Origin of the sequence: Microbispora sp. H11081, from assembly GCF_012999535.1 — a bacterium.
GTDB lineage: Bacteria > Actinomycetota > Actinomycetes > Streptosporangiales > Streptosporangiaceae > Microbispora.
This window is the reverse complement of the sequence record NZ_JABBWV010000013.1, coordinates 110,743-168,413: the sequence shown is the minus strand read 5'-3', so window position 1 is coordinate 168,413 and position 57,671 is coordinate 110,743. Positions and strand designations below refer to the sequence as shown.

48 protein-coding genes and 2 pseudogenes (2 of these 50 only partly in view) are annotated in these 57,671 nt (G+C 72.6%); 30 read left to right on the top strand and 20 right to left on the bottom strand.

Translation table 11 applies throughout. The annotated features are described in order from the left end of the window. On the bottom strand, window positions 1-341 hold the 5' end (the start) of the coding sequence (locus tag HHX31_RS26885) for a hypothetical protein (RefSeq protein ID WP_211590370.1). It extends 1,105 nt beyond the left edge of the window; the window shows 341 of its 1,446 coding nt (coding positions 1-341); the start codon lies at window positions 339-341; the stop codon falls past the left edge of the window. A gap of 302 nt (window positions 342-643) precedes the next feature. Here HHX31_RS26885 and HHX31_RS26880 point away from each other — a divergent pair, with 302 nt between their 5' ends. Further along, entirely contained in the window at window positions 644-1,888 is a 1,245-nt protein-coding gene (locus HHX31_RS26880) for a mannosyltransferase family protein (protein ID WP_169951375.1), read from the top strand. Window positions 1,889-1,943: 55 nt separating this feature from the next. Beyond that, on the top strand, window positions 1,944-2,894 hold the full coding sequence (locus HHX31_RS26875) for an endonuclease/exonuclease/phosphatase family protein (RefSeq protein ID WP_169951373.1): 951 nt from the start codon (window positions 1,944-1,946) through the stop codon (window positions 2,892-2,894). Here HHX31_RS26875 and HHX31_RS26870 read toward each other — a convergent pair. Then, a complete protein-coding gene (locus HHX31_RS26870) occupies window positions 2,800-3,330 on the bottom strand; it encodes a gamma carbonic anhydrase family protein (RefSeq protein ID WP_169951371.1) in 531 nt (176 codons plus the stop codon). The genes HHX31_RS26875 and HHX31_RS26870 overlap by 95 nt on opposite strands. A 155-nt stretch (window positions 3,331-3,485) precedes the next feature. Between HHX31_RS26870 and HHX31_RS26865 the strand changes: the two genes are divergently transcribed. Next, window positions 3,486-4,592, top strand: a complete 1,107-nt coding sequence (locus HHX31_RS26865) for a hypothetical protein (protein WP_211590369.1) — start codon at window positions 3,486-3,488, stop codon at window positions 4,590-4,592. Window positions 4,593-4,688: 96 nt separating this feature from the next. Here the strand turns inward: HHX31_RS26865 and HHX31_RS26860 are convergent, their stop codons facing one another. Continuing rightward, the gene (locus HHX31_RS26860; RefSeq protein WP_169951369.1) at window positions 4,689-4,901 is read right to left on the bottom strand and encodes a hypothetical protein; all 213 of its coding nucleotides are present in this window, start codon (window positions 4,899-4,901) and stop codon (window positions 4,689-4,691) included. A gap of 136 nt (window positions 4,902-5,037) precedes the next feature. Beyond that, entirely contained in the window at window positions 5,038-5,793 is a 756-nt protein-coding gene (locus HHX31_RS26855; RefSeq protein WP_169951367.1) for a GntR family transcriptional regulator, read from the bottom strand. 262 nt (window positions 5,794-6,055) lie between these two features. On the opposite strand from HHX31_RS26855, the gene kynU reads away from it, so the two are divergent. After that, entirely contained in the window at window positions 6,056-7,294 is a 1,239-nt protein-coding gene (gene kynU, locus HHX31_RS26850) for a kynureninase (RefSeq protein WP_169951365.1), read from the top strand. Window positions 7,295-7,301: 7 nt separating this feature from the next. Here kynU and HHX31_RS26845 read toward each other — a convergent pair whose 3' ends face one another. Together HHX31_RS26845 and HHX31_RS26840 are read right to left on the bottom strand one after the other, a co-directional pair. Next, entirely contained in the window at window positions 7,302-7,712 is a 411-nt protein-coding gene (locus tag HHX31_RS26845; protein WP_169951364.1) for a ClpX C4-type zinc finger protein, read from the bottom strand. 138 nt (window positions 7,713-7,850) lie between these two features. Beyond that, the gene (locus HHX31_RS26840) at window positions 7,851-8,627 is read right to left on the bottom strand and encodes an isocitrate lyase/phosphoenolpyruvate mutase family protein (RefSeq protein WP_169951362.1); all 777 of its coding nucleotides are present in this window, start codon (window positions 8,625-8,627) and stop codon (window positions 7,851-7,853) included. A gap of 169 nt (window positions 8,628-8,796) precedes the next feature. Between HHX31_RS26840 and HHX31_RS26835 the strand changes: the two genes are divergently transcribed. After that, window positions 8,797-9,444: a DsbA family protein gene (locus HHX31_RS26835; RefSeq protein ID WP_169951360.1), complete on the top strand. Its 648-nt coding sequence runs from the start codon at window positions 8,797-8,799 to the stop codon at window positions 9,442-9,444. 20 nt (window positions 9,445-9,464) lie between these two features. On the opposite strand, the gene HHX31_RS26830 is transcribed toward HHX31_RS26835, so the two are convergent. Next, entirely contained in the window at window positions 9,465-10,403 is a 939-nt protein-coding gene (locus HHX31_RS26830) for a LysR family transcriptional regulator (RefSeq protein ID WP_169951358.1), read from the bottom strand. Between the two features lie 99 nt (window positions 10,404-10,502). Between HHX31_RS26830 and HHX31_RS26825 the strand changes: the two genes are divergently transcribed. From HHX31_RS26825 to HHX31_RS26805, 5 genes are all read left to right on the top strand, one after another. Next, the gene (locus HHX31_RS26825) at window positions 10,503-12,521 is read left to right on the top strand and encodes an FAD/NAD(P)-binding domain-containing protein (RefSeq protein WP_169951356.1); all 2,019 of its coding nucleotides are present in this window, start codon (window positions 10,503-10,505) and stop codon (window positions 12,519-12,521) included. Further along, window positions 12,518-13,909, top strand: coding sequence for a 3-carboxy-cis,cis-muconate cycloisomerase (gene pcaB / locus HHX31_RS26820; protein ID WP_169951354.1), 1,392 nt, complete (start codon window positions 12,518-12,520; stop codon window positions 13,907-13,909). Before HHX31_RS26825 ends, pcaB begins: the two co-directional genes overlap by 4 nt. Next, complete coding sequence (locus HHX31_RS26815) at window positions 13,906-14,973, top strand: nitronate monooxygenase (RefSeq protein WP_311932254.1); 1,068 nt, start codon at window positions 13,906-13,908, stop codon at window positions 14,971-14,973. Before pcaB ends, HHX31_RS26815 begins: the two co-directional genes overlap by 4 nt. A gap of 70 nt (window positions 14,974-15,043) precedes the next feature. Beyond that, window positions 15,044-15,802 (top strand): IclR family transcriptional regulator, encoded by a 759-nt coding sequence (locus tag HHX31_RS35830; RefSeq protein WP_169951353.1) that lies wholly within the window; start codon window positions 15,044-15,046, stop codon window positions 15,800-15,802. Between the two features lie 102 nt (window positions 15,803-15,904). Continuing rightward, window positions 15,905-16,915 carry an AraC family transcriptional regulator gene (locus HHX31_RS26805; protein WP_169951351.1) on the top strand — a complete coding sequence of 337 codons (1,011 nt, stop codon included), beginning with the start codon at window positions 15,905-15,907 and terminating at the stop codon, window positions 16,913-16,915. A 61-nt stretch (window positions 16,916-16,976) separates the two neighbouring features. Here HHX31_RS26805 and HHX31_RS26800 read toward each other — a convergent pair whose 3' ends face one another. From HHX31_RS26800 to HHX31_RS26780, 5 genes are all read right to left on the bottom strand, one after another. Further along, a complete protein-coding gene (locus HHX31_RS26800; RefSeq protein ID WP_311932253.1) occupies window positions 16,977-18,419 on the bottom strand; it encodes an aldehyde dehydrogenase family protein in 1,443 nt (480 codons plus the stop codon). Window positions 18,420-18,507: 88 nt separating this feature from the next. Further along, window positions 18,508-19,071 (bottom strand): NADPH-dependent FMN reductase, encoded by a 564-nt coding sequence (locus HHX31_RS26795; RefSeq protein ID WP_169951348.1) that lies wholly within the window; start codon window positions 19,069-19,071, stop codon window positions 18,508-18,510. Beyond that, window positions 19,068-19,574 carry a flavin reductase family protein gene (locus HHX31_RS26790; protein WP_169951346.1) on the bottom strand — a complete coding sequence of 169 codons (507 nt, stop codon included), beginning with the start codon at window positions 19,572-19,574 and terminating at the stop codon, window positions 19,068-19,070. Before HHX31_RS26790 ends, HHX31_RS26795 begins: the two co-directional genes overlap by 4 nt. A gap of 29 nt (window positions 19,575-19,603) precedes the next feature. Then, on the bottom strand, window positions 19,604-20,737 hold the full coding sequence (locus HHX31_RS26785) for an LLM class flavin-dependent oxidoreductase (RefSeq protein ID WP_211590368.1): 1,134 nt from the start codon (window positions 20,735-20,737) through the stop codon (window positions 19,604-19,606). Between the two features lie 209 nt (window positions 20,738-20,946). After that, a complete protein-coding gene (locus HHX31_RS26780) occupies window positions 20,947-22,227 on the bottom strand; it encodes an ATP-grasp domain-containing protein (protein WP_211590367.1) in 1,281 nt (426 codons plus the stop codon). 341 nt (window positions 22,228-22,568) lie between these two features. Between HHX31_RS26780 and HHX31_RS26775 the strand changes: the two genes are divergently transcribed. The 12 genes from HHX31_RS26775 to HHX31_RS26720 all read left to right on the top strand — a co-directional run bounded on the left by HHX31_RS26775 (window position 22,569) and on the right by HHX31_RS26720 (window position 38,805). Continuing rightward, window positions 22,569-22,877 (top strand): chorismate mutase family protein, encoded by a 309-nt coding sequence (locus HHX31_RS26775; protein ID WP_169951342.1) that lies wholly within the window; start codon window positions 22,569-22,571, stop codon window positions 22,875-22,877. A 55-nt stretch (window positions 22,878-22,932) separates the two neighbouring features. Then, the gene (pabB, locus tag HHX31_RS26770; RefSeq protein ID WP_169951340.1) at window positions 22,933-25,005 is read left to right on the top strand and encodes an aminodeoxychorismate synthase component I; all 2,073 of its coding nucleotides are present in this window, start codon (window positions 22,933-22,935) and stop codon (window positions 25,003-25,005) included. 2 nt (window positions 25,006-25,007) lie between these two features. Continuing rightward, window positions 25,008-25,967, top strand: coding sequence for a prephenate dehydrogenase/arogenate dehydrogenase family protein (locus tag HHX31_RS26765; protein WP_169951338.1), 960 nt, complete (start codon window positions 25,008-25,010; stop codon window positions 25,965-25,967). 5 nt (window positions 25,968-25,972) lie between these two features. Then, the gene (locus tag HHX31_RS26760; RefSeq protein ID WP_169951336.1) at window positions 25,973-27,658 is read left to right on the top strand and encodes a class I adenylate-forming enzyme family protein; all 1,686 of its coding nucleotides are present in this window, start codon (window positions 25,973-25,975) and stop codon (window positions 27,656-27,658) included. Between the two features lie 172 nt (window positions 27,659-27,830). Next, entirely contained in the window at window positions 27,831-28,913 is a 1,083-nt protein-coding gene (aroF, locus tag HHX31_RS26755; RefSeq protein ID WP_169951334.1) for a 3-deoxy-7-phosphoheptulonate synthase, read from the top strand. A gap of 38 nt (window positions 28,914-28,951) precedes the next feature. Beyond that, window positions 28,952-31,072, top strand: coding sequence for a molybdopterin oxidoreductase family protein (locus HHX31_RS26750; RefSeq protein WP_169951332.1), 2,121 nt, complete (start codon window positions 28,952-28,954; stop codon window positions 31,070-31,072). Continuing rightward, window positions 31,069-32,526, top strand: a complete 1,458-nt coding sequence (locus tag HHX31_RS26745; protein WP_169951330.1) for an FAD-dependent oxidoreductase — start codon at window positions 31,069-31,071, stop codon at window positions 32,524-32,526. Before HHX31_RS26750 ends, HHX31_RS26745 begins: the two co-directional genes overlap by 4 nt. Before the next feature lie 90 nt (window positions 32,527-32,616). Next, entirely contained in the window at window positions 32,617-34,107 is a 1,491-nt protein-coding gene (locus HHX31_RS26740) for an MFS transporter (RefSeq protein ID WP_169951328.1), read from the top strand. 300 nt (window positions 34,108-34,407) lie between these two features. Next, window positions 34,408-35,634 carry an ATP-grasp domain-containing protein gene (locus tag HHX31_RS26735; protein WP_169951327.1) on the top strand — a complete coding sequence of 409 codons (1,227 nt, stop codon included), beginning with the start codon at window positions 34,408-34,410 and terminating at the stop codon, window positions 35,632-35,634. After that, a complete protein-coding gene (locus tag HHX31_RS26730) occupies window positions 35,631-36,902 on the top strand; it encodes an MFS transporter (RefSeq protein ID WP_169951325.1) in 1,272 nt (423 codons plus the stop codon). Before HHX31_RS26735 ends, HHX31_RS26730 begins: the two co-directional genes overlap by 4 nt. 14 nt (window positions 36,903-36,916) lie before the next feature. Beyond that, entirely contained in the window at window positions 36,917-37,690 is a 774-nt protein-coding gene (locus HHX31_RS33840) for a cupin domain-containing protein (protein WP_211590366.1), read from the top strand. Window positions 37,691-37,848: 158 nt separating this feature from the next. After that, window positions 37,849-38,805 (top strand): aldo/keto reductase, encoded by a 957-nt coding sequence (locus HHX31_RS26720; RefSeq protein WP_169951323.1) that lies wholly within the window; start codon window positions 37,849-37,851, stop codon window positions 38,803-38,805. Between the two features lie 11 nt (window positions 38,806-38,816). Here HHX31_RS26720 and HHX31_RS26715 read toward each other — a convergent pair whose 3' ends face one another. Genes HHX31_RS26715 through HHX31_RS26705 form a run of 3 tightly spaced genes read right to left on the bottom strand, consistent with a single transcriptional unit; the run spans window position 38,817 to window position 41,539 of the window. Continuing rightward, window positions 38,817-39,509 (bottom strand): response regulator transcription factor, encoded by a 693-nt coding sequence (locus HHX31_RS26715; RefSeq protein ID WP_169951321.1) that lies wholly within the window; start codon window positions 39,507-39,509, stop codon window positions 38,817-38,819. Window positions 39,510-39,525: 16 nt separating this feature from the next. Further along, entirely contained in the window at window positions 39,526-40,614 is a 1,089-nt protein-coding gene (locus HHX31_RS26710; protein WP_169951319.1) for a sensor histidine kinase, read from the bottom strand. Between the two features lie 43 nt (window positions 40,615-40,657). Continuing rightward, on the bottom strand, window positions 40,658-41,539 hold the full coding sequence (locus HHX31_RS26705; protein ID WP_169951317.1) for a UbiA family prenyltransferase: 882 nt from the start codon (window positions 41,537-41,539) through the stop codon (window positions 40,658-40,660). Between the two features lie 363 nt (window positions 41,540-41,902). On the opposite strand from HHX31_RS26705, the gene leuA reads away from it, so the two are divergent. The 4 genes from leuA to HHX31_RS26685 all read left to right on the top strand — a co-directional run bounded on the left by leuA (window position 41,903) and on the right by HHX31_RS26685 (window position 48,882). Beyond that, window positions 41,903-43,636: a 2-isopropylmalate synthase gene (gene leuA, locus HHX31_RS26700; RefSeq protein WP_169951316.1), complete on the top strand. Its 1,734-nt coding sequence runs from the start codon at window positions 41,903-41,905 to the stop codon at window positions 43,634-43,636. A 91-nt stretch (window positions 43,637-43,727) separates the two neighbouring features. Beyond that, window positions 43,728-46,535, top strand: coding sequence for a LuxR family transcriptional regulator (locus tag HHX31_RS26695; RefSeq protein WP_169951314.1), 2,808 nt, complete (start codon window positions 43,728-43,730; stop codon window positions 46,533-46,535). 195 nt (window positions 46,536-46,730) lie between these two features. After that, window positions 46,731-48,131 carry an APC family permease gene (locus HHX31_RS26690; protein WP_169951313.1) on the top strand — a complete coding sequence of 467 codons (1,401 nt, stop codon included), beginning with the start codon at window positions 46,731-46,733 and terminating at the stop codon, window positions 48,129-48,131. 109 nt (window positions 48,132-48,240) lie between these two features. Continuing rightward, complete coding sequence (locus HHX31_RS26685) at window positions 48,241-48,882, top strand: phosphatase PAP2 family protein (RefSeq protein ID WP_311932252.1); 642 nt, start codon at window positions 48,241-48,243, stop codon at window positions 48,880-48,882. Here HHX31_RS26685 and HHX31_RS26680 read toward each other — a convergent pair. From HHX31_RS26680 to HHX31_RS26670, 4 genes and pseudogenes are all read right to left on the bottom strand, one after another. Next, window positions 48,845-48,964, bottom strand: a complete 120-nt coding sequence (locus HHX31_RS26680) for a LuxR C-terminal-related transcriptional regulator (RefSeq protein ID WP_169951311.1) — start codon at window positions 48,962-48,964, stop codon at window positions 48,845-48,847. The genes HHX31_RS26685 and HHX31_RS26680 overlap by 38 nt on opposite strands. Window positions 48,965-48,978: 14 nt before the next feature. Then, window positions 48,979-49,788 (bottom strand): annotated as a pseudogene (locus HHX31_RS36040) (tyrosine-type recombinase/integrase); the annotation flags it as partial. 210 nt (window positions 49,789-49,998) lie between these two features. Further along, window positions 49,999-51,261, bottom strand: a pseudogene (locus tag HHX31_RS36035) (RNA polymerase sigma factor); the annotation flags it as partial. A 51-nt stretch (window positions 51,262-51,312) separates the two neighbouring features. After that, a complete protein-coding gene (locus HHX31_RS26670) occupies window positions 51,313-51,669 on the bottom strand; it encodes a YciI family protein (protein WP_169951307.1) in 357 nt (118 codons plus the stop codon). Window positions 51,670-52,002: 333 nt separating this feature from the next. Between HHX31_RS26670 and HHX31_RS26665 the strand changes: the two genes are divergently transcribed. Then, the gene (locus HHX31_RS26665; protein ID WP_169951306.1) at window positions 52,003-52,752 is read left to right on the top strand and encodes a DUF998 domain-containing protein; all 750 of its coding nucleotides are present in this window, start codon (window positions 52,003-52,005) and stop codon (window positions 52,750-52,752) included. A 186-nt stretch (window positions 52,753-52,938) separates the two neighbouring features. On the opposite strand, the gene HHX31_RS26660 is transcribed toward HHX31_RS26665, so the two are convergent. Continuing rightward, complete coding sequence (locus HHX31_RS26660) at window positions 52,939-53,229, bottom strand: hypothetical protein (protein ID WP_169951304.1); 291 nt, start codon at window positions 53,227-53,229, stop codon at window positions 52,939-52,941. 251 nt (window positions 53,230-53,480) lie between these two features. Between HHX31_RS26660 and fdh the strand changes: the two genes are divergently transcribed. The 3 genes in view from fdh to nrfD are tightly spaced (at most 22 nt apart) and all read left to right on the top strand, a layout consistent with a single transcriptional unit that may run on beyond the window. Further along, complete coding sequence (gene fdh / locus HHX31_RS26655) at window positions 53,481-56,609, top strand: formate dehydrogenase (protein WP_169951432.1); 3,129 nt, start codon at window positions 53,481-53,483, stop codon at window positions 56,607-56,609. Continuing rightward, on the top strand, window positions 56,602-57,354 hold the full coding sequence (locus tag HHX31_RS26650) for a 4Fe-4S dicluster domain-containing protein (protein WP_169951302.1): 753 nt from the start codon (window positions 56,602-56,604) through the stop codon (window positions 57,352-57,354). The genes fdh and HHX31_RS26650 overlap by 8 nt, the downstream gene beginning before the upstream one ends. A 22-nt stretch (window positions 57,355-57,376) precedes the next feature. Beyond that, window positions 57,377-57,671, top strand: partial view of an NrfD/PsrC family molybdoenzyme membrane anchor subunit gene (gene nrfD, locus HHX31_RS26645; protein ID WP_249346650.1) — the beginning only. The gene runs 614 nt beyond the window's last position; the window shows 295 of its 909 coding nt (coding positions 1-295); the start codon lies at window positions 57,377-57,379; the stop codon falls past the right edge of the window.

The window sequence follows — 57,671 nt, the reverse complement described above, 5'->3', positions numbered from 1 at the left end:
TCCGGGCCGACGAAGGCCTGGGTCGATCCACGGTCGTACGCGAAGTCCGGACCGGTGGGGACCAGCGCGGGCGGGATCGCGACGTCCTGGGGCCGGGGTCGCGCGCCGGCGCGGACCGCCGGGTGCAGCGGGGGAGCCGACAGGTGCCAGCGGCCGTCGACCCGGTCCAGGCGATACCAGCGGGCGTGCGCGCCGAACAGCCACCGGACGCCGTCCGGGGTGAGCAGGGACCGCTCGGCCAGGGTGCGCACCCGCGTGGGCTGGGGAAGCGACGTCCAGCGGGGGTCGCGGACGACCGCGCGCACGTCCCGCTCCATCGCCGTGAACCCGTCCCAGTACACGCGGCAGCGACTCCTCCGTCCTCGGGAGAGGACGGCCCCCCGCCCGTCCGGCCGGAGCCGGCCGATGCCCCTCCGGGCGCCCGATCGCCGGGATGATCTCGGCGGTCCCCTCGCTGGATCCGATGGTAGCCCGCCGCTCCGGCGCGCGGCGGAGACCCGCGGCGCCGCGAAGACCGCCGGTGAAAGTTTCACGGACCGGGAGGCGCTGAGCAGGGTATATCCGTATTTCTAGGCATTATGACGCAACCTCGTTCTCCCCGGCACTTGGCATGAGCTGCCGTCACGTATTTCGATAGGTCCTCGTGACGGAGACCCAGCAGGCCGGAACCGCCCGGGAGCGGGACGCGGACGAGACGTCGGACACGATGGTGTCCGTGGACAGCTCTGGCGGCACGGCGACCGGCGAGCAGGCGGCGGCGCCCTCGGGCCGAGACTGGCGGACGGTGTGGTGGCTTGGCCGGCCGAGTGACCGCACGGCCCTGCTGATCTGGTTCTTCTGGCAGATCGCCTGCTACATCTACCTGATACTCGCGGCGCCCGGCCGTACGGAGGACCCGATCCTCGACCGGTTCAACCGGTACGACTCCTACAACTTCATGGACATCGCGCGGTATGGCTACGACGGCCGGCCGGAGGACCAGGACTCGCCGCGGCTCGTCGCGTTCTTCCCCGGGCTGCCGCTGCTGCTGCGCGTCGTGCAGGTGGTCATCCCTGACCTGAGGCTCGCCCTCGTCCTGATCTCGTTCGTCGCCACCGCCGTCGTGGCGGTGGCGCTGTCGCGGCTGAGCGAGTCGTACCGCGAGGGCACCGGCCACTGGACCGTGCTGGCCTTCTTCTGCAGCCCGTTCGCGGTGTTCCTGCTGGCCGGCTACACGGAGGCGCTGTTCCTCGCGCTGGCCATCCCCGCGTGGCTGCTGGCGCGCAACGGCCGGTGGGAGGCCGCCGCCGTCTGCGCCGCCTTCGCGTCGTCCATCCGCATCTCCGGGCTCTTCCTCGCCCTCGGGCTGGCCGTCCATTTCCTCGTCTCCCGCGACGGGCTGCGTGCCCCCAAGGGATGGCGGAAGCTGCCGTGGCTGGCGCTGCCCGGCGTGCCGGTGCTGGCGTACATGATCTATCTGTGGGACCGCACCGGCGACCTGATGGCGTGGAAGGCGGTGGAGGCCCAGTATTGGGGCCGCTACCCCGAGGCGCCCTGGAACGTGTTCATCAACACCTGGAACAGGTCGATCGACGAGCCGGTGCTCGCGACGTCGTACCGCGAGGAGATCGCGGCGGCGATCGTGCTCGTCGTGCTGATCCTCGCGCGGCTGATCAGGCGCAGGTGGGCAGACTTCGCCTACCTGGCGCCGCAGGCGGTCGCGCTGCTGGCGATGTCGTCGTTCTACATGTCGGTGGGCCGGGCCTCGCTGCTGTGGTGGCCGCTCTACATCTCCGTCGGTCTCGTCGGCAGCCGAAGGCCCTGGGTCTTCATGGCGTACATCGCGGTCGCCGCGCCGGTGATGGCAATCAATGTCGGAAATTTCACCACAGGTGCCTGGGTGGGATGATCCCTGCTGACTAGCTTCTCCATGTATGGGGGCATTTGTCGCAGGAGTGGCAATTGTGGCGCTTGTGGTGGGTGGTCTTCCGCCCGCCGCCGACACGTACCGGGTGAACGTGCTCACCTTCAACGTCTGCGCGGCGGGCAACAGCGCCGGCACCTGCGTGCGCGACCTGACGCCGCGCCGCCGCGCCACGTGGGCCGGTCAGGTCTCCGGGCTGATCAGGTCGAGGGACGTGGACGTCGCCTCCTTCACCGAGATGTGCTACGCGCAGGTCGGCCTGCTCAGGCGTGCGCTGCCCGGCTACCGCGTGATCTGGTACGGCTACGCCAAGGGCGGCGGGCCCGGCCGTGAGGACCGGTGCCGGACGCTGTGGGGCGACCTCACCGAGGACACCACGCCGCCGGACGGCAAGACCTTCGGCATGGCGCTGGCGCTGAAGAACGGCGCCGAGGGCCCGCCGCCGCTGCGGCGGCTGCTCCACGTCGACCACCCCCCGGCGGCGCCCGGTGCGACGATCCACCCGCGTGGCCTGCTGTGCGCCACCGGACGGGTCGGCCCACGCCGCTCCGTCTGCTGTGTGACCCACATCTCCGACACCGAGACCCCGCGGCAGGTCACCGGACTGGTGGCGCGGTACGCCGCAGGCGCGCCTGTCATCCTCACCGGCGACTTCAACCGCGAGCCCGGCCACGACCAGCTCACCGGCGTGTACGGCATGGGCCTGGGCGACGGCGGCTACGTCGAGGCCGGCGCCGGGTCGTGCGGGGTCCCGAGCAGGGACGGCGAACCGACCACGCGCGGCGGCCGGAAGATCGACTACATCTTCGCGACCGAGGCCGACTACCGGCCGGGCGGAGCAGAGGCCGTCAGGACCGACCCGGAGTTGTCGGACCACCTGGCGCTGGCAGGCACGCTCATCGGGACCGAACCGAGGCCGCGGCGTGACGGCGGGCCTTGGCGAGGTAGTTGTCCGGCGTGCGGGCGAAGGAGTCGCGATCGGCGTCGGTGAGCTCGCGGACCACCTTGCCAGGCACGCCCGCGACCAGCACGCCCGCCGGGACGCGGCGGCCGGGCGGCACGACGGCCCCCGCCGCGATCAGCGACCCGGCCCCGACGACCGCGCCGCCGAGCACGACCGCGCCGATGCCCACGAGCGCGCCGGTCTCCACGAGCGCGCCGTGCACCATCGCCCGGTGGCCGAGGCTCACCCGGTCCTCCAGGATCGCCGGCTCGCCCGGGTCGGCGTGCAGGCAGCACAGGTCCTGGATGTTGACCTCGTCGCCGACCTCGATGCGTTCGTCGTCGCCGCGCAGCACGGATCCGTACCAGACGTTCGCGCCGCGTCCGAGCCGTACCCTCCCGACGACCACCGCCCCCGGGGCCACCCACGCGTCGGGGTGGATGATCGGCGTGGCGTCGTCGTCAAGGTCGGCTACGTACGGCATGCCGCCATGATCCCATGCGGCACGTCCCGGGTTCGATGCGACGCCCCGCGTTCCGGGCGGCGCCTTGTGGTGTTCAGGTTGCGATGTAGGACGGATAGCAGGAAAGTCGTGTCCTGGCTGCGTTACCGTCGTTATCTCCAACCCCAGGGTTTCTCATGACGAATCAGACCGACAACTTCCCCGACCTCATGAGTGACGACTCCTTCGAAGTCGTGATGCGTGGGTACAGCCGCAGGCAAGTACACGATTACATGATCCGGACCCGCAACCAGATCCGGGACCTGGAGGAACGGCTCGCACGGACGATCGACCAGGCGGAGCAGAGCCGGCTCGAGCTGGCCGACGCGCGGCGGAGAATGGCGGAGTCGCCGCAGAACCCCGACGAGCTGGGCGAGCGGCTGAGCCAGATCCTCAAGCTGGCGCAGGAGGAGGCGAACGCCAACAAGGAGGCGTCCGAGTCCGAGGCCAGGAGGCTGCGCGAGACCTCGGCGGCCGAGGCGGAACGCCTCGTGACGTCGGCGCGCGAGCAGGCCGACGCGATCAGGGCCGCCGCCCAGGACGAGGCGGAGCGCCGCGTCGCGGAGGCCACCGCCACGGCGGAGCGGCTGCTGGCGCAGGCGGGCGCGAACGCGGAGGAGACGCTGGGCACGGCACGCGCCGAGGCGGACGAGACCGTGCGCGCCGCCAGGGCGGAGGGGGAGCGGCTGCTCACCGCCGCCCGGATGGAGGCGGAGCGGGTGCTCACCGAGGCGCGCGGGCAGGCCGAGGCGGAACTGGCCGCGGCGCAGCAGCGGGTGACCGCGCTGGACGAGCACACCGGCCGCCGGGTGGCCTATCTCACGGACACCCACACGGAGGTCGTGCGGCGGCTCAACGAGATCGGCTCGGTGCTCGGCGACCTGATGCAGCGTGAGGCGTCGGCGGGCCCGGTGATCGACGAGGCCGCCGTGCTGCCGCCCGCGCCGCAGGTGCGCGCCATCGCCGCCGGTGCCCCAGACCAGCGGCAGGACCAGCGGCAGGAGCCGGCCGGCGACCAGCGGCAGGGTGCGGAGTCCGCGCCGTCCGGGCAGGAGGCGCACACCGCCGACGCCTCCGTCGGCTACGAGGACGGCGCCGGTCAGGGACGGCAGGACGACGAGGACGACGCGGTCCTGGTCGTGGACGACGGGCACGTCGTGACCCACTCGCCCGAGGACACCGACGTCAACCTCGGCCGTGTCAGGCGCGCCATGCCGGACGAGCGGTCGGTCGCCGGCAACTGAGCCCGCACAACTGGGCCGCACAACTGGGCCGCACAACTGAGCAGGGCGACTGGTAGCGGAAGCCCCCGCCCCCGATCGGGTCGGGGGCTTCCGCGCTCATGGGCCGGCGGAGTGGGCCTCCTGCTCGCGCAGCAGCGCACGCAGCCCCTCGGCCTCGTCGGCGTCGATGGTCATCGCGCATCCCGCCGCCCGCTGCGCCGAGGTGAGCGGGTGGTGCCGGGTCGCCCACCACCGGCCCGCGTCACTCCGCCAGATCGTCCATTCGGGGAACTCCCGGGCGATCTCGGCAAGGCGTCGGTCAAAGGACATCCGTACACCTTCCCTCGCCGTGTGCCCGGTGTTCTTGACGTCTCTTCCTCAAAGTGCGGGACATCTCTAGAGAAATCAATGATCGGGACAGTCAGGTCAACGTTGCCTCTCGGCCCAGGGTCGTGTCCGGCCCCGACTAGGCGTCGAAGTCGTACTGGAGCACGTACGACGCGGCGTCCAGGGTCATCTCGTTGACCTCGACGGGCACGCCTCCCTCCGCGAAGGCCACCCGGGTCACGGAGATCACCGGCGTGCCGCCGGGCAGGCTCAGCGACTCCGCCTCACCGGGCAGCGGCATCCGCGCCCGCACCTCCTCGCTGAAGTGGACGGGAGCCCGGCCGAGCTCGCCGAGCCGGGCGTACACGCCGCCGGGACCGGTGTCGGGCGAGACGATCGCCGTGCCCTCCACGAGATCGGCGGGAAAGCAGGAGGCCGCGAGTTGCACGGGGCGGCCGTCCACGGAGTAACGGCGACGGCGCACCCACACCTCGCCCGCGCCGAGCACGCGGGCGACCTGCTCGCTCGCCGGCTCGCGCAGGATGCTCACCTCGTCCACCGCGTACGCACGCCCACCGGTGTCGGAGTCCCAGATGGCCAGGCCCCTGGCCCACTGCTCGCGGGAGAGCCGGCGGGACCCGTGGCGGCGGATGGGGCGAAACAGCCGCACGTAGACGCCCGAACCCCGCTTCGGCACGGCCAGACCTTCGTTGATCAGTACGGCGAGCGCCTGCCGTGCCGTGGCCCTGGCGACGCCGTGCTCCTGCATGAGCGCGTTCTCGCCCGGGAGCCGGTCGCCATCACCGAGCGCTCCGGACAGGATCTGATCGCGCAGCCTGTCGGCGATACGGCGATAGATCGGGGACTCGTGATGCACCGACGGGGATTCCGTCACCTCTGATCACCCTCTGTCACCAACGGGGATTTGGCGTCTCCAGAGAACTTGCCCCGTCTTGTCCACGATCGCACAGAGTCTTGGGTGCGTCTTGTGCTTACTTTGCGCTGATCGTGCCGGTGTGGCGATCTCTGGGAGTTCTAGCCGTCCGCATTCGTGGAACGGTCCGTTCCGGTATTGCCGGCGCCGGGAACGCTCTGTCATCGCCATCACGACATGAACGGATATTTCGGTACATAATGCGGTGACGAAGGAGTTGCCGATGGTGCTCAGCCGTGCCGAATGCCAGGACCTCGACGCCAAGGACCCGCTCAGGGAGTTCCGGGACGAGTTCTCGCTGCCTCCCGGGGTCGTCTACCTGCTGGGCAACTCGCTCGGCGCGCTGCCCAGGCGGACGCCGGAACGGGTGGCCCGCACGGTCGAGACCGAGTGGGGCGTGCACATGGGGGCGAGCTGGAACACGGCTGGCTGGTGGGACATGCCGCAGAGCACCGGCGACCGCATCGCCCCCCTGATCGGCGCGCCCCCCGGCGCCGTGCTGGCCGGCGACTCCACGTCGGTGAACATCTTCAAGCTGGTCACGGCCGCCCTCCCGCTGCGGCGGGACCGCCGGGTGATCGTCTCCGACCTCGACAACTTCCCCACGGACCGGTACGTCGTGGAGGGCGCCGCCCGTGCGCTCGGCGCGTACGAGATCAGGGACATCGGCGAGGGCGGCCGCGCGCTGGAGGACGCGCTCGGCGACGACGTCGCTTTGGTGCTGCTGTCGCAGGTGGACTACCGGACGGGCGAGGCCAGGGACATGGCCGCGGTGACCGAGCGGGTCAGGGCGGCGGGCGCGCTCATGATCTGGGACCTGTGCCACAGCGCCGGGGCGCTGCCCGTGCGCGTGGGCGAGGCGGACTTCGCCGTCGGCTGCACGTACAAGTACCTGAACGGCGGTCCCGGCGCCCCCGCGTACCTGTACGTCGCGCCGCGCCACCAGGACGCCGTGCACAACGTGCTGTCGGGCTGGCACGGGCACGCGGCGCCGTTCGACTTCGAACCTCACTACCGCCCGGCGCCCGGTGTGCGGCGTTTCGCCACGGGCAGCCCGCCGATCCTGTCGTACGCCGCGCTGAACGCGTCGCTCGACATCTGGGAGCGGGTGGACCTCGACGAGGTCAGAGCCAAGAGCCTGGCCCTGACCTCGCTGTTCGTCGAACTGCTCGACGACCTCGTCGACCCGGCGCTCGGGCTCGCCCTGGCCACCCCGCGTGACCCGGAGCGGCGGGGGAGCCAGGTCAGCTACCGGCACCCGCACGGCTACCCGGTGGTGCGGGCGCTCGCGGACCGCGGGGTGGTGGGCGACTACCGCGAGCCGGAGTTCGTCCGGTTCGGCTTCGCCCCGCTGTACCTGCGCCACGTCGACGTGTACGACGCGGCGGTCACGCTGGCCGAGGTGCTGCGCGAGGAACTGTGGCGGGACGAGCGCTACGCGCGCCGGCTCACGGTCACCTGACCTGGGGTCAACGGCGGCGGCGGGCCAGCCCGGCGACGATGTCTCCGGCCAGCGCCACGCAGCGGTCGCAGATGCGCCCGCCCTCGCCGTGGACCATGTGGACGCGCGGCCCCGGCGGCCTGCGGCAGAAGGAGCAGGCGGCGTCGCGCTTCCTGCGGCGGTCGACCAGGTGGCGGTGGGCGAACGCGGGGGTGAAGCGCCGCCTGCGCGCGCCGCGCCTGATGTAGCCGAACCGCTCGCCGATGACGGTCCAGGACACGCCCGCCTCGCGGGCGTGGTGCACCGCGAGATCGAGCAGGGCGTCGCCGTCGCGGCCGAGATCGGAGATCAGGGCGATGGCGGCGGACAGGATTTCCAGGGGATCTTCGGGGTCTGACGCGCTCGACCTGGCGCGGTCGAGTAACTCGGATGCCTCCATGGCGGACACCATAGGCCGCCGTACAAAGACGATCAAGCGCGCCGGTAGCGGGCGGGGCCGGCCTCATGGGACCGCCGCGGGAGCGGGCCCATGAGCCGTTCTCCGCGCCCCCGTGGAGCGCCGGCCGGACCGGCCGCGTCAGGCGGTCTCGAAGGGGTCGTCTCCCCGGGCGATCGCGTCGAGCACGCGGGCGGTGAACGCCTGGGTGATCCGGTGAACGCCGGGACCGAAGCTGACCCTGGCCACGCCGAGCGCCGCGAGGTCGCGTACGGCCGGCGCGCCGGGCCGCGCCAGCACGTTGACCGGGCCGCCGGTCTCCCGGACGAGCGCGCCGATCGCCTCGGGATCGCCCGCGAGGATCGGGTAGACGCAGTCGGCGCCGGCCGCGAGGTAGCGGCGGCTTCGCTCGATCGCCTCCGCGAGCCTCTCGGCGGGGGTTCCGGAGCCGTGGATGAAGGTGTCGACCCTGGCGTTGATCACCAGGCCGGTCCCGGCCTCGGCCGCCGCCGCCCGCACGGCGGCGAGGAAGTCGGCCTGCTCGCCGGGGTCGACCAGTTCGCCGGTCGCCGGGTCGGAGTCCTCCAGGTTGCAGCCCGCGGCGCCCGCGGCGGCCAGCCGTTCGACCAGTTCGGCGGGCTTCAGGCCGTAGCCGCGCTCCACGTCGGCGGTCACGGGGACGGCCACGACGCGGGTCATGCGGGCCACGGCCGCCATCATCTCGTCCACCGGCGTGTCCTGACCGTCCTGGTAGCCCAGGGAGGCGGCGACGGACTGGCTGCCGGTGGCGACGGCGGGGAACCCGGCCGCCTCGACGGCACACGCCGACGCGGCGTCCCAGGCGTTGGGCAGCACGACGGGCTCACCGGGCACGTGGAGCGCGCGCAGGAGCGCCGCCTTCTCGTGGATCTCAGCCATATGGACACCCTAGAGACCCGGGCGGGGAAGAACGCCACCCATTTATCGGCTGTGAGGGGAAACCGCCGGTATTTGTGGGGTCGAGTGCGGTGACGTCCGCGCAGGTCGCTCGGATACGCTCGCGAAACCGGCCCCCCGATCCCCCGACCATTCCCGTCAGGAGAGTCTCATGAGCGACATCGACAGCGCCGCCGAGCAGGCCGGAGCGGACAGCCGTCCCAGGGTGGACTTCTACTTCGACCCGGTCTGCCCGTTCGCCTGGGTCACGTCCCGGTGGATCCTGGAGGTCGAGAAGCAGCGCGACATCGACCTCCGGTTCCGGGTGATGAGCCTTTCTGTGCTCAACGAGGGCAAGGAGGATCTGTCGGACTTCTACCGCGAGGCGGTGGGCAGATGGCGGGGACCGGTCCGGGTGTGCGTCGCCGCCGCGCAGCACCACGGGGAGGCCGTGCTGCGCGACCTCTACACCGCGATGGGCACCCGCATCCACAACCAGGACAACAAGGACTACGTGGTCGTGGCCAAGGAGGCGCTCGCCGAGGTCGGGCTGCCGGCCGAACTGGCCGACGCCGCCGGCACGGACGAGTACGACGAGGCGCTGCGCCGCATGCACCACGAGGGCATGGACCCTGTCGGCGACGAGGTCGGCACGCCCACGATCCACATCGACGGCGTCGCGTTCTTCGGCCCCGTGATGACGCGCATCCCGCGCGGCGATGAGGCCGCCCGCATCTTCGACGGCGCGCTCGCCATGGCGAAGTTCCCCTACTTCTACGAGATGAAGCGCAGCCGCACCACCGACCCCGAGTTCGACTGACCCAGGGTGACGGGCGGCGCTCACCTCGGCGGTTCCTCCGGGGGCCGCCGGGGCGCCGCCTTGCCGGTGCTCCGGATCAGCGAACGCATGGTCGCCAGCGCGGGGGACCTGTCGTCCGACCGCCTGGCCAGGCTGATCGTGCGGTGCAGGCCGGGCGGGGCGAGCCGCCGTACGCTGAGGGGGTTCTCCGCCAGTTCGGCCACGGTCCTCGGGACGAGGGCGAGGCCCATGCCTCCACTGGCCAGTGCGCACGACATGCCGTAGTTGCCCGTCTCGTACGCCACGACAGGCGGCGCCAGCCCTTCCCGGCGGAACAGCGCCTCGAGCGCCTCCCGGTTGGCCAGCCCGCGTGAGCCGCTGATCAGCGGCCGGCCGGCGAGCTCCGGCCACGGCAGCGGCTCGGCCGGATCGGTGAGCGCGTGCCCGGGGGCGGCCACCAGCACCAGTTCCTCCACCAGCAGCGCCTCGACGGTGATGCCCGAGGGCACCGCGCGATCTGGCTGGTGTTCGTAGGTGTGCGTGAGCACGAGATCCGCCTCACCCGTGGCCAGCGCGGGCAGCCCCGAGGGCGGTTCGTACTCCCTCACATTCACCTCGACGGCGGGGTGAGCCCGCCGGAACGCCGCGAGGACCGGCGGTAACAGGTGGATTCCCGCGGTTGTGAACGTGCCGATCGTGATGTGCCCGCCGGACAGGCCGGCCAGCGCGGCCAGGCCGTGCCGGGCGCGTTCCAGCTCGTCGAGCACCCGCCGGGCGTGTTCGACCAGCAGTTCTCCCGCCGCCGTGAGCGTGGCGCCGCGGCGGTGCCTGATCACGAGCACCGCCCCCGCCTCGCGTTCCAGCTTCGCGATCTGCTGCGAAAGCGCGGGCGGCGTGTAGCCGAGGCGGGCGGCCGCCCGGGTGATCGAACCCGCCTCCGCGACCGCCACCAGTGCCGCCAGACGCGTGACATCGTGCATGAAGAAATGCTTAACACCGCGTCGTCAAATGTGACATACCTCTCGAAGGCTCCGGTCCCGCATTCTCGACTCACGACCCCACGGGAACTGGAGGAGCGGATGTCCACAACACGATCGACCCGGCCGTTCGAGGTGTGTGTGATCGGAGCGGGACCGCGCGGGATGTCGGTGGTCGAGCGGCTCTGCGCGAACGCGCGGCGGCTGCCGCCGCGGGCACGGGTCCTCCTGCACATCGTCGATCCCTACCCGCCGGGCGCGGGCCAGGTGTGGCGCACCGACCAGCCCGGTCAGCTCCTCATGAACACCGTCGCCTCGCAGGTCACGCTCTTCACCGACCCCAGCGTCGACATCCGCGGGCCGCTGGAGACCGGCCCCAGCCTGTACGAGTGGGCGCGCCACCTGGTGCTCTTCCCCGACGGCGTCGCGGAGGACATGCTCGCCGAGGCGCGGCGGCTCGGGCCCGACACCTACCCCACCCGCGCCTTCTACGGCCGCTACCTGCGCTGGGTGTTCGAGCGGGTGGTCGCGCGGGCTCCCCGGCAGGTGGAGGTGCGGGTGCACGCCACCCGGGCGACCGCGCTCGACGACGTGCCCGGCACCGGCGCGCAGCGGGTGGTGCTGGAGGACGGCACCGTGCTCGGCTCGCTCGACGCGGTGGTCCTGGCCCAGGGGCACCTGCCCGTCGAGGCCACGGACGCCGAGCGGGAGGCCGCCGCGTACGCCGCCGCGAACGGCCTGGTCCACGTGCCGCCGGCCAACCCCGCCGACGCCGACCTGAGCGACGTGCGGCCGGGAGAGGCGGTGCTGCTGCGCGGGCTCGGGCTCAACTTCTTCGACCACATGGCGCTGCTGACGCTCGGGCGCGGCGGCCGGTTCGAGCGGGAGGAGGCGGGCCGCCTCGTCTACCGGCCCTCCGGCCTCGAGCCCCGCATGTACGCAGGATCGCGCCGTGGCCTGCCGTACCAGTCCCGGGGCGAGAACGAGAAGGGCGTCGAGGGCAGGCACGAGCCGCTGCTGCTCACGCCGGGCAGGATCGAGTCGCTGGCCGCCCGCTCGGCCGCCCGCGGCGGGCTCGACTTCCGCGCCGACCTGTGGCCGCTGATCGCGAAGGAGGTCGAGACGGTCTACTACGCGACCCTGCTGGCGCGGCGGGAGTGCGAGTGCGTCGCGAGCCGCTTCCGCGCCGCCTACCTCGCCCACGGGTGGGGCGAGGCCGGGGAGTCCCTGGTGCTGGACGCCTTCGGCATCGGCGCGGCGGTGCGGTGGGACTGGGAAAGCGTGGCCGAGCCGTACCGGGGGATCGAGTTCACCGGCCCCGACGACTGGCGCGAGTGGCTCACCGCCTATCTGCGCACCGACCTGGCGCAGGCCCGCGCGGGCAACGTCAGCGGGCCGATGAAGGCCGCCCTCGACGTGCTGCGCGACCTGCGCAACGAGGTCAGGCAGGTGGTCGACCACGGCGGGCTCACCGGACGCTCGCACCGCGACGACCTCGACCGGTGGTACACGCCGCTCAACGCGTTCCTGTCCATCGGGCCGCCGGCCGAGCGGGTCGAGCAGATGATCGCGCTCATCGAGGCGGGCGTTCTCACCGTCATGGGTCCCAACATGCGCGTCCACGCCCGCGACGGCGTCTTCGAGGCCGAGTCCGCCGCCGTGCCGGGGTCCGTCGTACGGGCCAGGGTGCTCGTCGAGGCGCGGCTGCCCGAGATCGACCTGCGGCGCACGGCCGACCCGCTGCTGCGCCACCTGCTCAGGACCGGCCAGTGCCAGGCGTACGTGATCGGCGGACGGCGCGGCGACGAGGGCGTCGAGACCGGCGGCCTGGCCGTCACCCGCCGGCCGTACCGGCTGCTCAACGCGGAGGGGCGGGCCCACCCGCGCAGGTTCGCGTACGGCGTGCCCACCGAGTCTGTCCACTGGGTGACCGCCGCCGGGGTGCGGCCCGGGGTGAACTCCGTGATCCTCGGCGACTCCGACGCCATCGCCCGCAGCGTGCTGACGCTGACCCAGGCGCGGGCCCTGCCCCCCGGCCGCAGGGTCGCCCGGGTGGCCGCGGTGCCGCCGCGTACGGCTCTCGCCGCCTCCTGCGGCCTGAGCTGGGCGGGCGCCCGATGAGCGACCTCGATCTGGGCCTGCTGTCCCCGGTCAGGGTGGGCACGGCGGCGGAGCGCGCGACCGGTGACGGCGCGTGGCTGCGGGCGATGCTCGACGCGGAGGCGGCCCTGGTGCGCGCGCAGGCCAAGCTGGGGGTGGTCCCCATGGAGGCCGCGGAGACGATCGGCAAGGTGGCGGACGCGGGCGGCCTCGACCTCGCGGCCCTGGCGCTGCGCGCCCGAGAGGCGGCCAACCCCGTCGTGGCGCTCGTGGAGGAGCTGACGGCCGCCGTGGCGGCGGTGGACCCGGACGCGGCCGAGTATGTGCACCGAGGCTCAACCAGCCAGGACATCATGGACACGGCCGCCATGCTGGTGGCCGCCAGGACACTCGACCTGATCACCGCCGACCTCGGGCGGGCCGAGGCCGCGCTCGCGGGGCTCGCGGCGGCGCACCGCGACACGCTGATGGCCGGCCGCACGCTGACCCAGCAGGCGGTGCCCACCACGTTCGGACTCAAGGCGGCCGGGTGGCTGCACGCCGTACGCGAGGCGGCGGCGCGGCTGCGGCGGGTGCGCGCAGACCTGCCCGCCGAACTCGGCGGCGCGGCCGGCACGCTGGCGGGCTACGTGGAGTACGCCCGGATCGCCGGAGTGCCCGACGCGGAGGCGTACCCGGAGCGGCTGATCGCGGCGTTCGCCGCCGAGGTGGGGCTGGCGGAGCCGGTGGTCCCCTGGCACGTCCTGCGGATCCCGCTCGCCGACCTCGCCGGGGCGCTGGCGCTCACCTCCGGGGTGCTCGGGAAGATCGCCGTCGACGTGCAGTCGCTGTCGCGCACCGAGGTCGCCGAGGTCGTGGAGCCGGCCGCGCCGGGCAGGGGCGTCTCTTCGGCCATGCCACACAAGCGCAATCCGGTCCTCGCCACGCTCATCAGGTCGGCGGCGATCCAGGTGCCCGCGCTCGCCGCGGCCCTCGGCCACTGCCTGCTCGCCGAGGACGAACGCCCCGCGGGCGCCTGGCACGCGGAGTGGCAGCCGCTGCGCGAGTGCCTGCGGCTGGTCGGCGGGGCCGCCGCCGTGACGGCCGAGCTCGCCGAGGGACTGGTCGCGTTCCCCGAGCGCATGCGGGCCAACCTCGAGCTCACGGGCAGCCTGACGGTCACGGAGCGGGCGGCCGCCGTGCTCGCGCCGGTCCTGGGGAAGGCCGCCGCAAAGCGGCTGCTGGGGGAGGCGTCCGCGCTCGCCGCGGCGTCGGGGCGTCCCGTGGCCGAGGTGCTGGCGGAGCTCACGCCCGTCCCCGCGGACCTGGACCTGGCCGAGCTGTTCGACCCCGAGGGGTACACGGGGGCCGCGGGCGCGCTCGTCGACCGCGCTCTACGCTGGGGCGAGACGGATGAGGAGGTCTCGTGACCGGTCGCGTTCTTCCCTTCGGGCCGTCGAGCCCGATCGTCCAGGCCCCCATGGCGGGTGGCGCATCCACCCCCGCTCTGGTGGCGGCGGTGTCGGGGGCGGGCGGCCTCGGGTTCCTCGCGGCGGGTTACCGCACGGCGGGGGACGTGCGCCGGGAGATCGAGGCGGTGCGCGAGCGGACGGACCGGCCGTTCGGCGTGAACGTCTTCGTCCCCGATTTCGAGGCCGCGCGGCGCGCGGGGGACGACGAGGCGGCGCTGGCCCGGTATCGCGACGAGCTCGCCGCCGATGCCGAGCGGTACGGCGTGACCCTGCCGGAGGCGCCCGCCTGGGACGACGACGAGTGGGACGCGAAGATCGGCGTGCTGGTGGACGAGCGGGTGCCGGTGGCCGGTTTCACCTTCGGCTGCCCGCCGCCCGAGGTGACGGCCCGCCTCCACGACGCGGGATCCGTCGTCCTGGTGATGGTCAACACCCCGTGGGAGGCGGTCGCGGCGGCCGCGGCGGGAGCGGACGCGGTGGTCGTCCAGGGCCCCGGAGCGGGCGGGCACCAAGGGGCCTTCCTGCCCCCGCCGGGCCCCTGGAGGACCCCCGACGACCTCCCGGAGCTCGTGCGCGTCGTGCGCGCGGCGACGGACCTCCCGCTCGTGGCGGCCGGAGGGATCATGGACGGCGAGGACGTCGCCGCCGTGCTCGCGGCGGGCGCGGTCGCCGCTCAGCTGGGCACCGCCTTCCTGCGCACCCCGGAGAGCGGGGCGCACCCGGTGCACAAGGCCGCGCTCACCGATCCCCGGTTCACCCGCACCGCGTTCACCCGGGCCTTCTCCGGGCGTACGGCACGGGGCCTGGCCAACCGGTTCATGGCCGAGCACGAGGCGTCGGCGCCCGCGTGCTACCCCCAGGTGCACCACCTGACGAAGGGCCTGCGCCGCGCGGCGGCGGAGCACGGCGACCCCGAGGCGATGGGCCTGTGGTGCGGCCGTGGGTACCGCCGCTCCCGCGACCTCCCGGCCGCCGCCCTCGTCGAGGTCCTCATGAAGGAGTTCGAGGCCGCCCGCGCCTGACCCCGGCACCTTCCCAGGGGATAGGTACCGAGTTATTCCACTTCGCGAAAAAGGGTCCTACTATCTTTCTGTGCAGCAGAAAGATCAGCATCGAATCGAGGCGGTGGACCGGGCGCTGGCCCTCCTGATGCTGCTCGCCGAGCGGGGCCGGCTGAGCGTGACGGAGGCGGGGCGGGAGCTGGGCGTCGCTCCGTCCACGGCCCATCGCCTGCTGTCCACCATGTGTCAGCGGGGCTTCGCCGCGCAGGGCGACAAGCGGCTCTACCTGCCCGGGCCCGCCCTGCTGCAACTGCGGACGATCGAGATGCCGGCCCTGCCCGACCGGATACGCCCCTACCTGCAGAAGCTCTTCGACGCGGTGGGCGAGACGGTGCACCTCATGGTCAGGATCGACGCCGAGGTGCTCTTCGCGGACGGGATCGAGGGCGTCCAGACGCTGCGCGTAGGGCTGCGCGTCGGTGCGCGGATGCCCGCCTGGCGCACGTCCGGGGGCAAGGCGATGCTCGCCGACCTCACACCGGAGGAGGTCGACGCGCTGCTCGCGGGCGGGCCCGCCGCCGCGCGGGGCGAGAAGATCCCCGACCCGGCCGCCCTGCGCCGAGAACTCGAAGCCGTACGCCGCGATCGCCTCGGCTGCAACTTCGACGAGAGCGAGCCGGGGGTCACGGCGGTCGGCGCCTCGATCGGCGTCATCGACGGCAACCACGCCGCTCTCGTGGTCGCGCTGCCCACGGCGCGCGTCGGGTCCGTCGGGCTCGACGCCGTGGCCGCAGAGCTCCTGCGGGTCTGCCGCGAGGCCGCACGGGACCTCGCGGGGCCGGCCCAGTGACCGCGCACGTCCCGCGATCCATCGATCAGCAGATTTCGGTCAGGTAGTTATCTAAAACCACACTCCACCACAAACCTACGCTGTTCCGTGTGGGAGGTCCCTGTGCCCCTGTCCTCGACGACAGCTGCCGACGAGCCACTGCGGCAGCACGGCCGGCTCCGTACCGGCGACGTGGCCCTGGCCCAGCGGGTCGTGGCCGAGGTATACGAGCCGCACACGCTGCGACCCCTGAACGGCGCCCGCCTGGACGCCCGGCTCAACGCGGTGCAGAACGGCGGACTCACGCTCGGCTACCTCACGTACGGCGCCGAGGTGGGCATCACCCTGCCGCCGAGCGACCACTGGTACCACGTCAACATCACCCTCGCCGGGACCAGCAGGGTCGCCCGCGAGGGCGGGGAGCGTGGCACGACCAGGGGGATGAACAGCGCGGCGATCCTGCTGCCGCACCGCGCGCAGACGATCGACTGGGCCGCGGACGCGGCGCAGTTCGCGTTGAAGATCCCCCGCGCCGACATCGAGGGCCATCTCGCCGGCCTGGTGCGGAAGCCGATCGACAAGCCCATCGACTTCGACCTGGTGATGAACCTGGAGTCGCCCGCGGGCAGGGGACTGCTGCGGTGCATCGAGTTCGTGCGGGCGGAATGGGAGGAGGACGGCATCCTCGCCCGCGACGCGGGATCACGCCGGCAGCTCGAATCCATGATCATGACGAACCTGCTGATGGCCGCCTCAGGGCCGCACCAGCGGCTGCTCCGGCGGGAGACGGGCCCGGCGCGACCGGGCGTGCTGCGCCGCGCGCTCGACTACATCCACGAGAACGCGCAGAGCCTGCCGACGCTGAGAGACCTGACCGAGGCGGCCGGGGTGAGCGCGCGGACCCTGCAACTCCAGTTCCTGACCCACCTCGGCTGCACCCCCACCCAATACCTGCGGGACGTGCGGCTGCGCGGGGCCAGGACCGACCTGCTGCACCCGTCCTCCGACACGGTGACGGTCGCCGACGTGGCCGCCGCCTGGGGCTTCTACAACCACGGCCGGTTCTCGTCGTTGTACCGGTCGGCGTACGGCGAGTCGCCGTCGCAGACGCTGCGCCGGACGAAGGGTGCCTGACCGGCGGCGGGGGTGGGAACGCGCCCGCCGCGCGTTTCCACCCCCGGTCCGATCGGGCGGGTCAGACGACCTGCACGATGTGCTTGTACTCCTGGAACTCCTCAAGGGCGCGGTTGCCGTTGAGCCGGCCGAGGCCGCTCTGCTTGTATCCGCCCTCCTCGAACTGGTCGAGCACCACGGCCCACCCGTTCGTCCAGACCGTGCCCGCGTCCAGCGCGCCGGCCACACGCAGCGCCCGGGCGCCGTCGGCGGTCCACACCGCGGCCGCGAGGCCGTACTCGGTGGCGTTGGCCTTGCGCACCGCCTCCTCCTCGGTGCCGAACGTCTCGAACGTGGCGACCGGGCCGAACAACTCCTTCTGCACCAGGGGCGAATCGGTGTCCGGCACCCCGTACAGCGCCGGGCGGTAGTAGGCGCCGCGGGCGAGGCTCTCGTCGTCGGGCCGGCCGCCTGGCACGATGACCTCGGCGTCGCCGCGTGAGGCGGCGATGAGGTCCTCAAGCCGCTGCCTGCCCGCGAGGTCGACGAGCGGGCCCATCTGCGAGCCCTCGGCGTCCCCCGGGCCCACCCGCACCTGGCTGAGCGCCTCGGCGAGCCGGGCCTTGACCTCGTCCGCCACCCGCTCGTGCACCAGGACCCGGCTGCCCGCCATGCAGAACTGACCGGCGAACGTGGTGATCCCGGCGACGATCGTCGGCACGGCCGCGTCGAGGTTCGCGTCCTCGAAGACGATCATGGGGGTCTTGCCGCCCAGTTCGAGGGAGAGCCGCTTGAGCGTCGCCCCGGCGTCGGCCATGATCTGCCGGCCGACCGTGGTGCTCCCCGTGTAGCTCAGCGCGGCCACGTCGGGGGAGGAGACCAGCAGCTTGGCGCCCACGCTGCCCGACTCGTTGAAGACGTTGAGCACGCCCGCGGGCAGCGAGGGGCAGTCGGCCAGCAGTTCGGTGAACCGCGTGTTCACCAGGGCGGTCTGCGCGGCCATCTTCATGACGACCGTGCAGCCCGCGGCGAGCGCCGGGGCGAACGAGCGGACCGCGAGGACGACCGGTGAGTTCCACGGCACGATCACGCCGGCGACGCCGATCGGCTCGGCCAGCAGCGTCGAGTAGATCCCCGGGCGGACGCGGTCGCCCCGGCCGGAGGAGGTGAGCGCCTGCGCCGCGTAGTAGCGCAGCTTCGACGGCGTCAGACTGAGCTCGAAGTACGCCTCCGGGAGGATCTTGCCGTTCTCGCGGGCGAGCATCAGGGCGAGCTCGTCCGTGGCGGCCTCGATCCGGTCCGCCATCTCGTTGAGCACCCGGGCGCGCAACTGGCGGTCGGTGCGCCACTCGTGGGACGCGAAGGTGTCCTTGGCGACCCGGATCGCGTCCAGGACCTGCGCCTCGTCCACCTCGTAGTAGGCGCCGAGCGGCTCTCCGTCGGCGGGTGAGTACGACACCCCGGTAGTGCTCGAGGTGACCCATTCCCCGCCGATGTAGTGCCGGGCGGGGGTCTGACTCGTCACGGTTCTCTCCTTGAATGTCATGGGTGCGACGAACCTCCGCGATGATGGCGGGGGTCGCAGGGGGTGGATTCCGGCGTCGGCGGCCGGATCAGCCGGAGGCCTTCGCGCCGTAGCGGACGGTCAGCGGAGCGGGGCCGAAGGACAGGCCGGCCAGCCGCTCGGCGAGCACCACCGCGGCCTCGCCCAGCTCGTGCAGCTCGTCGAGGACGTCGGCGGCCACCTCGTCGGCGGCGAAGGCCCGGTCGACGAAGAACGCGCTGTTGGGGGCGGTGAGGGCGCCGAACCAGCTCAGCACGTCGCGCAGGTGCCGCTCCGCCGACAGGTAGTGGTGCGGGGCCGCGGCCACGGTGAGGATCGCCACCGGTTTCGACCGCAGCGCCTCCACCGGCAGCATGTCGATCAACAGCTTCAGCGTGCCGGTGATCGACCCGCGGAAGACCGGGGACGCGATCACCACGGCGTCCGCCTCGCCGACCTTCGTCACGGCGTCCTGCCGCCAGGCCGCCGCGACCGGGCCGAGCGACGTGTCCGGCGCGACGCGCTCCACCTCCCATCCGGGACGGCGGTCGCGTACGCCCGCCTCCAGCAGGCCGAGCGCCCGGGCCAGCTTGCCGGGAGGAGTGGGACTCCCGTAGATCGTCACGAGCTTCACGCGGAGACCGCCTCCTTCAGGTCGTAGTCGAGGAACCTGCCCTGGAAGAACAGCAGCGGGTGCCCCGCCTGGCCGGTCGCCAGGTCGTCGACGGACGCCACGACGATCGTGTGGTCGCCCGCGTCGATCTCCTCGACCACGTGGCACTCCAGCCAGGCGAGCGTGCCGGGGAGAAGGGGCATCCCGGACGGGGAGGGATGCCACTCGACCCCGGAGAACCGGTCGACGCCCGTCCGCGCGAACCGGCGCCCGGTCTCGCGTTGCCGGTCGCTCAGCATGTTGACGGCGAGGCGGCCGGCCCGCCTGATCCGCGGCCAGGTGGTCGACGTCTTCTGCGGGCACAGCAGCACCAGGGGCGGCTCCATGGAGAGCGCGGTGAACGCCTGGCAGGTGAAGCCGACGGGCTCGCCCTCGTCGAGCGAGGTGATCACGGTGACCCCGGTGCAGAACCGCCCGAGTACCGCCTTGTAGTCATGCGCATCGGTGCCGGCCGGCTTGGTCATGCCGCCCCACCTCCCCGGATCGCCCGGCCTCACTTCCGCAGCCCGGCCTCCTTCATCAGGGGCAGCACCCGCTCGCCGAAGTACTCGAGCTCCTCGGCGTAGTCCAGGAAGCCGATCATCATGCCGTCGACCCCGGCCTCCGAGAGCTGGATCATCTGCTCGACGATCTGCTCCGGCGTGCCGATCAGGGGGTAGCCGCCGTACCCGAGGATGAAGCGCTCCTGGAGGCTCTTGACCTTGTCGAAGGATCCGCTCTCGGCGCCGAGGCCACCCGACACCATCCGGGCGACCTCCCAGTCGCCCTTGTCGAGGATGTGGGCGAGGAAGTCCTTCGTCTCCTTCTCGGTGTCGCGGCAGATGATGTTGCCGTAGCTGAGGATGCCGAGGTTCCTGCCGTGCCCGTGGGCGATGGAACGGACCCGGCTCGCGGTGTCCCTCGCCTCCTCGGGGTCGGCGAAGGCGATGAAGTTGAAGTCGCACTCGCGGGCGCAGAACTCCAGCCCGGCGGGCGAGTTCCCCGCGTTGACCAGCACCGGGTAGGGCTGCTGGATCGGCTTGGGGTCGGAGAAGGCGTCCTTGATCTCGAAGAACTCACCGGTGAAGTCGACGCCGGAGCCCTCGGTCCACATGCGCTTGACGATGGTGATCCACTCGGCGCCGTAGCGGTAGCGGGCGTCGTGCTCCCGCTGCGTGCCGCCGAACATCTCCATCTCGGCCTTGTACCAGCCCATGGTCATGTTGAGGCCGAAGCGGCCGTTGGAGATGTGGTCGACGGTCACCGACTCCTTGGCCGCGACGATGGGGTGCTTGGTCGGCACGTGCGTGGTGGAGAACACCATGATGTTCTCGGTCGCCTGCGCCAGGCCCGCCGCCCAGGTGTGGGTCTCGAAGTTCGAGCCGTTGAAGTTGGTCTCCCCGCCCATCCCGCGGTACCTGGCGACCGGGAGCATGGCCTCGAAGCCGAGCCTGTCGGCGATCTGGGCGATCTTCTGGGTGTGCTGCCAGCTGAGCTCGTAGGACGTCTCGGCGTGGGTCGCCATCAGCCCGTGGCTGCAGTTCGCGCCGAAGATGCCCAGCTTCATCTTGTTGTCGTTGAACATGGCGACACCGCTGGCGCGGCGGGCCTCGAGCAGTTCCTCGTAGCTGGGGGCGGTAACGGTCACTGAGATCTCCTGGTTGAGCAGGGACGACGCCGTTGGGGGGCGGCCTCGCGAGATGTTTCGGCAATGTAAACAGGCGTCCGAAACGAGCGACTATGCACAAAACGCAGGAGCGTGGGCCGACAAGCGAAAGAAGCGAAAGAAGCGGACAAGCGACGAAGGCGCGGCCGGAGGCTCGTCGCCTCCCGCCGCGCCTTCGCGCGCTCCCCGGGTCACATCCGGGCGCCCGCGGGCTCCGGCGCGTGGATCCGCACCGCGTGCCGTACGCGCAGCTCGAGCTCGTCCAGCTCGGCCGGGGTGGGCGCGTCGATGAGGAACGTCACCGCGCGGTCGTCGGAGCTGTGCAGCGGCCCGAGCTCCGCGCCGCGCTCCTTCAGCACGAGCACGGCCCGCAGCGTGGGCGGGTCGTCCGGGGCGCCGGGCTCGATCTCCGGCCAGAGGCCGCCCTCGCCCACCCAGGCCGGCGCGATCCCCGGCCAGTCCACCGTCACGTCGCCGAGCCGTCCCGGCTCGTGCTCCAGGTAGACCTGGCGGGCGTACCGGCGCGGCGCGGGGTAGGCGGCGGGCTCGCCGAGGGCGATGCGGACGATCTGCGGCTCCATCGGGGCGCCGGTCGCGAGCGAGTAGAGGATCGACAGGCCGTCGCCGGGGGTGCGCGCGGCGACCTCCATCAGGTACGGCCGGCCCGCGCCGTCCACCCGCCACTCGGCGTGCGCGATGCCGTCGGCGAAGGCCAGCCCTTCGAGCATGCGCCGGTTGGCGTCGAGGATGGTCTCGTCCACGCCCTCCAGGTCGTTCGGGACCGAATGGGACAGCTCGACGAACGTGCGGGCGCCCGACTCGGTCGTCTCCTTGCGGGTCACAGACGCGAAGACGACGCGGCCGTCCTGCACCAGGCTCTCCACGGAGAACTCCTGGCCTGCCACCTTCTCCTCCACCAGCACCGTCTCGTGCGGCAGGTACGCGTCGAGCTGGGCGCGCAGTTCGGCCGGGTCGCGCACGGTCTCCACACCCGAGCTGGAGTGGCGGCCCGTGGGCTTGACCACGGCGGGGAAGGACACGCCGTCCGCGGCGAACGTGGCACGCGCGGCCGGGGGGACGACCGCGGAGGCGGGGCTGAACTCCGGCAGATACCACCGCTGCAGGTACTTGCTGCGGCAGGCGCGGGTGGCCCGCAGGCCGGGGGAGGGCAGCCCGAGCGCGTCGGCGAGCAGGCCGGTCGGCTCGACGAGCGTCTCGCCGACGGCGTAGACGCCGGCGATGTCGTAGCGGTCCCGCCAGGCCCGTACGCCGGAGATGACGCCCGCGGTGAACGAGTTCTCCGTGTTGACGTCACCGTCGGTGAAGGCGACCTCCTCGATGACGGAGGCGGGGTGCGCGGGGTCGCGCATCTGGGCCAGGGCCTGCTCGCGCCAGGACGCCGGCGTGACCACGAGGATCCGCAGCCCCCGGCGGGACAGTTCGCGCAGATAAAGAGGGGCCCGGCAGATCACCAGGAATGATCCGGTAAGAACGAATGCCCGAGGTTTCACTTCGCCACCGCCGTTTCTCTCACGTGCTCACGCGACCGGAGGTTAGTTCCGGCATTTCCGGCCGGTCAACAAAATTTCCCGATTATTCGGGACGGGCCGTTTCCCGATAGGGGTGAACCGGGGTCGCCGGGGCCTCTTTCGCCGGGACGGGCTGGGGTCACCGAGAAGTACGAGGTCACCCGGGATCGCCGGGCCGTGCTGTGGGGCCGCTAGGGGTTGTGAGAAATGCCTGCCGGATCGAATCCTGAATTAGCCCGAGAGGGCCGGAAAATCCGCGCTTCCCCGATTGGAGGGCTGTTCACATGGCTGGCAACGGCGCCGGAGAAGACGGTCTGGAGACGCTGCGGGCCTCGCTCGACAGTATCGACGAGTCGCTGCTCGACACGCTCCGTATGCGCATCGAGTGCTGCGTGGAGATCGCGCATTTCAAGCGCGAGCACAACGTCCCGATGATGCAGCCCCACCGCATCGGCATCGTCCAGCGGCGGGCCGCCCGATACGCGCAGGACCACGGGATCGACCCCGACTTCCTGCGCCGGCTCTACGAACTCGTCATCGCGGAGACCTGCAGGGTCGAGGACCTGGTGATCGGCGATGTCGCCGCTCGGTGAACGCGGCGCCGGCGGCTCACCCGGCTATTCCGACACGGCTTGGAGGAACCCCGGAATGAGAACGATCCTGATCGACAATTACGACTCGTTCACGTACAACCTCTACCAACTCCTTGGCGAGGTGAACGGGCAGCCCCCGGTCGTGGTGCGCAACGACGCCGACTGGTCGCAGGTGCCCATCCACGAGTTCGACAGCGTCGTGATCTCCCCCGGGCCCGGCAGGCCCGAGCGGGCCCGCGACTTCGGTGTGAGCGCGCGGGCCATCCGCGAGAGCGGCCTGCCCGTGCTCGGCGTCTGCCTCGGGCACCAGGGCATCTGCCACCTGTTCGGCGGGACGGTCGTCCACGCGCCGCAGCCGATGCACGGCCGCGTCTCCCAGGTGCGTCACACCGGGGCCGACATCTTCGCCGGCCTGCCCTCGCCCTTCTCGGTCGTGCGCTACCACTCGCTGGCGGCCACCGACCTGCCCGACGAGCTGGAGGCCGTGGCCTGGACCGACGACGGCGTCGTCATGGGGGTCAGGCACCGCACCGAGCCCATCTGGGGCGTGCAGTTCCACCCCGAGTCGATCAGCAGCGAGCACGGCCGCGAACTGCTGGCGAACTTCCGCGACCTCGCGCTCGCGTACGGCAAGGCCAGGCGGGAGGCCACCGCCGCCGCCGGCTCGCCGTACCAGGTGCACGTGCGCAGGCTGCCGCTGGTGCCGGACGCGGAGACCGCCTACCGCGAGCTGTTCGCGGGCAAGGAGCACGGCTTCTGGCTCGACAGCAGCTCGGTGATCGAAGGGCTCTCGCGGTTCTCGTTCATGGGCGACGGCTCGGGGCCGCTCGCCGAGTACGTCACCTACCGGGTGTCGGAGCGCGCGGTCACCGTGCGGCGGCCCGGCGGGTCCGCGCAGCGCGTCGAGCAGCCGTTCTTCGAATACCTGGACGAGCGGCTGCGTGAGCGCGCCGTACCCGCGGACGCGGGCCTGCCGTTCGACTTCAACCTCGGGTACGTCGGCTACCTGGGCTACGAGCTCAAGGCGGAGGCCGGCGGCCAGGCCGCGCACCAGGCGGAGGAGCCCGACGCGGCGCTGCTGTTCGCCGACCGGATGCTCGTGCTCGACGACGTCGAGGGCGTCAGCTACCTGCTGGTGCTGACGAAGGACGGGGGACCGGACGCCGCGGGCGCGCTCGCCTGGCTCGACGAGACGGCGGCCCGGCTGTTCGCCCTGCCAAGGCGCGAGCCGGCCGAGCCCGCCGCGTTCGCCGGGGTGGGCATGACCGACCCGGCCATCGCGGACGCGGTGGAGGCGCGGCACGACAAGCAGGGCTACCTCAACCGCATCGGCGAGTGCCTCGAGGAGATCTACCACGGCGAGTCCTACGAGATCTGCCTGACCAACGCCGTCACCGTACGCGCCGAGATCGACCCGCTGCGGACCTACACGCACCTGCGGCGGATCAGCCCGGTGCCGTACGGCGCGCTGCTGGACTTCCCCGACGTCGCGGTGCTCAGCGCCTCGCCGGAGCGGTTCATGACGATCGGCCCTGACCGGGTCGCCGAGTCCAAGCCGATCAAGGGCACCCGGCCGCGCGGCGCGACGCCCGAGGAGGACGAGGCGCTCCGCCACGACCTGCTCAGCAGGGAGAAGGACCGCGCGGAGAACCTGATGATCGTCGACCTGATCCGCAACGACCTCAACACGGTGTGCGAGGTCGGGTCGGTGCACGTGCCCCGGCTGTTCCACGTCGAGACGTACGCGCCGGTCCACCAGCTCGTCTCCACCATCCGCGGCACGCTGCGGCCGGAGGAGACGGTGGTGAGCTGTGTGCGGGCGGCCTTCCCCGGCGGGTCGATGACCGGCGCGCCCAAGATCCGCACCATGGAGATCATCGACCGGCTGGAGGAGGGCCCGCGCGGCGCCTACTCCGGCGCGCTCGGCTGGTTCTCCCTGGGCGGGGCCGCCGACCTCAGCATCATCATCCGCACCCTCGTCGCCACCCGCGACCGGCTCAGCTTCGGCGTCGGCGGCGCGATCGTCGCCCTGTCGGACCCCGAGGAGGAGTACGAGGAGATCGTCGTCAAGTCCCGCGCCATGATCACCGCGGTGCTCGCCACCGCGGCCCAGACGGTGGGGGCCTGACCATGACCGGTGGGGAGACGGACCTGCTGCGGCGCTGCGTCGTCGTGGGCGGCGCGGGCGCGGTGGGCGGCCTGTTCGCCGGACACCTGCTGCGGTCCGGCGCCGAGGTGGTCGTCGTCGACCCCGCGCCCGGCCCGGACGCCGCCGCCGGACTCCCGGCCGGCGGCGGGGTGCGGGTCGTCCGAGGTGACATCACGGACATCGGGCCCGATCTCGCCGTTGAGATCGAGCGGGCGGACCTCGTCCTGCTCGCGGTGCCCGAGCAGGTGGCCCTGGCGGCGGTGAAACAGGTCGCCGCCGCCATGCGGCCCGGCGCGCTGCTCGCCGACACGCTCTCGGTCAAGGGCCCGATCGCCGAGGCGCTCCTGGCGCACGCCGGGGACGTCGAGGCGGCCGGACTCAACCCGATGTTCGCTCCCTCGCTCGGCTTCGCCGGGCGGCCGGTCGCCGCCGTGGTCGTCCACGAAGGTCCCCGCGCCGCCGCGCTGCTGCGGCTGGTCGAGGACTGGGGCGGCCGGGTCGTACGGCTCGGCGCGGACGAGCACGACCGGCTGGCCGCGGCGACCCAGGCGCTCACCCACGCGGCCGTGCTGTCGTTCGGCCTCGCGCTCGCCCGCCTCGGCGTCGGCGTCGCGGAACTGGCCGCCGTCGCCCCGCCGCCGCACGCCACGATGCTCGCGCTGCTGGCCAGGATCGCCTCGGGCACCCCGGAGGTCTACTGGGACGTCCAGTCGGCCAACCCGCAGGCCGCCGCCGCCCGCGCCGCGCTCGCGGAGGGCGTACGCACACTCGCCGGCCTCCTCGACGGCCCGGCGGACGGGGAGGCGGAGTTCGCGGCGGCCCTCGGCGGGCTGCGCGACCTCCTCGGCCCCGATCTCGGCTTCTACCGCGACACCTGCGCCGGAATGTTCGGCGCACTGCCCCCCTACTCGCACATAACGCCCGTCACGAACGAAAGGTGAGACCGATGACCATCTCCCACGAGACCGTCCTCACGCCGGAGCAGCGCGCCAGGTTCGCCGCGGACCCGGACCTCGGCGGCGGCAACCTGCTGACGAAGGCCATCGAGGCCAACCCGCACCCGGAGCTGCCGTTCATCCACCTGGGCAGGCCGCTGACCAACACCAAGGGTGAGCAGCAGACCGAGTTCAGCCTGCTGGAGCTGGACGAGCTGGCCCAGAGCTGGTCGGTGTGGTACCTGCGCCAGGGCGTACGGCCGCGCGACCGCGTGGCGATCTACCTGGAGGACTCCTTCGCCTACTCCCTGCACTTCTACGCGCTGGCCCAGATCGGCGCGGTGGCGGTGCTGGTCAACAGCAAGGCGTCGCGGTACATCGCCACCGAGCTGTGCCGCCAGACCAACCCGGTCGGCATGTACACCGACCTCGCCCACCTGGAGATCCTCGGCGAGGAGTTCCACCTGCTGCCCGGCCTGCGGTGGACGCAGGTGGCCGAGGAGCTGCCCGCTCCGCCGCCCGCCCCGCTGCCCCAGGAGGCCCGCTTCCGCCACGTCGGCGAGGACCCGGTCTCGATCCTGCACTCCTCCGGCACCACCGGGCGGCCCAAGCCGGTCATCCAGACCCACCGCTCGTGTGTCGCGGGGCCGCGGTTCCGCCTCGTGGACCACCACGAGCAGCCGGGCGCCGTGATGATGACCGCGCTGCCGCAGTCGCACCTCGGCTGCATCGCCTACACGACGTACGCCGTGCTGGGCGGCACCCCCCTCGTGCCCTGGTTCGACACGAGCGGCCCCGAGCTGGCCAAGGCCGTCGAGAAGTACCGCCCGACGACCGTCATGGCCTTCGGCCACGCGTACGCGGAACTGGCGGGCGCGGACCTGCCGTCCGGGGCGATCGACTCGGTCAACGTCTGGATCTCCATCGGCGACGCGGTCCACGAGAAGCACATCAAGGGCATCCTGGCGATGCGCGACCCGTCGCTGCCGCCGGCCGCGTTCTTCGACCGCCTCGGCACCACCGAGCTGGGCTGGGGCGTCCTGCTGAAGGTCCGCACGCTGGCCGACGAGCGCAACGACCGGTGCGTGGGCAAGCCGGTCGGCGTCGCGGAGGTCGCGGTGCTGCGCAGGGACGGCACGGTCGCCGACATCAACGAGGTCGGGCTGCTGGGCGCCAAGGGCCCGGCGATCACCGCCGGTTACTGGAGCGACTCCGACACCACCTACCGCAGCAAGCTGTCGGGCTACTGGCTGACCGGCGACATGGCCTACCGCGACGAGGCGGGCAACTACTTCCAGGTCGACCGGGCGGTGGACGCGATCGAGACCCCGAGCGGCACCGGCTACTCGGTCTTCATGGAGGAGCTGCTGCTCAACGACCTGCCCGAGGTCCTCGACTGCGCCGTCGTGGCGGGCATCCACCGCGGCCGCACGGTCCCGGTGGCGGTCGTGACCTCCAGCGCCGCGAGGCCGGACGCGCAGCGGCTGCTCAACGAGGCCAACGAGAAGCTGAAGGCCGCGGGCCACCCCGAGCTGACAATGCTGGAGGTCGCGCGCAGCGACGAGGACTTCCCGGTCGGCGTCACCGGCAAGGTACTCAAGCGCCGGCTGCGGGAGAAGTACAGCTCGCTGTCCACCTACATCCGGGAGAACGGCGGCAAGTCGCTCGGCACGATCCTCACCGACGTCTTCGTCTGATCCCGCGCACCCGACGCCCGATCCCGCGACCGGCACGCGATCCGTACCTGATCCGCGCCGCCGGGCCGGAGGTTCCCCCCGAGGCCCGGCCCGGCGGCGCGTACGCGGAGAGCGGCCCCATCGGCCCGACCCCCATGCCAGACCCGACCACACGGATGTGGAGAGGATTCCCATGACTGACGCCGAGCTCTTGATGGTGTTCGACTCGACGATCGACCCGTCCGGCCTCGCCGGATGGGCCCGGCACTTCGACTCCACCGGAACCACGGCCAGGACGTACCGGCTGGGCGCGGCGGACGTGATCGTGGCCCAGGGGCCCGCGACGCTGCTGCCCACCCCGGCCGGCCTGCCCCTGCCTCGGCAGACCGTACGGGCGGGCGGCGGCTTCCGGCTCGGCCGGCGCGAGCTGTTCCCCTCGGGCACGGTCGTGTCCGTCGGCTCCGCCGTGATCGGGGACGGGGACATCGCGGTCTTCGCCGGGCCCTGCGCGGTGGAGAACCCCGGGCAGATGATGTCCACCGCCGCCGCCGTCGCCGGGCACGGCGCGGTCGGCCTGCGCGGCGGCGCGTTCAAGCCGCGTACGACGCCGTACTCCTTCCAGGGCCTCAAGTGGGCCGGCCTGGAGCTCCTGGCCGAGGCCAGGGAGGAGACCGGCCTGCCGATCCTCACCGAGGTCGTGGACCCCCGGCACGTCGAGCGGATGGCCGACGTCGTGGACGGCTTCCAGATCGGCACCCGCAACATGCAGAACTTCGAGTTGCTGATCGAGGTGGGCCGCAGCGGCCTGCCCGCCGTCCTCAAGCGCGGCTTCGGCTGCACGGTCGACGAACTGCTCACCGCGGCCGAGTATCTCCTCGCCGAGGGCAACGACCAGGTCGTGCTGTGCGAGCGGGGGATCAGGACGTTCGAGGGGGCCACCCGCTTCACGCTCGACCTGTCGGCGGTGGCGCTGCTCAAGCGGCGCACCCACCTGCCGGTGATGGTCGACCCCAGCCACTCGCTCGGCATCCCCGAGCTCATCGAGCCGCTCACGCTGGCCGCCGTGGCGGCGGGCGCGGACGCCCTGCTGATCGACGTGCACGTCCAGCCGGAGCAGGCGCTGTGCGACGGCAAGCAGGCGCTGCTGCCCGAGGACTTCGCCCGCCTGATGAGCCGGCTGGAGATGCTCGCGCTCGGCGTCGGCCGCCGGATGACGCCCGCCCCCGCCGCCGACTACTCCGAGATCCACGACGCCCTCACCCCCGACGTCGTCTAATCCCGCTGCGTACGAGTGCCGGTCGAGGAGGTGGAGCGATGCGCGCGGCGACGAGCACGCGCCCGGCGGACGCCGCTGTAGGCCCCGTCGACACCCACTGCCCGTACTGCGCGTTGCAGTGCGGCATGACCCTCAGCCCGGCGGGCCGTGCCTCGGTCCGGGTGCGGCCCCGCGACCCGTCGGAAGGCGGCCTGTGCCAGAAGGGCTGGACCGCGGCGGCCCTGCTCGGCTCGCCGGCCAGGCTCACCACGCCACTCGTCAGGGACGGCGGCACGCTGCGCCCGGCGAGCTGGGACGAGGCACTCGGCCTGGTCGCCCGCAGGATCGAGGCGATCGTCGCGGAGCGCGGCCGGGACGCCGTGGCGGTCTTCGGCGGCGGCGGGCTCACCAACGAGAAGGCTTACCTGCTCGGCAAGTTCGCCAGGGTGGCGCTCGGCACCTCCCAGGTGGACTACAACGGCAGGTTCTGCATGTCGTCGGCGGCGGCCGCTGCACACCGCGCCTTCGGCCTCGACCGGGGGCTGCCGTTCCCCCTTGCCGACCTCGACGGCGCGGACGCGGTGCTGCTCGCCGGGGCCAACCCGGCGGAGACGATGCCGCCGTTCCTTTCGCACCTGCGCAGGGCCGTGGACGCAGGGGGGCTGATCGTGGTCGATCCCCGGCGCACCCCCACGGCCGAGCGGGCCGCGCTGCACCTCGCGCCGGTCCCCGGCACCGACCTCGCGCTGGCGCTCGGCATCCTGCACGCCGCCGTGGCCGACGGCCATCTCGACCACGCGTACGTAGGCGGCCGCACGACGGGGTTCGACGAGGCATGGCGGGTGGCCGCCGCCTGGTGGCCGGAACGGGCGGAGCGGGTGACGGGCGTCGCCGCCGCCGACCAGCGCAGGGCCGCCGCGATCCTGGCCGGGGCCGCCAGGGCGTACGTGCTGACCGCGCGCGGCGCGGAACAGCACGCGACCGGTGTGGACACGGTCGGGGCCTGGATCAACCTGGCGCTCGCGCTGGGCCTGCCGGGCCGCAGGGGCTCCGGCTGGGGCTGCCTGACCGGCCAGGGCAACGGCCAGGGCGGGCGCGAGCACGGGCAGAAGGCCGACCAACTGCCCGGCTACCGGCGGATCGACGACCCGGCGGCCCGCGCGCACGTGGCGCGGGTGTGGGGAGTCGAGCCGTCCACGCTGCCCGGCCCTGGACGGTCGGCGTTCGAACTGCTCGACGCGCTCGGCACGCCCGGCGGCCCGTCCGCGCTGCTCGTCTTCGGCAGCAACCCGGCGGTGTCGGCGCCGCACTCGTCCCGCGTGGCCGACCGGCTCGCCGCGCTCGACCTCCTCGTGGTGGCCGACCTCGTGCTGTCGGAGACCGCCATGGCCGCCGACGTGGTGCTCCCGATCACGCAGTGGGCCGAGGAGGACGGCACGATGACCAACCTCGAAGGCCGGGTGCTGCTGCGCCGCCGCGCGCTTGCCCCGCCGCCCGGGGTGCGCACCGACCTTGAGGTCCTGCACGACCTCGCCGTACGGCTCGGGCAGCCGCCCGAGCGCTTTCCCGCCGACCCGGAGACGGTCTTCACCGAATTGCGGGCGGCCTCGGAGGACGGCCCCGCCGACTATTCCGGCGTGACGTGGGACCGGCTGCGGGCCGGCGAGCGGCTCCACTGGCCGGTGCCGCGAACGCCCGGACATCAGGGGACGCCGCGGCTGTTCCTCGACCGGTTCGCCCACCCCGACGGGCGGGCCAGGTTCGTCCCCGTCGACCACAAGGGGCCGGCGGAGCCGCCGGACGAGGACTTCCCCCTCTACGCCGTCACCGGGCGGGTGCTCCAGCACTACCAGTCGGGCGCGCAGACCCGGCGCGTGGAGGAACTGCGCGCGGCCGTGCCCGGCGCGTACGTCGAGGTGCACCCGGACACCGCGCTGCGGGCCGGGCTGCTGGACGGCGCGGAGGCGGTCGTCTCCGGCAGGCGCGGCCGGGTCCGCGCGACGGTGCGCTGCGTGCCGTCGATGCGGCCCGACGTGGTGTTCCTGCCGTTCCACTTCCCGGGCGCGCAGCGCGCCAACCTCGTGACCAGTCCGGCGCTCGATCCCGTCAGCCGGATGCCCGAGTTCAAGGTCTGCGCCGTACGGCTGTCGCCCGCGGCGGAACGGGAGGCCGCGCCATGACCGGTGCCACCAGGGTCGTGATCGTGGGCTACGGCATGGCCGGCGCCCGGCTGGCGGAGGAGATCCGCCGCAGGGACCCGGCGGGGGAGCGCGTCGCGATCGTCGCGATCGGCGACGAGCCGCACCCGCCGTACAACCGGGTATTGCTGTCGAACGTGCTGGCGGGCGCGATGTCCGCCGAGTCGGTGCGGCTGCAGGAGGAGGACTGGGGCGCCGATCACGGCGTCGAGGTGCGGCGGGGCAGGGCGGTCGTGTCGATCGACCGCGCGGGACGCCGCGTCGTGCTCGACGACGGCGCGCGGGTCGGCTACGACGTGCTCGTGCTGGCCACCGGCGCCCGCGCGTGGGTGCCGCCCGTGGAGGGCCTGACCGGCGACGACGGCGGTCCGGCCCCCGGCGTGGCGACGTTCCGCACGCTGGACGACTGCGCCGCGATCACGGCCGGAGCGCGGGGCGGCGTGCGTGCCGCCGTGCTCGGCGGCGGCCTGCTCGGCCTGGAGGCGGCCAGGGGCCTCGCGGCGCGCGGCAACGCGGTCACCGTCGTCCACCACACGGGACACCTCATGGAGCGCCAGCTCGACTCCGGCGCCGGCCAGGTGCTCGCCCGGGTCCTCGGCGGCCTCGGCGTGCGGGTGCTGCTGAACTCGCGGGCGGCCCGCTACCTGCCGGGCGACGGGCTCAAACTGGACGACGGCCGGTTGGTCCCCGCCGACCTGCTCGTCGTGGCGGCCGGGGTGCGCCCGCAGACCGCGCAGGCGACCGCCGCCGGGCTCGCCGTCGACGGCGGCGTGCTGGTCGACGACGACCTGCGCACCAGCGACCCGCTGATCCACGCGATCGGCGACTGCGCCCGTCACCCCGGCACCGTGCCCGGCCTCGTGCAGCCCGCCTGGGAGCAGGCCGCCGCGCTGGCGGCGCTGCTCACCGGCACCCGGTCGCCGTACCGCGGCACCAAGGTGGTCACCCGGCTCAAGGCGAGCGGAGTGGACCTGGCCGCGCTGGGCGACGTGCACGCCGCGCCGGACGACCCGCGCGCCGAGGTGCTGTGGCTGAGCGAACCGGCCAGGGGCCGCTACGCCAAGCTCGTCGTCCGCGACGAGCGGGTGGCGGGGGCCATCGCGCTCGGCGTGCCCGACGCCGCCGCCGCGATCACCCAGTTCTACGACCGCGGCCTGCCCGTCCCGCCCGACCGGCTCGCGTTGCTGCTCGGCCGGGCCATGCCGTACGGCGAGGGCGCCGTCCCAGGCGAGGCGAACGCGGCGGCGCTGCCGGGGACGAGCGTGGTGTGCCGCTGCAACACGGTCAGCAAGGACGCCCTGGCCGCCGCGTGGCGGTCGGGGGCGCGAGACGTGACGGCCCTCGCCTCCGCCACCCGGGCGACCACGGGATGCGGCACCTGCGCCGACGCGGTGTGCGGCATCGCCCGCTGGCTCGCCGAATCAGAAGACACCTGACGAGGAGACGCACATGAGCGAGCGAATCGAACGACGCGGCGCCCGGCCGCGCGCCCGCGCCACGGCCCCGCGGCGAGCCGGGGAGTGGGCATGAGCACGACGACGGCGGCCCGTCGCGGCCGTGGCTGGATCGAGCACTGGAACCCGGAGGACGAGGAGTTCTGGGAGACCACGGGCCGCCTGGTGGCCAGGCGCAACCTGATCTGGTCGGTCTTCACCGAGCACCTGGGCTTCGCCATCTGGGTGCTGTGGTCCGTGGTGGTGCTGAGCCTGCCCGCGGCGGGGCTGCCGATGAGCGTGTCGGAGTCGTTCTGGCTGGTGTCCGTGCCCAACCTGGTGGGCGCGGCGATCCGCATCCCCTACACGTTCGCGGTGCCGCGCTTCGGCGGCAGGGCGTGGACGGTGGTGTCGGCGCTGCTGCTGCTCGTGCCGACCTCGCTGCTGGCGTTCCTGGTGCCGAGCGGCTGGCTGGCCGCGCAGGACCACGGCACGACGTTCTGGGTGCTGCTCGGCTGCGCCGCCGTGGCGGGCGTCGGCGGCGGCAACTTCTCCTCCTCGATGGCGAACATCTCGTTCTTCTACCCGGAGCGGCGCAAGGGCTTCGCGCTCGGGCTCAACGCGGCCGGCGGCAACCTCGGGGTCGCGGTCGTCCAGCTCCTGGTGCCGCTCGTGGTCGTCGCAGGGGTGCCCGTGGCGGCGTCAGGCACTCAGGTCCATCTCGCGTACGCCGGCCTGATCTGGATGCCGTTCATCGTGGTCGCCGGGCTCGGCGCCTGGTTCTTCATGGACAGCATCGCCGAGGCCAAGGCCGACCCCAGGTCGTACGCCGCGGCGCTGCGGCACGGGCAGACCTGGATCGTGTCGCTGCTCTACATCGGCACGTTCGGCTCGTTCATCGGCTTCTCCTTCGCGCTTCCGCTGGTGATCAGGACGACGTTCCCCGAGTTCCTCGCGCAGCACGCGTTCATCCGCGACTACCTCGCGGGGCTCGGCTTCGTCGGCGCGCTGGTCGGCTCGGTGGCCAGGCCGCTCGGAGGCCGGCTGTCCGACCGGTACGGCGGGGCCCGGGTGACGCTGGCCGTCTTCACCGGCATGGTGCTGGCGACGGTCGTGGCGGCGGCCGGGGTCATCCGCCACGACTTCGGCCTGTTCTTCTCGGCCTACCTGGTCGTCTTCGCGTGCTCCGGGATCGGCAACGGCTCGACGTACCGGATGATCCCGGTGATCTTCGGTGAGCTGGGGCGCAGGGAGGCGGCGACACACGGCCTCGACCCGGCGGAGACCGCCTCTGACTACAAGCGCAAGGCCGCGGCCGTGATCGGCATCGCCGGCGCGATCGGCGCGTTCGGCGGGTTCCTGATCCAGCAGGTGTTCCGCCTGGCGAGCACCGAGGCGGCGAGCGCGATGAAGGGCGTGACCGGCGACGCGGCGGCCAGGGTCGCCCAGGAATACGCGGGCTGGTCGCTGCCCGCCCTGTGGATCTTCGTGGGTTCCTATGTGCTGCTCGCCGGGCTCACGTGGTGGGCCTATCTGCGGCGCGGGCCGAGCCGCGCGCCGAGCTTCGCCTACGCCCGGGTGTGATTTTTCGTAGCACCCCCCGCGTAACGAAAGTTGTAGGCCGTGTGCCCCTTCCGTCATCCGGCCTGGTCATTAGGGTGCGCGGCCGTTGTGGCGGCCCGGAACGCGTGCCAACGTGCGGGTCATAGCAGCCCGCGAACCCAGCCCGTACGGGGACTTGGAGGGATTTCGATGGCACGTCGCATCCGCGTGAGCAAGCCGACCAGGAAGCCCGAGTCGAACTCGCCCGATCTCCGTACGCCGTCCGGCCGCGAGCTGCCCTACTGACCCGTCCGCGGCCACGGAAAGAGAGGAGGATCCCGGATGAGCGACCTCGTCATGGTCATGCCCTACCGGGCGTTCGTCATCAAGGCTCGTGAGGAGGGGCACCGGATCTGCGCCGTCTGGGATCCCACCCTGCAGACGCCGGGCTACCTGGCCGGGATCGCCGAGCTCGCCGACGCCCTGGTGCTCACCGACTTCGCCGACCCCGTGGCGTTCGACCGGGCCGTACGGCAGGCCGTGCGCGACTTCGACGCCGACCTCGTCTACCACATCGGGGCCGAGGAGAGCATGCTCGCCACCTACCGCATCGCGGAGGACCTGGGCAAGGCGGTCAACCCGGCCAGGTCGATCGAACTGCTCAACGACAAGCTCCAGCTGCGCAGGCTGCTCGCCGAGCACGGCGTCTCCCCGGTGCGCTTCGCCCACGCGGCGCGCTGGCAGGACGTGCCGGGACTGCTCGGCGGCTTCGAGCTGCCGGTGGTCGTCAAGCCGACGGAGCTGGCCGGCAGCAGGGGCGTCTACCTGCTGCGCGAGCCGGGCCAGGTCGCGGAGTGGGGCGAGCTGCTCGACTCCTACGGCTACCGCGGCCCGGTCCTGGTGGAGGAGTATCTGCGCGGCCCCGAGTTCAGCGTGGAGTCGCTCAGCGACCACGGCCGCCACCGGATCGTGGGCGTCACCCGCAAGGTGCTCGGCCCGCCGCCGCTGTTCGTCGAGGCGGGGCACGTGCATCCCGCGCAGGCGGGGCCGGCCACGGAGGCGATGGCCGAGCTGACGGTCGAGATGCTGCGGCTGACCGGTTACCAGACGGGCCCGGCGCACACCGAGATCATCTGGACCGCCGCGGGCCCCCGGATCGTCGAGTCGCAGGCGCGGCTCGGCGGCGACCAGATCCCCCGCCTGGTGCACCTCGCCACCGGGCTCGACGTCGAGCGGGCGATCTTCGGGATTCTCGCCGGCAGGCCGCCGGGCGCGGTCGAGCGCCGGGCGGTCGCCCACATCTCCTACTTCAGCCTGACCCCGGGCGAGGTGCGCGCCGTCGCGGGCGTTGAGGAGGCCAGGGCGCTCGACTTCGTGGACATGCTGGAGTTCCCCTTCCGGCCGGGCGACCGGATCCCCGAGACCGTCGACTGGCGCACCCGGCACGGCTTCGTCGTCGTGACGGGGGACACCGAGGAACAGGCCGTCGCGCGGGCGCGGCACGTCCACTCCCTCGTACGCGCCGAGGTGGCCGAGCCGGTGGCGGCCGGGGCGGGCGTGGCGCCGTGAACCTGTCCGCGCTCCATCCGAACCTGCGGGTCCGCATCGCGGTCGGGTTCCTGCAGCGCCTGCTCGACTCGATGGTCATGTCGTTCATGGCCATCTACCTCGCCTTCGAGTACGGCGTGGCGATCGCGGGCGTGCTGGTCGTGACCGTCATGGTGCTCGGCGTGGTGGGCACGCTGGCGGGCGGGCACATGTCCGACACCAGCGGGCGCAGGCGCACGCTGCTGCTCGGCGAGGCGGGCGTCTGCCTGACCTTCGCGCTCATGGCGGTCGCCGACTCGCCCGCCTGGCACAGCCCGGCGATCGTCTACTGCGGCTACCTCGTCAACAAGTTCGCCGCGAGCTTCGCGATGCCGGCGAACGACGCGATGATCCTCGACGTCACGACCCCCGAGAGCCGCAAGCTCGTCTACACGATCAACTACTGGTCGATCAACCTCGCGCTGGCCTTCGGCGCGCTGCTCGGCGGTTTCCTCTACAACGGCCACTTCACGCTGCTGCTCGCCCTGGCCGCCGGGGGCACGGTCGTGATCGCCGCGGCCACGTTCTTCCTGATCGCGGAGACCAGGCCGGAGGAGGAGGCCGGGGCGGCGGCGGAGCCGCGCGGGTCGATCCTGCGGGACTTCGCCTCCGGCTACCGGCTGGTGCTCCAGGATCGCGTCTTCGGCCGGCTGCTGGTCGCCGCCACGCTGTTCATGTCCATCGAGCTGCAGCTGATCAACTACATCGGCGTACGGCTGGCCAGGGACCTGCCGGAGCAGAACCTGCTGGCCATCGGGTCCTGGACGGTCCAGGTGGACGGCGTGGCGATGCTCGGCATCCTCCGCGCGGAGAACACCGTGCTGGTCGTGGCGCTCGCGCTCGTCGCCCACCTGGTGCTGCGCCGGGTGCCCGACAACGTCCGGCTGTACGCGGGGGCGGGGCTGTTCACCGCCGGATACATGGTGCTGGCCGTCAGCGACACCGGCTGGGTCCTGCTCGTGGCCGCGCTGGTGCTCACCGTGGGCGAGCTCATGGACGTGCCGGTCAGGCAGGCGCTGCTCGCCGACATGGTGCCGGCCGCGTCCCGCACCCGCTACATGGCGGTCTACAACCTCAACATCCGGGTGGCCCTGGTCGTCGCGTCGCTGTGCATCACGATCGGGTCGGTCCTCCCGCCGTGGGGCATGGCCGCCCTGTACGGCGTCTTCGGACTGGTGATCATCTGGCAGTACCGCGCCATCCTCACCACCACCCCCGCCGCCGACCGCGCCGAACTCGCGCGGGCGTGACCAGGAGCGCCGCGATGAACCTGACCAGACAAGAGACCGGCACGGTGCTCCGGGCCGCGGAACTGGAGTATCGGAGTCACGGCGACTGCTGGGTGAGCCCGGTGGCGGGCCCGGGCCTGGGGGCGCGGCACGCCACCGTCGACGCGGTCCGCATCCCCGCCGGCCGCCAGTGGTCACCGCCCGGCGCGGCGGAGGCCGAGCAGATCGCGGTCGTCGTCGCGGGCGCGGGCGTCGGCACGGTCGGCTACGAGATCAGCCGGATGCGCGCCGCCTCGGCGCTGTGCTCACCCGTCGGAGGCGCGTACTCGCTGTCGGCCGGGGACCGGGAGATGACCGTCTACATCTGGAGTCGCGCGCCGGAGGGCGGCCCGGACCCGGCCGGCCCGGTCAGGACCGGCCCGGCCAGTACCCGCCCGGCCAGGACCCGGCTCGCCGGGTTCCGCTCGCTGTGGAACGGCGAGACCTGGCTGACCCCGCCCGCCGCGAACGTCCTGTTCCGGCCGGGAGCCGGTCGTGCGGGGCTCTGCCTGCGCTGCGGGATCATGCAGCCGGGAGAGACGCTCGGCGTCCGCCCGCACGAGGAGAGCGAGTCGGTGTACTTCGTCTTCGAGGGTGAGGGGCAGTTCTACCTGCACGACCGGTGGGTGGACCTGGGGCCGGGCGACGGCGTCTTCGCGCCCCCGGGCGTACGGCACGGCGCCCGCAACCCCCACTCGGGCCACCTCGCCAGCCGCTTCGTCGTGTTCGGCGGTTCCGTCGCAGGCATTCCTGAAATATCTGGCCAATGATTTGCCGGATATGTTGCACGAACAGTCGTAGTGGTGGAGAAAATAGGGGTGGAAAATCCGCATCATGCAATCCGCGAGGTATCGGGGCGTCCTCGCGTTTCTCGTACCTCTATTACTTCCAGCGGTGTCCACGTGAATGACGAATCGATAGTGAAACTGTGCAATCTGTCACGGCCACGCCGGTCGCGGGCGGCGTCATGCGGCGCGTGAACCTCGGGGGACAGGGCCTCGTGGCGGCAAGTCTCGGGCTCGGCTGCACCGCGCTGACCGGCGCGTACGGCCCTGCCGACCCGGACGAGGCGATGCGGGTGGTCCGGCGCGCGCTCGACGGCGGCGTGTCCCTGATCGACCTCACCGACGGCGGCGGCGAAGCCGAGCGCCTGGTGGGCAAGGCCGTCGCCCAGCGGCGCGACGAGGCCCTCATCGCGGCCGCTCCCGGTCCCACGCCCAGCGGATGGGTCTCCCGCCCGGAGGACCTCGGCAGGGCCTGTGACGCCTCGCTGGCCCGTCTGGGCGTCGAGCGGATCGACCTGTACGTCGTCGACCCCGGCGTCGGCGACGCGCCGATCGAGGAGACGATGGGGGCCGCCGGGGGGCTTCAGGACGCCGGGAAGATCGCGCACATCGGCGTACGCGGGCTGGACGGGAAGCGGCTGCGGCGCGCGCACGAGGTGCGGCCCGTCGCGGCGGTCGCGGTCGAGTACTCCCTGTGGCGGCGCCGGGCGGAGCGTGAGCTGCTGCCGGTGGCGCGTGAGCTGGGGATGGGCGTCATCGCGGGCAGGCCGCTCGGCCGGGGCTTCCTGACCGGCAGGATCACCTCGCCGATCCAGCTCGGCTCGGCGGACGTGCGCCGCCGCGACCCGCGCTTCTCACCGGAGAGCCTGGAGACCGAGCTGCCGCGGCTGCGCGACGCCCAGCGGGTGGCGGCCGACATGGACGTCGGCATGGGACGGCTGGCCATCGCCTGGCTGCTGGCGCAGGGCGACAACATCGTCCCGGTGCCGAGCACGCGTGACCTGGTCCATCTGGAGATGAACCTCACCGCGACGGGCATCCTGCTGCCGGATCCGGTCCGGGCCCGCCTCTCGGGCACGTTCCCGCTGCTGGACGACTGAGGCCCCGCGGGTCAGGGGAACGACCGCTGGCCCCGCAGGCCGGGGTTCTGCCTGGACCGTGGCGCCGGCTGGTCGCGGCGCGGCGTGATGAGCGAGGCGGCCAGCGCCTTGTTGACCGCGTCGATCCGGGAGACGGCGCCGAGCTTGGTGAAGATGTTGTGCAGGTGCCGCTTGATCGTCGCCTCGGTGAGGGTGAGCCGGGTGGCGATCTGGTAGTTGCTCAGCGCCTGCGCGGCGAGCTCCAGGATCTCCCGCTCCCTGTCGGTCAGCACCACCTGCGACCCGCCCCCCTGCACCTGGGCGAACGAGTCACGCGAGACGGCGAGCACGAGCCGGTCGGGCTCGGCCTTGACGCTCCTGACGGCCGAGACCAGCTCCTGGCGGTGCACGCTCTTGAGCAGGTAGCCGCGGATGCCCGCCGCGAGCAGGCGGCTGAGCAGCTGGGGGCCGTCGTACATGCTGAGGATGATGATGTGGGACTCGGGTGAGATCTCACGCATGCGGGCCACGGTCTGGGTGGCGTCGTCGCCGGGGATCTCGACGTCCAGGAGGACGACGTCGGGCCGCTCCCGCTCGACCAGGGCCACGGCCCCCTGCGAGTCGCCCGCCTCGCCGACGACCTCGAAGTCGTCCTGGGCCTCCAGGATCTCGCGCAGTCCCTCGCGGAACAGCGCGTGGTCGTCGATGACGGCGATAGTGATCATGTGGTCCCCGATCGGGTCATCCGTTGAGCCCTGAGAAGGGCACGTACAGTTCGACGTGCGTGCCGAGGCCCGGCCTGCTCGTGATGGTGGTCGTCCCGCCGATGATCGCGGCGCGTTCCCGCATCGACAACAGGCCCACGCCGTCCGGCCGGCCGGTTCCGTCCGCGAAGCCCAGGCCGTCGTCGTCCACGGACGCGCGCAGCTCGTGCGGGGCGAAGTCGACCCGGATCAGCATCTTGGTGGGGTTCCCGTGGCTGAGCGCGTTCCTGGCCGCCTCACGCAGGATGAGGAAGGACTCGTCGCGTACGGTCGGCGACGCCCATGTCTCGTCCCCGCTGACCCTCAGCCGGATGTCCACCTCTTCCATGTCCACGGTCTCGAGGAAGTACAGCAGGGCCTTCTCCAGGCTGTTCATCGGCTCCTGCGGGTGCAGGTCGCTGGTGACGGCGCGGAGGTTCTGCATGGTCTCCAGGATCGCCTGCTGAGCCGTCTCCACCTTGGCGGTCGCCGTCGCGGGCTTGCTCGCCCGGTGCAGGTCGTACAGTTCGAGCTGCCGGTGGGCGACGCTGAGGCCGTGCCCGAGCCGGTCGTGCAGTTCGCGGGCGATCCGCCGGCGTTCTTCGATCTGGGCCTCGTGGACCTTGTCGAGCAGGAAGCTCGAATAGCTCGCCGAGGACTCCCTGATCCGGGTCGTGATGCTCCGCTCCAGGCCGAGCACGACCAGGGTGAGCAGCCGCATCGACTCGCCGTCGCCGGGCATCCGCTCCAGCAGGCAGGTCACGACCGCCTGGAACCACACCGACGCCGCCCGGAGCGACTCGTCCGGGTGGACCCCGCTCGCCGCCCTGGTCGCGCCCACCTCCCACGCGATGATCTTGTGGGAGTCGGACACCTTGACGCTGCCGGACCGCAGCGTCTCCGCGACGTCGTCGAGGATCTGCTCGGCGTTCGCCAGGGCCTGCCGCAGCGCGGTCGGGTCGCGGCTGATCGGGCTGTCCAGTGCCGCAAGGTTCCGTGCGTACGCGTCCAGAATCTCGGAGCGGTGCGCTTCGAGGAAAGCCTCGAAGTCCGGGACCTGCGGTCCCAGTTTTCCATCTCCCGCCAATGGGCCCTCCGAGAGGAAGCGGACGAGTGCTCTCCATCCTGGACTAAGCCGAACGCCCAGACAATAAGAATTGTGACATCAGCGGGAGAAGAACGGCCAAATGCACAGCGTATTGCGTCGTCATGAACGCCCGGTAGGGCAGGCGGCGGCGCACCCGCGACCCCCGGGAAAGCGGAGTAAGGGTGACGACGGCGAGCAGGGCGGCGCCGGTGAGCATGGCGGCCGGCGCCATGCCCAGAGGCACCCCCAATAGCAGCGAGACCGCGCAGAAAGCGATGGCGACGGCGGCGGCCACGGCCGACAACAGCAGCCTGACCGGCCATTCTCCGTGGCTGACCGCGAACGAGGAGCGCCCGGCGGAGCGGTCGCCCGCGATGTCCGGCAGGTCCTTGGCCGGCGTGCCGACCAGCCCCATCCACAGCGAGGCCGCGAGGGCGAACGCGGGCAGCGCGATCGCCTCACGCCCGCCGGGGCCGGTCCCGCAGGAGGAGTAGCCCGCGCAGTAGGAGAGCAGGCCGGCCACGCCGCCGACCACGACGGTCGCGCTCGACCACCTCTTCAACTGGAAGGGCGGCGCCGAGTAGAGGTAACCGAGCACCAGCACCGCCGTGACCAGCCAGATCGTCACTCCGCCGAGGAGCAGCGCGCCGAGCAGGGCGATCGCGGCCGCGGTCCAGGCGATGATCAGCGCGAGGCCGGCGTCGAGGTCGCCGCGGGCGATCGGCCGGTGTGAACCGTTCACGCGGTCCTCCCGCATGTCCGTCACCCCGTTGAAGAGGTAGACGAAGAAGATCGCGCACTGCCACACCAGGGCGCCCGCCAGGAGGCGGAACGGGTCGGCGGGGGTGAGGCCGGCGTCCAGCCCGGCGCCGGCGGCGAACCTCAGGAAGAAGATGGCGAGAACGGACGGGCGCGCCTCGGTCACGCACATTCCGAGGATTCGGAAAGGCGAAATCGAAATAGCCGGAATCGCTGCTCTGCTGATCGTCATGATCCGGAGTATGTGTCCGTTTCAAGGGGGCGGTAAGGGGGCCGCCCGGGAGGTTGTACCGGATCTACAACTTTCGATACCCCTACCGATCGTCCGGCTGAGACCGACCGCACTCTAGTTGCTTCTCTCTTGCCGTCTGACCTGGGCGCTTGTAGCTTCGGCAACGTACCGGTCAGCGAATCACACCAGATTTTGGCGGCCTTCCGGAAGGAAGTCGGAGCGATTCGCGGACAGCTTCTCGGAAAACGGACGGTCGCGAATTCGGTGGCATCGTCGCCGGTGAGAAAGGAATTCCTCATGAGCAGCTCTCCTTCCCGTTACTCGGCCTTCACCCCCGTCCGCCTGGCGGACCGGCGGTGGCCGGACCGGACGATCGAGGCCGCACCGCGATGGCTGTCCACCGACCTGCGCGACGGCAACCAGTCGCTGGTCAACCCGATGAGCCCGGAGCGCAAGCTCGCGATGTTCGACCTGCTCGTACGGATGGGTTACAAGGAGATCGAGGTCGGGTTCCCGGTGGCGAGCCAGGACGACCACGACTTCCTGCGCCTCCTCATCGAGGAGGACCGGATTCCCGACGACGTGCGGATCTCGGTGCTGGTGCAGGCGCGGGACGAGCTGATCCGGCGGACCGTGGAGAGCCTGGCCGGCGCGCCCCGGGCCAACATCCACCTCTACAACGCGACCGCCCCCCTCTTCCGCCGGGTCGTCTTCGGCATGACCCGCGACGAGTGCAGGGACCTCGCCGTCGAGGGCACCCGGCTGATGATGAAGTACGCCGAGGCGACCCTGGGCGACTGCGACCTCGGGTTCCAGTACTCGCCCGAGCTGTTCAACGAGACCGAGCCCGAGTTCGCGCTGGAGGTCTGCGAGGCGGTCATGGACGTGTGGCAGCCGGAAGAGGGCCGGGAGATCATCCTGAACTTCCCGACCACGGTGGAGCGGTCGCTCCCGCACGTCTTCGCCGACCAGATCGAGTGGCTCGACCGGAACCTGTCCCACCGGGAGCACGTCTGCCTGTCGATCCACCCGCACAACGACCGCGGCACCGGCGTGGCCGCCTCCGAGCTGGCGCTGCTGGCCGGGGCCCAGCGGATCGAGGGCTGCCTGTTCGGCAACGGCGAGCGGGCCGGCAACGTCTGTCTGGTCACGCTCGGCCTGAACATGTACACCCAGGGCATAGACCCCGGCATCGACTTCTCCGACATCACCGAGATCCGCCGGACGGTCGAGTACTGCAACGAGATGCAGGTCGGCCCTCGCCACCCGTACGGCGGCGACCTCGTCTACACCGCCTTCTCCGGCTCCCACCAGGACGCCATCAAGAAGGGGTTCGACGCCCTGGCCGTGGAGGCGGCCGAGGCGGGCACCAGCGTCGACGAGCTGCCGTGGAGCATGCCGTACCTGCCGCTCGACCCCAAGGACGTCGGCCGGACGTACGAGGCGGTGGTGCGCATCAACAGCCAGTCGGGCAAGGGCGGCGTGGCCTACATCCTGAGCGCCTGGCACGGGCTGAACCCGCCGAAGGCCATGCAGGCCGAGTTCGCCCGCGTCGTGCAGGCCCACGCGGACGGCTCGGGCGGGGAGATCACCCCGGCCGTGGTCCGCGACCTGTTCGACGAGGAGTACCTGTCGCGGTCCGAGATCACCGTCCCGCTCGGGCTCGGCGGCCGGCCGCTGCGGACCACGTTGTACGTCGACGGCGCACGCTTCGACGTCGCGGGGTCGCGGGCCGACGCCATCCGCACCCTCGGCGCGCGGCTGGCGGTCTGGAACGTGGACGTGCGGATGGTCCACCGCACCGGCGTCGAGGCCGCCGCCGGCGGCTCGGGGGACCAGGAGGTGGCGGTCTACGCCGAGTGCGAGATCGGCGGGAGGCAGGTCTGGGGGGTGGGCCTCGACCACGACGTGGTCACCGCGTCGTTCGCGGCCGTCCGCTCGGCGCTTGCCCGCTCGGGCGAAACGAGCGCGGAAGGACCGCAGGAGCGGGCGGGCGACGCCCTTTCCCCGCGAATGTCACTCGTCGGCTGAAGGTGGCAAACCTACAGCCTTGACCGGAAGTCATGGCAATTGTGAACTCGGCCGCACGGCCGCAAAGCGAACGGAATTCGGGAGACTCATTATGGCCCTGGTGGAGCGGGAAGAGGTGTTGGCGTCCCTCGAGGACATGCTGGCCGACGCCGTCACCGGCAGAGGAAAGATCGCGATCGTCGGAGGACCCGTCGCGACGGGGAAGACCGCACTGCTCAACACTCTGGTCGAGGACGCGCTGGAGCACGGCGCCCTCCCCCTGACCGCGACCTGCTCGCAGGCGGAGTCGGGACTGGCCCTGGCCGTGCTGTCGCAGATCCTGCACAACGCGCCGCTCACCCCCGATGAGGCGGAGCGCACCCGCGACCTGCTGCACGAGGGCGCCCGCTGCGCCATGTCGGCCGATCCGCTGGCCGACTACGTCGACCAGGTCGACGCCCACATCGTGCACGCGCTGTGCATGGTGCTGCTGGAGCTCTCCGAGCGGCATCCCCTCATGATCGTGGTGGACGACATCCAGCACGCCGACCGGGCCTCGCAGCTCTGCCTGGCCTACCTCGCCCGAAGGCTGCGCTTCGCCCACATCCTGGCGATCTTCAGCCAGTCGGAGGAGTCGTGGAACGCCCCGACGCTGTTCCAGACCGAACTGCTGCGCCAGCCGCACTGCCGCCGGCTGCCGCTGTCGGCCCTGTCCCGCGAGGGCGTCGAGATCATGGCCGCCGACATCGTGGGCGACGACGTCGCCCGGCGGCTGGCCGCCGAGTGGCACGCGGTCGGCGGCGGCAACCCGCTGCTCGTGGGCGCGCTCATCGAGGACCACATCGCCGCCGCCGACGCAGCGGGCGCCGCGCGCGCCCGGGAGGAGAGCGAGCCCGCGGCGGAGCCCGACGAGATCGTCGCAGGCGACGCCTACCGCCAGGCGGTGCAGTCGTGCCTCCACCGCGGCCACCCGCTCGCGGCCCGCGTCGCGCGCGGCCTGTCGGTCTCCGCCGACCCCGGCCATCTCGACCGGCTGCTCGACCTCGACGCGGGCGTCGTCGTCCAGGCGCTCAACGCGCTGCACAACGCCGGGCTGGTCGGCCCCGACCTGCACCTGCGCCACCCCCAGGCGCGCGTCGCCGTGCTCGCCGACATCGACAGGGCCGAGCGGACGGACCTGCACCGCAGGGCCGCCGAACTGGCGTACGGCCAGGGCGCCCCTGCCGCCGTGATCGCCGAGCACCTGCTGGCCGCGTCGCACAACGGGGGCGCGTGGGCCGTGCCGATCCTGGAGGAGGCGGCCAGGCAGGCGCTCAGCGAGGGACGGGTCGAGCCCGCCGTCGACTACCTGCGGCTGGCCGACGGCGCGTGCACCGACGACCAGCGCAGGGCCACCATCAAGACGACGCTGGTGCGCGCGGAGTGGCGGCTCAACCCGAGCGCCCCGGCGGCCCACCTCGACGAGCTCACCGACGCCATGCACCGCGGCCATCTGCGCGGCTCCGACGCGGTCGTGCTGGCCAAGGCGCTGCTGTGGCACGGCCGCTTCGACGACGCCCGCGACGTGCTCGACCACCTGGGCAGGATCGGCACGATCATGGACGCGGAGACCGTGGCGGAGATCCGCGCCGTCCGGCCGTGGCTGCGCTGCTCCTACACGCCGTTCCTGGCGCACATCCCGAGGGTCACCAACGTGAGCACGCAGGCCCCGCCGTCCGCGCCGGTCATCGGCCGGCTGGAGGCCGCCACTGCGCTCTCGGCGGTGCTGACCAAGGGCCCGCACCCGCAGACGCTGGCCGACGTGGAACGCATCCTGCGCGGCTCCCGCCTGGACGACATGTCGATGGACGCCGTGGAGTGCGCCCTGCTCGCGCTGATCTACGGGGAGCGGCCCGACCTGGCGGCTCCCTGGTGCGACCTGTTCTTCGACGAGGCCGCCAGCCGCAGGGCCCCGAGCAGGCAGGCCCGTCTCGCGGCGCTGCGCGCCGAGATCAGCCTGCGGCAGGGCGACCTGGAGGGCGCCGAGGGCCTCGCGCAGATGGCCGTACGGCTCATCCCGCCGACGAGCTGGGGGGTCGCGATCGGCGGCCCGCTGTCGGTGCTGCTCACCGCGGTGACCGCGATGGGCCGGATCGACGAGGCGGTGCAACTGGTCAACCAGCCCGTGCCGGAATCCATGCTCCAGACCAGGTACGGCCTGCACTACCTGAACGCGCGGGGCCACTACCACCTGGCGACGGGCGACCTCGGCATGGCCCTGCGCGACTTCCAGACCTGTGGCGAGCTGATGGGCTCCTGGAGCCTCGACACACCCGGGCTGATCTCGTGGCGTACGGGCGCGGCCGAGGCGCTGATCGGCATGGGCCGCCCGGAGCGGGCCAGGCCGCTGCTGGACGAGCACGTCGCCCGCTGCGCCCCCGGCCCGGTCCGCGCCCGGGGGGCCGGGCTGCGGCTGACCGCCGCCGCGAGCGAGCCCCGGCAGCGTCCCCCGCTGCTGCGCCGCGCCGCCGACATGCTCCAGGCGAGCGGCGACCAGTACGAGCTGGCCCGGGCACTGGCCGACCTGGCCGACGCCTACCAGGCGGTGGGCGAGCTGCGCCGGGCCCGCACGGTAGCCAGGCAGGCGCAGCGCATCGCCGAGGAGTGCGAGGCCGTCCCGCTGGTCAACGCGCTCACCCAAGGCGGTCCCGGGCAGCCGCCGGAGCCGCCCAGGGCCGAGAGCGGCGCGGGGGCGCTGAGCGAGGCCGAGCGCCGCGTGGCCTCGCTGGCCGCCGTCGGCTACACCAACCGCGAGATCGCCGACAAGCTGTACATCACGGTCAGCACGGTCGAGCAGCACCTGACCAGGATCTACCGCAAGCTCAACGTCACCCGGCGGTCCGACCTGCCGGCCAGCCTCGAGTTCAGCACCTCCGGCTGAGACGGGCGCGGCGACCCACGGCCGGCCGGTGGACCCCGGCCGGCCTGTGGGCGTCCGGCGGGCGCGCGTCCAGGCCGCCCGCCGCCGGCCCCGTTCCCCGTGCTTAACGGCCGGCCCCATCCGGCCGGCCGTCGCCCTGACCGGCCACGAACCCCCGTGACCGGTCACGATCCCCCAAGTGGAAGGTGCACGCGAATGGCTCCGACGAGCGTCACATCCGGCGTCACCCCTGCCGCCCCACCGGCCGTCGCATCGGGCCCCGCCCCTGGTTCCGCCGGTGGTCCCGCCCCCGGCCCCGCGCCCGGTCCCGCCCCGGGGGGCCGCCTCACGGCGGTGCAGGGCACCGCCATGTACGTGGGCGCGGTGCTCGGCACCGGCGTCATCGCCCTGCCCGCGCTCGCCGCCCAGGCGGCCGGGCCGGCGTCACTGCTGGCCTGGCTCGGCCTGGTCGTGCTGTCCGCCCCGCTGGCCGCGGCGTTCGCCGCGCTCGGCGCCCGCCACCCCGACTCCGGGGGCGTGTCGACCTACGCCCGCCTCGCCTTCGGGGACCGGGCGGCCGTCGTCGTCGGCTGGTGCTTCTACTTCGCGATACCGCCGAGCGCCGCCGCCGCCGCGCTGTTCGGCGCGGAGTACGTCGCGGCGGCCGTGGGCGGCGGAACCGGCACCGCGACGCTGACGGCGGCGGGGCTGATGCTGATCGTCACCGTGTCGAACGCCTCCGGCCTCCGGGTGAGCGGCCGCGTCCAGCTCGGACTGGCCGCGCTGCTCGTCGCGTTGCTCGTCGTCGCCGTCGCGCTGTCGCTCCCGCACGCCGATCTGGCCAACCTCAAGCCGTTCGCCCCGCACGGCTGGGCGGCCATCGCCCCCGCCGCCGCGCTGCTGGTGTGGAGCTTCGCCGGCTGGGAGGCGATCACGCACCTCGCCGCCGACTTCCGCCGGCCCGCCAGGGACCTGCCCAGGGCCGCGGGGGCCGCCGTCGTACTGGTCGGCGTGCTGTATCTGGCGGTCGCCTTCGCCACCGTCGCCGTGCTCGGGACGGCCGCGGGGTCGGCGCGGGCGCCCCTCGGCGACCTGCTGGCGCTCGGCCTCGGCGGCAACGCCCGCTTGCTCGCCGCAGTGGCGGCGCTGCTGCTGACGCTCGGCGCGATGAACGCGTACTGGGCCGGGGCGGCGAAGCTCGGCGCGGCACTCGGCCGCGACGGGGCCCTGCCTCCGTGGCTCTCGCGGGGCAGCGTCGCGGGGGAGGTGCCCCGGCGCAGCCTCGGAGTGGTCGCCGTGCTGTCCTTCGTGTCGCTCGCCGTCGTGTACGCCGCGGGGACGGGCATCCGTCCGCTGGTGCTGATGACCAACGGGTCGTTCGTGGTGGTCTACGCGATCGGCGTGGCGGCCGCCATCCGGCTGCTGCCGCGCGGCCGGGCCAGGGCCGCCGCCCTGCTCGCGCTCGTGGCGGTCGTCCTGCTGGTCGCCGCGTCGGGGGTCTACCTCGTCTGGCCGCTGCTGGTCGGCGGCGCCGCCCTCGTGTACGCGCGGTTCACCCGGAGGAAGGCGGCCGTCAGGGCCGGGACGAAGAAGGAGACCCCCGCGGCGCCACATTGACGAAAGTCAATGGGCGTCGGCGACTTTCCGCGAATGCCCGCGCCCACCGTCCGGCCCATAGGGTCTTAGGGCCGGACGGACCGGCGTAACACGGCACGGAGGGGAACCGGTGGGCACCGAGATCGAGGACGTCCCGGAGATCAGCGTCGAGTGGTACCGGGAGGTCACCGCCTTCGCAGGACACACCCCGGAGTGGGTGCGCCAGGCGGCGGAGGTCGGCACGGACGCCATCCTCGTGCTCCTCTTCGCTTTCCTTGTCTTCGGCTGGTGGCGGGCGCGGCGGGAGGACGACCGCCGGATGGCGCTAGCGCTGCTCGCGCCGGTCGCGGTGGTCGCGGCGTACGTCACGAGCGAGGGCGTGAAGATCCTGCTGCAGCAGCGGCGCCCCTGCTGGGACCTGACCGGGGTGGCCACGGTGGCGTCCTGCCCGCCGTACGGCGACTGGTCGCTGCCGAGCAACCACGCGACGTTCGCCGCGGCGGCCGCGGCGGCGCTGGTCGCGCTGTGGCGCGGCGCGAGGATCGTGGCGCCCGCGCTCGCGGTGCTGGCGGCGTTCTCGCGGGTCTTCGTCGGCGTCCACTATCCCCACGACGTGGTGGCCGGGCTGCTGCTCGGCGCGGTGGTGGCGTCGGCGTTCCTGCTGGCCCTGCGGGGCCCGGCGACCACACTGATCTCCTCGATGCGGCGCCGGCCGGTGCTGACGACGGTGCTGACTACCGACCGCCAGCCAGCCCCGCCTCGTGGGCGATGACCGCCGCCCGCACCCGGTTGGGCACCCCGAGCTTGGCCATGATCGTGCTCACGTAGGTCTTCACACTGCCCTCGGCGAGCATGCGCCGCTCCCCGCTCAGGCAACGGTATCCGCAGGTCGCGGGACCCTGACGAACCCGTGCAGGGTCCGGGCGTCGGCATGGCCGGAAAGGGACATCAGCATCGGCGCCGACCAGCCGTCCTCACCGAGATGGGCCAGGCGCGAGTGGCGCAGGCGGTGGAGCGTGTAGCCGCCGCCCTCCGGGTCGAGGTCCGCGGTGGCCCGTTTGAACAGATACTCCGCCCGTTCGTACGACAGGCGGCCCCGGCCCGTGTGCGGGCACAGGTCGGCCGCCGCCGGCATGCGGCCGGGCCCAGGTCTGCGGTCGGCGAGGAACAGCGGACCCCGGCGACGGTCCCCGACGAGGAGGGGCAGGAGCGCGGCCGTGCCCGACTGCCAGCGCAGCCAGTGCCCCCTGGCCCTCACCTCGCCCCGCATGCCCGGCAGGTCGAGGTCCTCCACGTCGAGCGAGAGCGCCCATTCGGCCGGGGACGCGCTCTCGTACAGCAACAGCCACAGCGTGCGCTCGCGCAGCGCGATCCCCGGCCGCTCCCACAGCAGCCTCAGCCGCGACCGGTCGATCGGGCGGGTGCGGGAACGCGGTTCCGGCCGCCGGTCGAGCGGCGCGGCGAGGCCGGGGGCCGTCCAGCCGCGCTCGGCCGCCCACGAGGCGAACGACCGCAGCGCCGCCCGGTGCCGGTTCCAGGTCGCGCCCGCCGCCGTGCCCCAGGCGGCGGCGAAGACCTCGGCGACCCGGTGGGCGGCCACGTCCCGCAGCGGGACGTCCGCGCCGAGATGGCGGCACAGCCGCGACAGGGTCTGGTCGTAGGAGCGGACGGTGCCTGCGCTCAGGCCGGCCCGGGTGAGGAAGAGCCGCACGGCCTCGCCGAGCGTGACGCCCGCGTCCGCCGCCCCTCCTCCTCCAGCCCGCCCGCCCTGCGCGGCCGTCCTTGGCGTGACGCGCTCCCCGGACTCCGCTCGCCCGGCGGCCGGTGGCGGCTCGGCAGAGGGTTCGGGGAGTCGCGTGGCCCGCGCGGGCTCGGCCGCCTGCCCCGCGCAGGCCGCGGCGCGGCGCAGCAGAACGGCCCGTTCCGCGGCGTTGCGGGTGAGGGACGCCGCGCGTTCGAACTCGGCGCGGGCCTCGCCGTGCCGCCCGAGCCTGGCCAGCAGGTCCCCGCGTACGGCGGGCAGCAGGTGATACCCCTTCAGCGCCGGTTCCCCGGTCAGCGTCTCCACCAGCGCGAGACCGGCGCGCGGCCCGTCGGCCATGGCGAGCGCGACCGCCCGGTTGAGCTGGACGACGGGCGTGGGCAGCACCGTCGCGAGGGCCTCGTAGAGCGCCGCGATCCGCGTCCAGTCGGTCTCCTCCGGCGTGGCGGCCCCCGCGTGGCAGGCCGCGATGGCCGCCTGCAGCACGTATGGGCCGAGAGGGCCGCCGGCCTGCCGGGCCCGCAGCAGCGCCGCGAAGCCGCGCCGGATGAGCAGCGGGTCCCAGCGTCCCCGGTTCTGCTCGTGCAGCACGATCGGCTCCCCGGCGGGGCCGGTGCGCGCGGCCGACCGCGACTGCTGCAACTCCATCAGCGCCACCAGGCCGTGCACCTCGGCCTCGTCCGGGGTCAGGTCGGCCAGGACGCGGCCAAGGCGCAGCGCCTCCAGGCACAGCGATGGCCGCATCAGGTCGTCGCCCGCCGTGGCGGAGTATCCCTCGTTGAACACGAGGTAGATCACTTCGAGCACCGACGACAGCCGGGCCGCACGGTCGGGCCCCACCGGCACCTCGAAGGGGACGCGCGCGTCCGCGAGCGCCCGCTTGGCCCGTACGATCCGCTGGGCGACGGCGCTTTCGGAGACGAGAAAGGCCCGCGCGATCTCGTCCGTCCGCAGGCCGCCGATCAGCCGCAGCGTGAGCGCCACCCGGGCCTCGGTGGACAGCACCGGGTGACAGGAGACGAACATCAGGCGGAGGACGTCGTCGCCCACCTCCCCGTCGAGGGCGCCGAGCACGTCGTCCACGTCCCGGTCGCCGTCGTCGCCGCGGGTGACGAGATCGTGGGCGAGCCGCTCCCGCCCGCGGTCGCGCCGCTCCTCACGGCGCAGGTGGTCGACGGCGCGCCGTTTGGCGATGGCCATGAGCCAGGCGCCCGGGTTGTCCGGGACGCCCGACTCGGGCCACTGTTCCAGCGCGGCGAGCACCGCGTCCTGCGCCAGTTCCTCCGCCAGGCCAACGTCGCCGACCATCCGGACGAGGCCGGCCACTATCCGCGCGGACTCCATCTTCCAGACCGCGTCCACGACGCGATGGGCGTCCAGGGACGTCATCGGTCGATGACAGCAGCGGACCGTCCGGCGCGCAACCCGTTGGCGGGCTGGTCAGCGGGGGCCAGGGCCGTCCTGGGGGCCGTCCTCGGGGCCGAACACCTGCTGGATCGTGCCCTCGCCGTCGCCCACGATCCGCCAGAAGCGGCGGGCCAGTTCCACGGCCTCCTCGCGGGACCGCGCCTCGATCAGGGCGAAGCTGACGATCGCCTCCTTGGCCTCGGTGAAGGGGCCGTCGGTCACGCTGATCTCACCGGCGGAGGAGACCATCCGCAGGCCGCCCGGCTCCAGCCCGCCGGTGGCCAGCAGCACGCCGGCCTTGGTCATCTCCTCGATGAAGGCGCCCATCTCGGCGATCACCGCCGCGTCCGGGTTCGGGTCGGTGCCCTTGGTGGTCATCAGAAACCGCATCGGTCGTTCTCCTTCTTCCTGATCCTCTGGCCGGCGGGGCCGGTGGCCGGTTCCCGCCGTCACCTACACGTCGTACGGGCGGGGCCGTGATCGACCGGCTCCCATCCTGACGCGTGTGACCAGGGCTTCTGTCGTAATGTGACAGGGAATGCGCATGTGACAGGGAATGCGCACGGTCCGCTCGCGCCGCAGGTGGGCGAGGACGAGCGGGGCCCGACGGCACCGGTGGTCGAGGCGCGCGGGGCCTGTTCGACGCGTAAGCGAGGCCGGACGCAGCGCCGGCCGGCACCCCAGAGCCGGGACGAGACCCGGACACCGAAGAAGGGAACGGCCATGACCACCTCGCAGCCCGTGACACCGTCCGCCGCGCAGTCCGCCGCGCAGTCCGCTGGGCACCCCGCAGGGCGGTCCGTGACACCGTCCGCAGCGCACCCCACCCCGGTCTCGGCGAGTTCGACGCGTGCGCTGCTCACCTGCGCCATGCTCGCCACGCCCGTCTTCGGGATCGTCTCGCTGGCCCAGGCGTTCACCCGGGAGGGGTTCGACCTGCTCCGTCACCCGGTGAGCATGCTGAGCACCGGTGACCTCGGCTGGGTCCAGATCGGCAACTTCTGGATCACCGCCGTCCTGACGGTCGCAGGCGCGATCGGACTGCGCAGGGCCATGCGAGGCGCCCCCGGAGGGACCTGGGCGCCACGGCTGCTGCTCGCCGTGGGCGCGGGACTCGCGGCGGCCGGGGTCTTCGGCATGGACCCGGGAGACGGCTTCCCCGCGGGCACCCCGCTCGGGGCCCCGGCCGGGATGAGCTGGCACGCGATGCTGCACATGGTGGCGGGCTCGGTGGCCTTCACCGCGCTCATCGCGGCCTGCTTCGTTCTCGGCCGCCACTTCGCCCGCGCGAAGCGGGGCGGGCACGCCGTCGCCTCTCGCGTCGCCGGTCTGGCGCTGCTGTTCGGCAACGCCTGGGCCATGTCCGGCGGCAGGGCGGGCTCCCTCACCCTCTGCGTCGGCGTGCTCGTCGCCATGGCCTGGGTCTCGGTGGCCGCCGCGGTCAAGCGCGCCGACCTCGCCCAGGGACGCTGACCCCCTCGGCGAGGAAGCCGCCCGAGCCCGCCCAGGCGGTGTCCCGAGGGCAGGGGTTGTCCACAGCCTGTAGACAGTCGCCGCGGCGGGCAGGACGCGGTGGACAGGCCCTGCGGCAGGACGGCCACGCGGCGGGCCGGCCGCCCCGGTCCCGGCGGCAGGAGAGCACCTGCCGGCCGCGCGGCCCTACCGGTCGTCCTTCGGCGTCTGGGCGAGCACCTGGTCGGCGGTCGCGGTCACCACCGCCGCGGCCGCCGAGATGTCCCTGACGTGCTCGGCGGGAAGGGCACGGAGCACCTTCTCCAGCCCTTCGAGGTCCGCCTGGTAGGCGGCCGCCATCGCCGCCTGGGCCTTGGAGGTGCGCGCCGCCTGCTCCATCGCCTTGCCGAGGGTCCGGCCGGCGCGCTCGACGGCCCTGGCCGCCTCGATCGCCGCTTTCTCAAGGTTCCTCGCCCACTCGGGCGGCTGGTCGTTCATCGATGTCCTCTGTGTGAGGGTGGGTCCCGCGGGCATGAGCCGCCCACGAAGAGTGGCGGATCAGGCCCTTAATGCCCGCCCTGCGGGCTCTACACCCCGTGAAGCCCAAGCTCTCGAAATCTCCCGCACCCGGTGCGCGGTCTCATAGGACGGACACCGGCGGATGGTCGTGATTAGACCGCCGGCGCAGGGGCAGGACAGACGCCGTGGGTGGTGGAGGGCTCTCCCGCTGGCCGGTGATCCGGCAGCTCATGGGAGAGGACGGCAGAGGGCGGGCGGCGCGCTCGGCGCGTACGGACGCCCTGCGGCCCCGGGTGGAGGACGCCGACACGGTCGCGCGTTCCGTCTGCCCCTACTGCGCGGTGGGCTGCGGCCAGCTCGTCTACGTCAAGGACGGCAGGGTCACCCAGATCGAGGGCGACCCCGGCTCGCCCATCTCCCGAGGGCGGCTGTGCCCGAAGGGGTCGGCCAGCAAGCAGCTCGTCACCCATCCCGGCCGCCAGACGAAGGTCCTCTACCGCAGGCCGTACGGCACCGAGTGGGAGGCGCTCGACCTCGAGACCGCGATGGACATGATCGCCGACCGGGTCGTGCGGACCCGGCGGGAGACCTGGCAGCAGACGCACGAGGGGCAGGAGGTCAGGAGGACTCTGGGCATCGCCAGCCTGGGCGGGGCGACGCTCGACAACGAAGAGAACTACCTGATGAAGAAGCTCTACACCGCCCTCGGCGCGATCCAGGTCGAGAACCAGGCGCGCATATGACACTCCTCCACCGTCCCCGGTCTGGGGACCAGCTTCGGGCGTGGCGGCGCGACGCAGTACCAGCAGGACCTGGCCAACGCTGACTGCATCGTCATCCAGGGCTCCAACATGGCCGAGTGCCATCCGGTGGGGTACCAGTGGGTGATGGAGGCGCGCGAGCGCGGCGCGAAGGTCTTCCACATCGACCCGCGCTTCAGCCGCACCAGCGCGACCGTTGACAGGTACGTCGCGATCCGCGCCGGCACCGACATCGTGCTGCTCGGCGCGCTGATCAACTACGTGCTGTCGAACGGGCTCGACTTCCGGGAGTACGTCCTCGCGTACACGAACGCCGCGACCCTGGTGAACAGGGACTTCCGCGACACCGAGGACCTCGACGGCCTGTTCTCCGGCTTCGACGAGGAGACCGGCAGGTACGACCCGTCGACCTGGGCGTACGAGGGCGACGTGCCCGAGGAGGAGGAGCCGGTCGAGGGCGGCGAACACCACGCGGAGGCGGCGGGGTCCGACTCCTACGGCGCGCGCGGCGCGGGCGCGAGCGCGTCGCCGCCGAGCGACCCGACGCTGACCGACCCGCGGTGCGTGTACCAGATCCTCAAGAGGCACTACTCGCGCTACACGCCGGAGATGGTCGAGGAGCTGTGCGGCATCCCGCCGGAGCAGTTCGGTGAGCTGGCCGAGGCGGTCACCGCCAACTCGGGCAGGGAGCGGACCACGGCGTGGGTCTACTCGGTGGGCTGGACGCAGCACTCGGTCGGCGTGCAGTACATCAGGGCCGCCGCGATCCTGCAGTTGCTGCTGGGCAACATGGGCAGGCCGGGCGGCGGCATCATGGCCCTGCGCGGCCACGCGAGCATCCAGGGCTCCACGGACATCCCGACGCTGTTCAACCTGCTGCCGGGATACATCGCTATGCCGCACGCCCACCGGCACGACGGCCTCGACCACTATCTGGAACAGGAGGGCGCCGACACCGGCTGGTGGGGCAACCGGCGCGCGTACGTCGTCAGCCTGCTCAAGGCGTGGTGGGGCGACGCGGCGACGGAGGACAACGACTACCGCTTCGACTACCTGCCGCGCCTGACCGGCGACCACGGCCACTACGCGACGGTGATGGGCCAGATCGACGGCGTGGTCAAGGGCTACTTCGTCATCGGCGAGAACCCGGCGGTCGGCTCGGCCAACGGCAAGGCGCAGCGGCTCGGCCTGGCGAACCTCGACTGGCTGGTGGTCCGCGACCTCATGCTGGTGGAGACCGCGACGTTCTGGAAGGACGCGCCCGAGATCGAGACGGGCGAGCTGCGGACCGAGGAGATCGGCACCGAGGTCTTCTTCCTGCCGGCCGCGAGCCACGTGGAGAAGGAGGGCACCTTCACCAACACGCAGCGGCTGTTGCAGTGGCGGGAGAAGGCCCTCGACCCGCCGGGCGACTGCCGCAGCGACCTGTGGTTCTACTACCACCTCGGCAAGCGGATCAGACGCCGGCTCGGCGAGGGCGACGACGACGTCGACCGGCCGGTGACGGAGCTGACCTGGGACTACCCGGAGATCGGCGAGCGGCGCGAGCCGTCGGCGGAGGCCGTGCTGCGCGAGATCAACGGCACGGCCGCCGACGGCGGTCCGCTGGGGTCGCTGCGCGAGCTGAAGCCCGACGGCTCGACGAGCTGCGGCTGCTGGATCTACTGCGGGGTGTACGCCGACGGGGTCAACCAGGCGGCCAGGCGCACGCCGCACACGGAGCAGGGACCCGTCGCCCTCGAATGGGGCTGGGCGTGGCCGGCCAACCGCCGCATCCTCTACAACCGCGCCTCGGCCGACCCGCAGGGCCGCCCGTGGAGCGAGCGGAAGAAGTACGTCTACTGGGACGGGACCAAATGGACCGGGCCCGACGTGCCGGACTTCGAGGAGGACAAGGATCCCGGCTACCGGCCGCCCGAGGGCGCCAAGGCGCAGGCCGCGCTGGCCGGCACCGACCCGTTCATCATGCAGTCGGACGGCAAGGGCTGGCTGTACGTCCCGTCCGGTCTGTCCGACGGGCCGCTGCCCACCCACTACGAGCCGCACGAGTCGCCGGTGCGCAACGCGTTGTACGGGCAGCAGGCCAACCCGGCCCGCCGCACCGTCGACCGCCCGGAGAACCCGTACAACCCCGCGCTTTCGCCAAGGTTCCCGTACGTCTACACGACCAGCAGGCTCACCGAGCACCACACGACGGGCGCCATGAGCAGGCCCCTGCCGTACCTCGCCGAGCTGCAACCGGAGGCATTCTGCGAGGTGTCACGGGAGATGGCCGAGGAGATCGGGCTGGAGAACGGCGGCTGGGCGACGATCGTCACGGCGCGGACCGCGATCGAACTGCGGGTGCTCGTGACCGGCCGGGTGCGCCCGCTGCGGTTGAACGGACGCACCGTGCACCAGATCGTCATGCCGTACCACTGGGGATACAGCAGCGGCGGGGTCGTCACCGGGGACGTCGTCAACGACCTCCCGTCGATCGTGCTCGACCCGAACGTCTACATCCAGGAGAGCAAGGCCGGCACCTGCGACGTCCTGCCGGGGCGGCGCCCGCGCGGCCGGGCGCTGCTCGACCTGATCGAGAGGTATCGCGATGGCTGAGCAGCGGATGGGCTTCTTCACCGACACGACCGTCTGCATCGGGTGCAAGGCCTGCGAGGTGGCCTGCAAGGAGTGGAACGACGTGCCCGACGACGGGTTCGTGTTCCGGGCCACGTCCTATGACAACACCGGCGCGCTCGGCGCGAGCACCTGGCGGCACGTGGCGTTCGTCGAGCAGGACGGCCGGTGGCTGATGATGTCGGACGTGTGCAAGCACTGCACGCACGCCGCCTGCCTCGACGTCTGCCCCACCGGCGCGTTGTTCCGCACCGAGTTCGACACCGTCGTCGTCCAGTCCGACGTCTGCAACGGCTGCGGCTACTGCGTGCCCGCCTGCCCGTACGGCGTGATCGACCGCAGGGAGGACGACGGCCGGGCGTGGAAGTGCACGCTCTGCTACGACCGGCTGCGCGGCGGCATGGAGCCCGCCTGCGCGAAGGCGTGCCCGACGAAGTCCATCCAGTTCGGGCCGCTGGACGAGCTGCGGGAGCGGGCGCGGGACCGCGTCGAGCGGCTGCACGCCGAGGGCGTGACAGAGGCCAGGCTGTACGGCGAGGACCCGGACAACGGGGTAGGGGGCACGGGCGCGTTCTTCCTCCTGCTCGACGAGCCGGAGACGTACGGCCTGCCGCCGGACCCGGTGGTGACCACTCGCGACCTGCCCGCGATGTGGCGCTGGGCGGGCGGTGCGGCGCTCGCCCTCGCGGCGGGCGTGGCCGTGTGCTTCGCCGGGAGGAAGCCGTGATCGTTTCTGTGGGGAGGGCCTGATGCCGAGGCGCCGGCACGAGATGGTGCCGGACGCCGAGTTCCGGTCGTACTACGGCCAGCCGATCCTCAAGCCGCCCATCTGGCACGAGCCCCACATGCCGGCGTACCTCTATCTGGGCGGCATGTCGGGCGCGGCGTCGGCGATGGCGGCGGCCGCCCGGCTGGCCGGGCACGAGCGGCTCGAACTCGCCGCCAGGACGGCCGCCTTCGCAGGTGGGACCGTCGGCGCGGCGTTCCTCGTGGCCGAGCTGGGCAGGCCGATGCGCTTCCTCAACATGATGCGGGTGTTCAAGC

What these genes read in the sequence shown, in the direction of transcription:
- HHX31_RS26865 (WP_211590369.1), top strand. Translation starts at nt 3,486, where the DNA reads ATGACGAATCAGACCGACAACTTCCCCGACCTCATGAGTGACGACTCC.
- HHX31_RS26690 (WP_169951313.1), top strand. Translation starts at nt 46,731, where the DNA reads ATGGCTCCGACGAGCGTCACATCCGGCGTCACCCCTGCCGCCCCACCG.
- HHX31_RS26680 (WP_169951311.1), bottom strand. Translation starts at nt 48,964, where the DNA reads ATGCTCGCCGAGGGCAGTGTGAAGACCTACGTGAGCACGATCATGGCC.
- HHX31_RS26860 (WP_169951369.1), bottom strand. Translation starts at nt 4,901, where the DNA reads ATGTCCTTTGACCGACGCCTTGCCGAGATCGCCCGGGAGTTCCCCGAA.
- HHX31_RS26835 (WP_169951360.1), top strand. Translation starts at nt 8,797, where the DNA reads ATGAGCGACATCGACAGCGCCGCCGAGCAGGCCGGAGCGGACAGCCGT.
- HHX31_RS26745 (WP_169951330.1), top strand. Translation starts at nt 31,069, where the DNA reads ATGACCGGTGCCACCAGGGTCGTGATCGTGGGCTACGGCATGGCCGGC.
- HHX31_RS26665 (WP_169951306.1), top strand. Translation starts at nt 52,003, where the DNA reads ATGACCACCTCGCAGCCCGTGACACCGTCCGCCGCGCAGTCCGCCGCG.
- HHX31_RS26840 (WP_169951362.1), bottom strand. Translation starts at nt 8,627, where the DNA reads ATGGCTGAGATCCACGAGAAGGCGGCGCTCCTGCGCGCGCTCCACGTG.
- aroF (WP_169951334.1), top strand. Translation starts at nt 27,831, where the DNA reads ATGACTGACGCCGAGCTCTTGATGGTGTTCGACTCGACGATCGACCCG.
- HHX31_RS26660 (WP_169951304.1), bottom strand. Translation starts at nt 53,229, where the DNA reads ATGAACGACCAGCCGCCCGAGTGGGCGAGGAACCTTGAGAAAGCGGCG.
- HHX31_RS26740 (WP_169951328.1), top strand. Translation starts at nt 32,617, where the DNA reads ATGAGCACGACGACGGCGGCCCGTCGCGGCCGTGGCTGGATCGAGCAC.
- HHX31_RS26735 (WP_169951327.1), top strand. Translation starts at nt 34,408, where the DNA reads ATGAGCGACCTCGTCATGGTCATGCCCTACCGGGCGTTCGTCATCAAG.
- HHX31_RS26750 (WP_169951332.1), top strand. Translation starts at nt 28,952, where the DNA reads ATGCGCGCGGCGACGAGCACGCGCCCGGCGGACGCCGCTGTAGGCCCC.
- kynU (WP_169951365.1), top strand. Translation starts at nt 6,056, where the DNA reads ATGGTGCTCAGCCGTGCCGAATGCCAGGACCTCGACGCCAAGGACCCG.
- HHX31_RS26845 (WP_169951364.1), bottom strand. Translation starts at nt 7,712, where the DNA reads ATGGAGGCATCCGAGTTACTCGACCGCGCCAGGTCGAGCGCGTCAGAC.
- HHX31_RS26870 (WP_169951371.1), bottom strand. Translation starts at nt 3,330, where the DNA reads ATGCCGTACGTAGCCGACCTTGACGACGACGCCACGCCGATCATCCAC.
- HHX31_RS26760 (WP_169951336.1), top strand. Translation starts at nt 25,973, where the DNA reads ATGACCATCTCCCACGAGACCGTCCTCACGCCGGAGCAGCGCGCCAGG.
- pabB (WP_169951340.1), top strand. Translation starts at nt 22,933, where the DNA reads ATGAGAACGATCCTGATCGACAATTACGACTCGTTCACGTACAACCTC.
- HHX31_RS26830 (WP_169951358.1), bottom strand. Translation starts at nt 10,403, where the DNA reads ATGCACGATGTCACGCGTCTGGCGGCACTGGTGGCGGTCGCGGAGGCG.
- HHX31_RS26765 (WP_169951338.1), top strand. Translation starts at nt 25,008, where the DNA reads ATGACCGGTGGGGAGACGGACCTGCTGCGGCGCTGCGTCGTCGTGGGC.
- HHX31_RS33840 (WP_211590366.1), top strand. Translation starts at nt 36,917, where the DNA reads ATGAACCTGACCAGACAAGAGACCGGCACGGTGCTCCGGGCCGCGGAA.
- HHX31_RS26670 (WP_169951307.1), bottom strand. Translation starts at nt 51,669, where the DNA reads ATGCGGTTTCTGATGACCACCAAGGGCACCGACCCGAACCCGGACGCG.
- HHX31_RS26790 (WP_169951346.1), bottom strand. Translation starts at nt 19,574, where the DNA reads ATGACCAAGCCGGCCGGCACCGATGCGCATGACTACAAGGCGGTACTC.
- HHX31_RS26715 (WP_169951321.1), bottom strand. Translation starts at nt 39,509, where the DNA reads ATGATCACTATCGCCGTCATCGACGACCACGCGCTGTTCCGCGAGGGA.
- leuA (WP_169951316.1), top strand. Translation starts at nt 41,903, where the DNA reads ATGAGCAGCTCTCCTTCCCGTTACTCGGCCTTCACCCCCGTCCGCCTG.
- HHX31_RS26825 (WP_169951356.1), top strand. Translation starts at nt 10,503, where the DNA reads ATGTCCACAACACGATCGACCCGGCCGTTCGAGGTGTGTGTGATCGGA.
- HHX31_RS26650 (WP_169951302.1), top strand. Translation starts at nt 56,602, where the DNA reads ATGGCTGAGCAGCGGATGGGCTTCTTCACCGACACGACCGTCTGCATC.
- pcaB (WP_169951354.1), top strand. Translation starts at nt 12,518, where the DNA reads ATGAGCGACCTCGATCTGGGCCTGCTGTCCCCGGTCAGGGTGGGCACG.
- HHX31_RS26775 (WP_169951342.1), top strand. Translation starts at nt 22,569, where the DNA reads ATGGCTGGCAACGGCGCCGGAGAAGACGGTCTGGAGACGCTGCGGGCC.
- HHX31_RS26695 (WP_169951314.1), top strand. Translation starts at nt 43,728, where the DNA reads ATGGCCCTGGTGGAGCGGGAAGAGGTGTTGGCGTCCCTCGAGGACATG.